Source organism: Clostridium sp. AF19-22AC (genome assembly GCF_003479085.1).
In the GTDB taxonomy this organism is placed as follows: Bacteria; Bacillota; Clostridia; order Lachnospirales; family Lachnospiraceae; genus Faecalicatena_A; species Faecalicatena_A orotica.
In genome coordinates, this window is the sequence record NZ_QUGN01000008.1 from 173,015 (window position 1) to 220,361 (window position 47,347).

The window sequence follows — 47,347 nt, forward strand, 5'->3', positions numbered from 1 at the left end:
GCTGAGAACATCAGACCTATAGCAGTATATGGCAAAACAAAAGGAATCCGGGTATGTGTAGAGGATACACCAGAAGTGACACTTCCCTTATGCAGTATCAATGAAACCAGGGCGCTGCTGGATGCAGTGCCGGAGCTGTATCTGGCCTATGACAGCGGAAATATGCTCATAAAGCATGAAAATCCTGTTTCCTATTATGAAGCATTCAGAGAACGAATATGCCATATTCATTTAAAGGATATGGCATATGTACCGGATGAGGAACCGGGAGATATGGACATCAGTGGAAAGAAGATGCGGGGAGCGATACATGGACAGGGAATTGTCGATTTCTGCACTTTGGCAAACTGTATGAAACAGAATGGGTATCAGGGATATGCAGTGATAGAATATACCGCTTTGGATAACCATTACAGAAATATTAAAGATGCTGTGGCTTATTTGGAAAAATGTTTCGGAAAGAGGGTATAACGGGACAGGGCAAAAGCTGCCTGTTCCAAGGAATACCGTTTCTGTACATTATCAGTAGGGAGAGCTGCACCGATCAGGTGCGGCTTTTCCTGCTTTTTCCTATATTCTTTTACACTGCATCCAAGTTTTTTTATAAACATCTGATTCAAATAACGGCTGCTGGAAAACCCTGTCTCGAGGCAGATATCTAGGATCGGCAAATCGGATTTGTCAACCAGCTGGAAGGCGTGCTCAAACCGGATGTTATTCAGATATTCCTGAAAGGAAATTCCAAGCATCTGCGTGATGAAGTGCGAAGCATGATAGGTTGTTATATTTTCCAGACCGGCAATGTCCTGTAAAGAAATATGCTCCCGATAGTGTTCTGAGATGTAGTCTGTAATCCGGTTCAGCCGTTTGGAGTTGTTCTTTGCGGTGGCGGATTCCTGTTCACTCGTAATTGTATAATCCGTATATGTTAACAGCTGGTAAATCGCGTCCAGAACCAGACTGGAACACTTAATGGCATTATGCGCGGATGAAGAGAAATATATTGCGGCACAGGAAAGGAGCGTCTGGTACAGGCTCTTATAAAGTCCACCGCTTCGTATAATGCTGTTATCCAGACGAAGTAAACCAAGCTGGTAATCGATCCTGCGGTAAAAGTCAGGATGAATCTGAAATGCCAGTATCTGGTTCTTTCCGTCCTTATTTAAGAAAGAATGTATTTGATACCTGTTTATGATATAGATGTCCCCTGCATGCAGTTCAAGCTGCTTAAACTCTGTAAAAAGGGTAAGATCCCCATCCAGAAGGATGCCGATTTCCAGATCGCCGTGTCCGTGTGGACTGCGGGCAGTCATTTCAACCAGAAAGATTTCCAGATAGTTCATGGTTGTATGCTGTATAATTTCAAATTCTTCTTTTTTACCCATATCGTCATTCTCCCCCAAATAGTTTTGATTTTATGATACACCACGCAAGAGCAAGAAACAACAAAAAAAACCGCAACATTGTCATTTTCCGGTCTCCTGTTTCTGGTATAAATAAGACATAACAGATAAACGGTGCACGGCATTCCGGAAAAAAGCGATAAGAATACCATGACAGCCGATTTTTATGAAAGAAAGGAAAAGACTATTATGACAAAGTTTAAATTTTCAGTAGGCCCTTGGAATGTACATACAGGAGCAGATTCTTACGGACCGGCAACAAGAAAGGACATTCCTGTAGAGGAGAAGTACAAAAAGTTTGCAGAACTGGGATTTTCCGCAGTGCAGTTCCATGATGACGATGCAGTGCCTAATATCAATGACTACACGGTAGAGGAAATCAAAGAGAAAGCGCGTGAACTGAAAAAGACACTGGACAAGTATAACCTCAAGGCAGAATTTGTGGCACCGCGCCTTTGGATGGATGAACACACACAGGACGGCGGTTTTATGAGCACATCTGCAAAAGACCGTGAGTATGCGATGTGGAGAGCTTACCGCTCAATTGATATTGCCAACGAGCTTGGCTGTGACATGGTTGTACTCTGGCTCGCAAGGGAGGGAACGCTTTGTGCAGAGTCAAAATCTCCTGTCTGGGCTACAAAGATGCTTGTCGAGGCAATCAACAAGATGCTGGAATATGACCCGAAGATCCGCGTATGTATTGAGCCAAAGCCAAATGAGCCGATTGACAGAAGCATCTGCGGAACAATGGGGCATGTCATGGCAGTTTCAGCCGCAACAATCGATCCGTCACGTGTAGGCGGCAATCTGGAGAGCGCACATGCCATTCTGGCAGGTCTGGACCCGGCCAATGAGATAGGGTTTGCCCTGGCAATGGGGAAACTGATGACCGTACACCTGAATGACCAGAATGGAATCCGTTATGACCAGGATAAATCTTTTGGCGTGGAGAATCTGCGTGCCGCATTCAATCAGGTAAAGGTCCTGAAGGAAAACGGGTATGGAGAGAACGGAGAATATGTCGGCCTTGATGTGAAGGCAATGAGGACAACAACGGATGGGGACAGCTATAAGCATCTGGAAAACAGCCTGAAGATTTTTAAGGCTCTGGAAGAAAAAGTGGATAAGTTTGATTATGATTTCCAGAAAAAGTGTGTTGAAAACAGAGATTTTGAGGCACTGGAAATGTATGTGATGAATCTCCTGATGGGAATCGAATAAGTTTTGAGGCGGAAAACAGGGAGATCAGAAGGTCTCCCGTTTTCCATATCAGAAAAAAGACAGGAGGCAGTTATGAAGAAAAAAGTAATCGCAGCCGGACATATATGTCTGGATATTACACCGGTATTCCCTGATAAAAAGGTATCCCGGCTGAGCGAGATTCTTTCTCCGGGAAGACTGATACAAATGGGGGAGGCGGATGTGCACACAGGCGGGGCCGTAGCCAATACCGGACTGGCAATGAAAATTCTCGGAGCAGACGTTACTTTAATGGGAAAAATCGGAACGGATGCATTTGGTGAGATGGTCTGTAATATTCTGAGGCAGCATGATGCAGAAAAAGGGATGATTTTATCGAATCAGGAATCTACATCCTACTCTGTCATTCTGGCGGTTCCGGGGATTGACCGCATCTTTCTGCATAATCCAGGGGCAAACCATTCGTTCCGGGCATCGGATATTCCACAGAAAGCTCTGGAAGAAGCGGCATTGTTTCACTTCGGATATCCTCCATTGATGAAATCCATGTATGAACATGACGGAGAGGAACTGGTGGAAATCATGAAGCGGGCAAAGGCTGCAGGTGCAGCAACTTCCCTTGATATGGCGGCCGTAGACCCGGATGCAGAAGCAGGCTCGGCTGACTGGGAGAAGATTCTGGAGCGGGTTATGCCTTATGTGGACTTTTTTGTGCCCAGTGTGGAAGAACTCTGCTATATGCTGGATAAGAAGCGATATACAGAGTGGCAGGAGCGGGCCGGAGGAAGGGATATTACGGAAATGCTGAATATTGAGAAGGATGTTAAGCCCCTTGGAAAGCAATGCATGGAATTTGGCGCAAAGGTCCTTCTGATTAAATGCGGCGCACCCGGAATGTATTACAAAACAGCAGACAGGCGGACTCTGATGAATATAGGAAGCCGGGCCGGGCTGGATCTAAACAGCTGGGCAGGCAGGGAGGGATTCGAGAAGAGCTATGTTCCAGAGCGCATCCTTTCCGGGACCGGGGCAGGAGATACGAGCATTGCGGCGTTTCTGACTGCTATGCTGGAAGGATACCCACTGGAGAAGACCCTGCAGCTTTCCGCGGCAACCGGTGCATCCTGCGTGGCAGTTTATGATGCACTGAGCGGGCTGAAGTCTTTTGAAGAATTGGAAAAGAAAATAAATGCGGGCTGGTGTAAAAGTGCAAGATAGATTATTAAAATATAAGGAGGCTGAATATGTTAGTAAACTTGAATGAAGTATTGATTCCCGCGAAAAGGAATCATTACGCAGTAGGATTATTTAATGCGGTAAATCTGGAGCTGGCAAGAGGAATTATCAGTGCGGCAGAAAGCACAGGTTCCCCTGTAATCATGGGCACGGCCGAGGTGCTGTTCCCTTACGGGCCACTGGAGGAGGTGTCGTATTACCTGATTCCGATGGCAAAGAAGGCGAATGTGCCGGTTGTGATCCATTTGGATCACGGACTGAATAAGGAAACCTGTCTGAAAGCACTGGAACTGGGATTTTCATCCATCATGTATGACTGCTCTACAGATTCTTATGAGGAGAATGTAAGAAAAGTGAGAGAAATGGCAGATATCGCCCACTCCTATGGCGCCACAATCGAGGGTGAACTCGGACATGTGGGGGATAATGAAGGATCTCCGGAGGGAAGTTCACATATGACGGACCCAAAGCAGTTTTATACAGAGCCGGACATGGCAAAAGATTATGTAGGGAAGACTAAAGTAGATGCGTTGGCAATCGCGGTGGGGAATGCACACGGAGCATACAAACTGCCGCCGAAATTAGATTTTGAACGAATCCGGACCATTGCAAAGACTGTGGATGTCCCGTTGGTACTGCATGGAGGATCCGGGCTAACGGATTCTGATTTTAGGCAGGCTATTTCAGAAGGAATCAGCAAGGTAAATATTTTTACGGATATCAATATAGCTGCGGTTGAGGCGGAGTTTAAAAAGTTCACAAGTATGAACAAAGGAATTATCGACTTAATCCCCGCAGCTGTGGGAGCGGTAAAGCAGGAAACAATGAAAAAGATGAAACTGTTCGGCAGTGATAAAAAAGCGGGAGATACATACTTCGGCGGAAAAGCGGATGTGGAACGTCTGGTAAAACTGGTTGCTGAAGAAGTAAAGAGAAGTCTGATGTAACCAGCGGGAACAGTACGACCAGTTCGCCATTCAGGACCGGGATATCTGAACTAATAACACCTTGTCAAGCAGTTACAACCTGTTTGTCATACCCATCATCTTTTCTTATACTGAAATCAGACACATGGAAACAAAGATTTCAAAGAAATGGAGATGAGTTATACATGCTGCAGAAACAGGATTTACAGGCAATTGCAAGATTAATTGATGAAAGGGCGGCGAAGACAGAAGACAAGTTCATAGGCCGTTTGGAAGAGACCGAAGAGTATTTTAACATCAGGCTCGAAGAAATGGAAACTAGATTTGACGCAAAATTCCAGAAGACGGAATAAGGTAGAAAATGACAAGACTACTCCATCCATGCTATAATAAACAATTATGAAGTATCTACACATGAGGAGGCATTTTTGAGATGGAGAGTTTTCGGTTTTCTGACAAGGTAAATGATATACAGCCCGGCATTTTTTCCACTTTGAACCAGAAGAAGCAGGAACTGCTGGCACAGGGACGCACGGTCTATAATCTGTCTGTCGGCACGCCGGATTTTCAGCCCGCAGGACATATTATGCGGGCTATGCAGGAGGCATGTGGGAATCCGGATAATTATAAGTATGCACTGGATGATCTGCCGGAACTGGTCAAGGCCGTCCGGTACCGCTATCAAAAGCGGTTTCAGGTGGAACTGGAGAAAGATGAGATCATGTCTGTCTATGGTTCTCAGGAAGGGATGGCCCATATCGGCCTTGTTTTCTGCAATCCCGGAGATACGATTCTGGTACCGAATCCGGGATATCCGATCTTTGAGATGAGCGGTGTGATGGCCGGGGCCCGGATTGAGACATACAAGATTGAGGAAAAGAACGGATATATGCCAGATCTTAAGAATATACCGGAGGAGGTTCTGGAGAGGGCGAAGTATATGATTGTTTCCTATCCGCTGAATCCGGTTTGCGTCTGTGCGCCTGACGAATTTTATGAGGAGCTCATTTTATTTGCAAAGAAGAATCATATTATCATTCTGCATGACAATGCATACTCGGATATCATTTTTACAAGAACACAGGGAAGGTCCTTTTTATCTTTTGATGGGGCAAGAGAGGTTGGCGTGGAATTCTATTCTCTTTCCAAATCCTATAACCTGACAGGGGCAAGAATATCTTTTGTTGTTGGTAACAGGGAGATCATCAGCAGGTTTAAGGCACTGCGGTCACAGATCGATTATGGTATCTTTCTGCCGGTACAGTATGCTGCCATCGCGGCACTTACGGGGCCGGACGACTTTATCGAGACGCAGAGGCAGGAGTATGCGGCGAGGAATAAGGCTCTTTGCGGCGGCTTAAGGCAGATCGGATGGAATGTCCCGGACAGTCAGGGGACGATGTTTGTGTGGGCAAAAATCCCGGAAGGATATGAGACATCGCTTTCTTTTTGTATGGAGCTTATGGATAAGACCGGACTGATTGTCACGCCGGGAAGTGCATTCGGGAGTGAAGGGGAAGGATATGTGCGGATGGCACTTGTCGTAAATGAAGAGAAGATAGCAGAGCTGCTGCGGGTGTTAAAAGAATCAAATATATTTCAGAAGGACAGGCTGTAGTATGGAGAAAAAGAGATTTCATATAAAACGAAAGCCCATTTCCTTCATAAATGTATTTCTTCTTTTCACAGTCTGTCTGGCACTGACATCCTGCAGCCGGCAGGAGAATAACCCGCCTACGGAACTGACCTTTATTCATGGCTGGGGCGGTGCCGTAAAGACACATGTACTGATGCAGGAGATTTACGATGAGTTTGCTGAAGAGAATCCTGACATTGTTTTAAACAGCCAGCCGTCGTCAGACAGTACCATTGCGGTAGAGAAGGCAAATGATATGCTGGCACTCGACGAAATGCCGAATATCGTAAGCACGAACGGCCAGTCCTATTATGTATCGAATGTAGTGAAGCAGGGGAAGGCTCTTAATCTTGCCCCCTATATCAAAGAGGACCCTGAACTGAAAGCAAGTATCCATCCATCCGTGCTGGAGGTTTGGACGAATGAGGACGGCAGTATCTACACGCTGCCTGATGCCCTTGAGGTCATGGGTTACTGGTATAACAAGCAGTACTTTACAGAGGCCGGAATCGTGGATGAACGCGGGGAAGCGTCCCCGCCGGCAACATGGGATGAATTTTATGAGGCGTGTGAGAAGCTGGAGCAGTGGAACCAGAAAACAGGAACCCTGAAAGGTGTCTATGCTTTGGAAAATGTTCAGGTGGCGGAAAATCTGTTTTTAGCACGCCTTGCAGGAGAGAGTGAGGAAGGGTACCAGATGGCGGGAGGGGTCCCTGATACATTTGATCACGATGCATTCCGCAATACGGTAAAGGATTTTTCAAACCTGTACAGATACTCCAGTGATACAGACAGCATCGATAATGCAAGGCAGTACTTTATAGAGGGGAAGACCGCCATGTATTTTAATGGTGTCTGGGAGAGCGAGATATTTCAGGATTCAAAGAACCGGAAGGATATCGCTTGTGCGGATTATCCGACACGCTCGGGAGAGAGCCTGTCCTATATTTCCCCGTCTTCCGGATATGTGGTTTATGACAGTCCCGATAAAAAGCAGAATGAAGCTTCGGTCAGGTTCCTGAAATATATGCTGGGAAGCGGTGTGCAGACCCGTCTGGCATTGGAGACCGGACAGGCCCCCTCGAATCCAGATGTAGATAATCAGGTAATTGCAAAGGGGTATCCCATGCTTGGCAATGCACTAAAGACTGCACACGACGCCCGGATTCAGATTAAGACGATCAGCTCCGTCTGGTCCAACAGCCATCTCAACCTGATTGCAGGCCACTTAAAAGCTGCCTCCGGAAATGAGGAGGAACGAAATGACCTGATCTTACAGTTAGACAGCCTTCAAAACGACGAAGAAAAGAAAATAAACAGCAGTTATTGAGAAAAAGATGCACTTTTTTTACCGGATATAAGCTACAGAAGCGGAATCCGTAAAAAAAGTGCATCTTTTTTTCGGTTCCTCTGACGTATAGTTGAAAAAGTGCAGGAAACAGAGCGCTTTGTTTATTCTTTTGGCTTACGTGTACTGGTATTATGAAGTCATCAATGACAGACATGAAAAAAGGAGGAAAAAGTTTATGAAGAGAAAGGTATTGAGTATTCTGCTCTGCACAGCAATGTCAGCGGCCCTGTTTACCGGATGCGGAAAGGGGGATTCATCCTCAGATTCAGCTAAGGACTCAGCGGACAAGGGATCAGAACTGCCGACTATCACGTTCACACATGGTTATTATCACGATGAATCCGAATGGGCGGCAGCGGGAGAGATGAGAAAAATTTACGAGGAATTTGCAGAAATGCACAAGGATGAATTTAACTTTGTGATAAAAGCTGATGAATCCGGGGCAGAAGGAATCTATAATACAGCTTTGAACGATTTAAGTGCGGGCGAATTCTATGACATTGCTGATTTTGGCGGTTGGGACATTACGCCGGTGGCTTCGTCAGCAGATGCGATTCTTGACCTGAAGCCTTATCTGGATGATGATGCAGACTTTAAGGCAGGAGCCGGGGTCTGTTATGACCAGAACCTGACAGAAGATGGAAAGATCTATTCCGTAAGGGAACAGATCGAGGGAGTCGGTTTCTGGTATAATGAAGCCTTATTCAAGGAAGCCGGCGCGGCGGTCCCGGGCGACTGGAAGACATGGGACGATTTCAATGTGGCAGTTGATAAACTGGTGGCAGCAGAAATCACCCCGTTTGGTTTAAACGCAGGCTGGCCGACGAACATCCTTTTGGCTGCTTACAATCAAAGGAGTGCAGATTCCAGAGAGTTTTATGAAGGCGGCAGGACAGTGGAAAGCTTTGATCAGGCATCCTTTAAAGATTCCCTCACATTTATCCAGGAAAAAGCATTACAGAAGATTGATGCTGCAAACTTTGGTCCCGGAGGAGATGACGATGAAGCGTACCGCTCCGATTTCTTTGCGGGCAAAACAGCGATGCTGTTTAATGGCGTATGGGATGCAGGCGGGACCATCGACTGTGAGGCCGGAGCAGAAAATATCAGGCCGGCAGTTTTCCCGACAGATGAATCAGGTAAGACAGCGGCACTCTTATCAGGCGGATGCGGTTATGTAGTTTCTTCAAAGCTTGATGAAAAGCAGACCGAAGCGGCAATTGAATTTATTAAATATATGACGAGTCCTGAGATTGCTTCAAGAATCATTGAAAAAGGAATTGGAATGGCTCCGGGCACAAAGGTAGATTACGATGCACTTGCAGAAAAGGTAGAAACCGATGATGCAAAATTATTGGTTGAAGCATGCAGGCTCTGCCAGAATGCAGATTACAAGGCACTGGGACTGGGAAATACATTCGGAGATGCGGAAGGAGAAATCCAGTCCAAATATGCAGGACTGAAAGATGGTTCCAAGACAGCAGATGATGTGGTCAAGGATCTGGATGACTTTTTAGCGGCAGCAGAGTAGGAAAAAAGAGAATATAAACAGAGGGGACGATCTTGGATGGTCCCCTTTTTAAAAGAGGAGGGCGGATCATGAATGCATCAGATACATACCGTACAAAGAAAAAAATCTTCTCAAAGAAAAATGGGTTCATCCTGGCTTTTCTGCTTCCGGGGATTATATTATTCTGTGCAATTTATGCATATCCACTGATTGAGATTTTTGTCACATCATTTTCAAAGTGGAATTATAAGAACTTCCTGCATCCGGAATTTCTAGGATGGGGGCATTTGTTTGACAATTATATTAAGCTGTTCACGATAGACAGAAACTTTCAGGTAGCACTGGTCAACTCAATTAAATGGGTGGTCCTGACGATGGCGGTCCAGATCCCATTCACAGTTCTGGTGGCTCTTGTACTCTCGGGAAAACCAAGAGGATGGAAGTTCACAAGGAATGCATTCATCATTCCGAATATTATATCCACAGCAGCAATTGGTTTGATCTTTTTAAATATTTACAGCCCGTCACGCGGCATAATCACGGAGATCTGTAACTGGTTTTCGCCCGGTTCCAATGTCAGTGTGCTGGCGAATGAAACCTATGCATTCTGGGGTGTCACATTTGCGTTTATTTTATTCGGGGGTTCTTCCTGCCTGCTTTTGATCACGCAGATATTCTCCATAGATTCCAGCATCTATGAAGCAGCCAAAGTAGACGGTGCCAGCACGCTCCAGACAAATCTGAAGATTACACTGCCCCTGATGCGGCCGATGATCGGGACGGTTTCGGTCATGGCAGCCAATTATGGCCTGCTGCTTTACAACGAAATTGCATTGATTACACAGGGCGGGCCCGATAATGCTACATATAGCCTGAGCTATTATATTTATAAGACCGCGCTGGGAAGTACAAAGCTGAACTTTGCCAGAGGCAATACGGCAGGTGTTATACAGTTCCTGCTGGGGCTTTTGCTTGTCGGGATGATTAATAAAGCATTCCGGACAAATCAGTCGGAATAGGAGGAGAGTCTATATGAAAAAGACAGGAACCAGTAAGAAAAAACTTCCATCCCGGATTGGTCAGTATTTCGTGATGATATTTGTTCTGTTTATATCAGTATATCCGATTCTGTGGGTATTTCTTTCTTCCTTCAAGAAAAATCCGGGAGGACTCTCACTCCCTTCAGAATGGGTGTTTGACGGATATATCACGATATTTACGAAGCTGCACATACAGACTTATTTTTTTAACAGCTTTGTCGTAACAATCATATCCACATTTATCAGTGTTCTGATCGTTGCAATGTCCGCATATGTATCGGCCAGAATCGAGTTCAGGCTGAAGGGCATTGTGACCCTGATGTTTACCACAACCCTGTTCATCCCGTCAATCTCCATCAGTTTCCCGATCTATCAGTTCCTTGGGAAACTCGGACTGAAGGATACAAAAACGGGGCTGATCTTCATCTATTCGGGACTCGGGATCGCGGTCACTTATTTCATTCTCCGCAGCTATTTCCTGAGCATCCCAAAGGAGATGGAAGAGGCTGCTAAGATGGATGGGTGCGGATGTGCGGGCACATTTTTCAGGATTATCGTCCCGATTGCAAAGCCCGGCATATCCACAGCGGCAATCATGGCATTTTTAAATAACTGGAATGAATTTTATTTTGCATCGATTCTGCTGAAGAGCAAGGAGAATATGACACTTCCGGCGCTGCTCGGGCAGTTTACGACGGCGTACTCTAAAAATCTGAACGGTATGTTTTCTGCAATTATTGTGGCGGTCGTACCAACTATCATTATATTCTGCCTGCTTTCCGAGACCTTTGTAAAATCTCTGACAGCGGGGGCAGTGAAAGGCTAGGTCAATGAAATGGGAATTATGGAAGAAAGAGAAGAACGGACAAAATGGTTTATGCATGACAGGTTCGGGATGTTTATACACTGGGGCCTGTATGCGATACCCGGAAGGGGGGAATGGGTACAGAGCGATGAGGAAATACCACAGGATCAATATACCTGCTATTTTGATGAGTGGAATCCAAGCAGGTATGACGCGGCTGAGTGGGCGCGGCTCGCAAAGAGGGCCGGTATGAAGTATGCAGTACTGACAACAAAGCACCATGAGGGATTCTGCCTGTGGGACAGCCGGCTTACAGATTTCAAATCTACGAATACGGCATGCGGAAGGGATCTTGTCAGAGAGTTTGTCGATGCATTCCGGGCAGAAGGGCTTAAAATAGGTTTTTATTATTCCCTTCTGGACTGGCACCATCCGGATTATCCGGCCTATGGTGACATGTACCATCCCGACAGGAACCACCTGCAGTATAAAGGAAAATCCCATGACTTCAGTAAATATCTGGACTACATGCACGGCCAGGTCAGGGAACTTCTGACGATGTATGGGAAGATCGACCTGCTCTGGTTTGATTTTTCCTATGAAGGGCACAAAGGGAGTGACTGGAGAGGGGAGGAACTTCTGCACATGGTGCGCTCCCTGCAGCCGGAAATTATTGTAAACGGCAGGCTGGAGGCGAATGGGGAGGATTATGGGTCTGTCATGAGTGATGAACCGGACCTCTATTCGGGAGATTTTGCATGTCCCGAGATGATTATCCCGCCCTGTGGACTGCGTACCCCTTCGGGCAGGGTAATCCCCTGGGAGGCCTGTTTTACACTGAATAATAACTGGGGGTATGCGCCGAATGATAAGCATTATAAGTCGGCTTCCCAGATCATTAAGAAACTGGTAGAATGCACGAGCAAGAACGGAAATATGATTGTAAATGTCTCGCCAAATGCAAAAGGCGAGATTCCGGAAAAACAGGCCGGGATACTGGAACAGGTCGGTGCATGGATGGAAAAAAATGCAGAAAGCATCTACGGTTGCGGTATGTCTGCCTTCGAAAAACCGGAGTGGGGACGTTATACCCAGAATGGGAACAGACTTTATGCCCACATAACGGAAGAGAGTATCGGGGCAGTCGCCCTTCCGGGAGTCAAGGGGAAGGTGAAACGTGCGAGGAGGCTCTCTGACGGTTTTGAAATGCTTATGCTGACCCCTTGGGTGGCAAAAGAGTTCCCGGATTGTGAATTTATGAACTACAGTACCCCGGAATGCTTTTCATTTACAGTGGATGAAAAGACGGACGAGGTCATCGAACTTATATTAAAGGAGTAAATACGGAATATGAAAAAAATTACATTTATCGGTGCAGGAAGCTTTGACTTCACACGAGAGCTTGTTCGGGACATTCTGACCTATGAGGCCTTCGCGGATGCTCATCTCTGCCTGATGGATATCAGCGTGGAACGGCTTTCCTATATTGAGAAAGCATGCAGGAAAATCAAGGCGGCAGGTAATTATCCGGCTGTAATTGAGGCGACAACGGACAGGAAAAAGGCGCTGGAGGGTGCTGACGGGGTGATCATAACAGTGCTGACGGCGGGACCGGACATTTTCAGGACAGATATCGAGATCCCCGGGAAATATGGCGTGGATATCTGCGTCGGGGACACTAGAGGACCGGCGGGCATTTTCCGGTTCCTGCGCAGCGCCCCGGTCCTGCTCGATATCTGCCGTGATATCGAGGCTGTCTGCCCGGATGCCTATGTACTTAATTATACGAACCCAATGGCCCTGAACTGCCGGTACCTTCAGGAAATGACTAATTTAAAGATTACCGGCCTGTGCCACAGTGTCCAGCATACGGCAGCGATGCTGGCCGGCTGGATCGGGGCTGACATGCAGGACATCGAATACCTGTGTGCAGGTATTAACCACATGGCGTTCTATCTGGAATATAAATGGAAGGGAGAGGATGCGTACCCACTGATCAGACAGGCGATGGAACGAAAAGAAGTCTGGGAGGAAGAACTGGTACGCAACGAGCTGTTCCGGCATCTGGATTACTATCCGACGGAAAGTTCCGGACACAACTCAGAATACTACCCCTGGTTCAGGAAGCGTCCGGATTTGATTGAGAAATACTGTACCCATTCCACAGGCTGGAATCCGGGGGAGCATGCCTACATTCTGAAGGAATACTTCCGCAGGCAGGATGAATGGAGGCAGGACATTGGGAAATGGCTGGAGGAGGCCGAACCTGACCTGAAGCGGGGACAAGAGTATGCGGCATGTATCTTCAATGCACTTTTCGGCGACGGGACGCCATTCGAATTCAATGGAAATGTTAGAAATGAAGGCTATCTTGAAAATCTGCCACAGGGATGCTGCGTAGAAGTGCCGGTGACGGCAGACCCAAACGGGCTTCAAGTGCATCCGGTTGGAAAATTGCCTGACCAGCTTGCGGTTATGGTTAATACTGCCGCCAGATGTGAAGAACTGGCAGTAAAGGGCTGTATTGAGAGAGACCGGCGTGCCATCTTCCATAGTATCCTGTTCGATCCATTGACGGCGGCTGTACTGAGTATGGAAGAAATCCAGCGTATGACAGACGAAATGTTCGAGGCAAACCGGGAATATCTCCCCCAGTTCCCGAAAGCATAGCATTTTATGGTATCATAGTATAAAATGACTTCTTAAGGGGCGGAACAATATGGAAGATAACAAGGGAAAGAAGAGGTATTCTCTTCGCAGGAAAATGATACAGTACAATCTGACGGTCACACTCATCTCACTCATTTTGTGCGGTGTCATTTTCGTCGCATCTGTCAGCATCATCGTAGGAGATTACATCCATTCTGACATTAATTTCTTCCTGTCGGCCATATCAGAAACGATGGAGTCAAAGCTGAGTTACTGCGGGGATACAATCACAAGGCTGCGCGGTTCAACACTCCTGATGGATTATCTTGAAAATACAGGAGAACGCAGAACTGAAGAGGATGAAGAGTATGTAAGGCAGATCAGGGCCGAATTTGGCAAACAGGTTTCCATCAGCTCTCAGTCCAGCCTCGGGGCCGGTGTTCCACCGCTGATCAGGCAGGTATATCTCTTTGATCAGGAGGGACAGCATCTAAGCAGCAGCTATTATGCGATGATGTATGCAGAAATTGCCGGAAGTGACAAGACGTTTGAAGGGATATACAGGCAGTATTTGCAGGATATCAGGAAAGGGAACCATTACGGCTATTACCCGGAGGGGGAGGACAGTATTTTCCTTGCATTTCCCGTTTATGATGATGGGATGGAGCGGCAGGGAAGCATCCTGTTTCAGTTGGACCAGTCGGCAATTGAATATATTATGCAGGATATGGGCAAGTATGAAAATTCCTTCTGGGCGTTTTTTGATACGGAAGGAAACTATGTCTATGGTAAGGATGCGGATGCCATTTTAAAGGAAAAGGAGACTATTTTATATACCTACAAAACAGAACCATATAAAGCAAAGGCTGGCGGCAGTTCATACCGCATCTTCAAAAAAGAACTGGGACTAAACCTGCAGGTCGTTTTAGGGATACCGGAAAACCAGTCTTTGATTCTGATGTATAATTCTGTCAAAGTATATGTCATAGTGATTGCACTGATTACAGGGGCGGCTTGTCTGATCTTCGTTTATATGATTTACCGGATGACAAGGCCGCTTAAAGAAGTGACAGATAAGCTTCTTGAAGTAAAGGAAGGAAAGTTTGAGGCAAAACTGCCAGACTATGGAAGTGAAGAGTTCCATGAGATCAGCCAGGTATTCAATGATATGACGGCATATATTGACCATCTGGTGAAACAGGTATATGAGAAACAGCTTTCAATCAAGGATATGGAAATGAAATTCCTGCAGACGCAGATGAATCCCCATTTCATGTTTAATGTACTGAATACCATTGCACTACAGGCGCAGATGGACGGTAACACGGATGTATATAAGATGATCAGTTCCTTCAGCCAGCTGATTCAGGCAAAAATCTACAGGAACAGTTCTGAAAAAGTCCAGATCCGGCAGGAACTGGAATACGTCAATTACTACCTGTATCTGCAGAGCTACAGGTACGGAGACCGGTTGGAGTATGAAATTAAGGTAGAAGATCCCTCACTGGCCGAACTGTACATCCCGAAGCTCTGCATCCAGCTCATCGTTGAGAATGCGGTAGTGCATGGAATCGAGCCGAAGACAGAAAACGGGAAAGTGGAGGTACATATATATGCAGAAGATGAATCGCTGTACATTGATACAACAGATAATGGAATCGGATTTGAAAGTGAGGGAATTATCTCTCTGCCAATTTCTCAGGAAGGGGAAAGTAAAAGCCATAACCATGTGGGGCTGAATAATGCCCACCACATCATAAGACTCATGTATGGAGAGGAATACGGAATCAGAATTTACTCAAAACCGGGAGAAGGCACGAAGGTAAGCATCTGCATTCCTTTCGATGACGGTCAGGACAGGAGGGAGTCACCATGTACAGAGTAATGCTGGCGGACGATGAACCAATTATGCGGAAAGCTCTGCAGTCACTGATAAAATGGGAAGATCTGGACTGCCAGGTCGTGTATACGGCAGCGAATGGAAATGATGTTATGGAGCATCTCGGGGAGATGGCTCCCGATATTCTCGTAACGGATATTCAGATGCCGGGAAAAGACGGAATAGCTCTGGCAGAATACATATGGGAGAATAAGCTCCCGGTCAAAGTCATCATACTGACTGCATTCGCCGATTTTTCGTATGCACAGTCGGCCATTAAGTATAATGTAGTTGAATATGTAACAAAGACCGGTGCATTTGAAGGGCTGATTCAGGCAGTAGAAAACTGCAAGGCTCTGTTAAAGGAAGCCAGGGCGGCAGAAGACCCTGAGGCCAGAAAGGCAAAGGAGGAGAATTTTTTCAAAGGCGTCTTTGACGGAAGTATCTATGAGGATATCCCGAAAAGGTCCCGGGCGCTGGGACTGGAGCTTGATACCTACAGAGTCCTGTTATTTCAGTTTTTGTTGGAAAAAGGGCTGGACCAGAAAAGGAGCCTGCGGATTCAGGACGGACTTTGTAACTTTTTCGCGATGGCCTTTGGAAAAGACCTGATTCAGGGTGTATTTTTAAGAAAAGACCTGTATTGTGCAGTCGTCCGGTGCACAGGGACACACACGGAAGAATGGCTGAAGATCACATGTGCAGAAATCATGGATATGACGGATAATTTTATGGAGCTGTATTCTTATATCGGGACCAGTGGGCTCCAAACCGAGATTGAGATGCTGCCAGAAGCCTATGCGCAGGCGTCAGCGGCACTTAAGCACAGTGCCTGTGAGGACAGCGAAAAAATGGTATTCTATACGGAAAAGCTGGACGAAGAGACAATGGATGCGGTCAATCCGGATACCAGAGAGGCTCTTGTTAAGGCATGTCTGAGCTATATAGAGGAACATTATCAGGAAGGGATTACTGTTTCGGATATTGCGAGGGCAGTGGGCACAAGCGCCAGCTATTTAAGCCGGGTATTCAAGGAGATTACCGGGGCCACAGTCATACAGAGTATGAACCAGAAGAGGCTTGGGAAGGCAAAAAACTATCTGGATACAACGGACATGAAAATTTATGAAATCGCCGATGCGCTCGGATTTGAAAACATAACCTATTTTTCAAGATTTTTTAAAAAACATACCGGAATGTCACCAAAAGAATATAAAGAATGTCACTAGGAGGAACAGACATGTATTTAACAGAACAGGAAATTATGACACAGCATATTGCCTTAGAAAAGACTTATGCCTATCTCAGCGGAATGCAGGAAAAAATCCGTGGATTCTTCAGCACGGCAAAACATAGGAAATTCGTATTCCTTGGCAGCGGTTCCAGCTACATGCTGGCTAAATCGGGACAGCGTATGTTTGCGGCATGCCCGGATACTGCGGCAGCTGCCATATCCGGAGGGGATTATCTGATCAATTCCGTATATTATGGAGAAACGATAAAAGACAGCATCATTATCACACTTTCCCGCTCAGGGCAGACGAGTGAGATTGTAAGAGCTGTGAAATACATAAAGGAACACTATGGCAATCCGGTCATTTCCATATCCATGAAAGACAACAATGATATCATGCCCTATTCTGATTTCAATCTGACTCTGGACTGGTGTTATGACAAAAGTGTATGCCAGACCCGTACAGTAACCAATCTCTATTTATCCCTTCTCATGCTGGCAGCCATATACAGCGGAGATGATGATCTGGAGGTATCAGGCAGGGCGGCGGCAGAACAGAATCAGGCATTTCGTGAGGCTTACCGGCCTGCTTTGAAATCCATAGCTGAAAAGAACTGGGACAATGCAGTGATTCTGGCAGACGGCGCACTCAACGGCATTGCGGAGGAGGGGGCTCTGGCTTTCACAGAGATATCCATGCTGCCGGGCAGGCAGTTTAACCTGTTGGATTACCGTCATGGCCCGATCGTGCTCAGCGATGAAAAGACACTGACCATTGCAGTCCTGAACCCGGGGGCGGAGAGGCTGCAGTCTGCGATGGTGGAAGATCTGAAAAGCCATCACGGCATTCTTATTACGGTATCTGCTGAAACAGAAAACCAATATGGGGCTGACGCACATATCTGTGTGGACGGGACAGGCAGGTTCGAAGCATGGGGGATCCCGCTCATTGGTATGATACAGATGCTGGCATATGAAAAATCACTGCTGCTTGGAAGAAACCCGGACGCCCCGGCCGGGCTGGATGCGTTTATTACCCTTTGATTTGCGGCCAGGTGAAGGATCTTGCTGAATTACTTCGGAGGTGCTATACTGTCAAAAGAAAATACGAAAGAATGAGAGGGTAATAAGATGGAATACAGTGAAGTAATTAAGAATGCAAGAACATGTATCGGACCATACTGCAAGGCGTGTAATGTCTGTAACGGCGCGGTCTGTAAGGATACGATGCCCGGACCCGGCGCAAAGGGCGTCGGCGACCTGGCTGTCAGAAACTATACAAAATGGCAGGAAGTACGCATCAACATGGATACGATCTGTGAGCAGAAGCCTGTCAAAACAAAAATCACACTTTTCGGTAAAAAATTCAGCAGCCCGTTCTTTGCGGGACCGGTCGGAGCCGTAAAGTTACATTATGGTGACAAATATACAGACCAGGAGTATAATGACATTCTTGTGTCTTCCTGTGCACAGAATGGTATTGCAGCCTTCACAGGGGATGGCACAAACTATCAGGTTATGATTGAAGCCACAAAGGCGATCAGCAATTTTGACGGAATGGGCATTCCGACAGTGAAACCCTGGGATCTTGGAACAATCAGGGAAAAGATGGAGCTGGTAAAGAAATCAGGGGCTTTTGCAGTGGCAATGGATATTGATGCGGCAGGCCTCCCGTTTCTGCAGAATCTGAACCCACCGGCAGGCAGCAAGTCTGTGGAAGAATTAAAAGAGATCGTAAAAATGGCGGAGATTCCGTTTATTTTAAAAGGAATTATGACTCCGAAGGGCGCCCTGAAAGCAAAAGAAGCCGGAGTACAGGGGATTGTCGTATCGAATCACGGCGGACGCGTTCTGGACCAGTGCCCGTCTACGGCTGAAGTTCTTCCATCTATCGTCGAAGCAGTGGGCAGCGATATGAAGGTTTTCGTTGACGGAGGCATCCGCACGGGAACCGATGTCTTCAAGGCACTGGCACTTGGAGCAGATGCGGTACTGATTGCACGTCCGTTTGTGACAGCTGTTTACGGCGGCCAGGAAGAAGGCGTTGCAGCATATATACAGAAGATTCAGGCAGAACTGAAAGACACAATGGCGATGTGCGGGGCGTTTTCACTGGATGAGATACAGAAGGATATGATCTGGAAATAAGGGGGAATGGGCCTGATGGTGCGCCAACCCTGCAAAGCATAAAATGACACAAAATGTCACCCTATTTTTTCGCCAAAATTTTACCTCATTCCTTCTTCCTTTTTTGTGAAAGATTTTGTATTGACTCTTCATGTAAAGTGGTGGTACTATTTACAGTATTGATACATGATATAGTTTGTTGTGGGATAAATACATACTAAATATAGAATATGATCACATTTGAAGGGAGAAATTACTGTATGATGCACGTGGTAAAAAAAGATGGGACAAAAGAGGATTTCAATGTACAGAAAGTGGTAGTGGCGGTGAATAAGTCCGCCTACCGTGCTTTGATAAAGTTTACGGATGAGGAGCTGGACTATATCTGCCAGTTCGTGGAAGATAAAGTGGGCTCTATGCATATCAATGATATCCCAATTGCTGAAATGCACAATGTCGTGGAGGGCGCCCTCGAGAAGGTGAACCCGATCGTCGCAAAAAGTTATCGGGACTACCGGAACTATAAGCAGGACTTCGTCCAGATGCTCGATGAAGTATATAAGAAGAGCCAGTCCATCATGTACATCGGGGACAAGGAAAACAGCAATACCGACAGTGCCCTTGTGTCCACGAAGCGAAGTCTGATTTTTAATGAACTCAACAAAGAATTATATAAGAAATTTTTCCTGACAGTGGAGGAGATTCAGGCAATCCGCGAAGGCTACATCTATATTCATGACATGTCAGCAAGAAGGGATACGATGAACTGCTGTCTGTTCGATGTAAAGAGCGTTCTGAACGGCGGCTTCGAGATGGGGAACCTCTGGTATAACGAGCCAAAGACGCTGGATACTGCGTTTGATGTAATTGGTGATATAGTGCTGAGTGCGGCAAGCCAGCAGTATGGCGGGTTCACGGTTCCGAGTGTGGATGAGATTCTGGAACCTTATGCAGAAAAGTCCCACAAGAATCTGATAGAAAAATACAGGGGCTTAGGACTTCCTGAGGAAACGGTACAAAAGGTTGCATGGTCGGATCTGGAAAAAGAGATGGAGCAGGGCTTTCAGGGATGGGAGTATAAGTTCAACTCCGTATCTTCCAGCCGTGGCGACTATCCGTTTATCACAGTTTCTGCCGGAACACGTACAAGCATTTACGGCAAGCTTGCTACAATCAAGATGCTGGAAGTGCGCAGGAAAGGACAGGGCAGGGAAGGCCATAAGAAGCCGGTCCTGTTCCCGAAGATTGTTTTCTTATATGATGAAAACCTGCACGGCCCGGGCAAGCCGCTCGAGGACGTATTTGAAGCAGGAGTAGAATGCTCCAGAAAAACAATGTACCCTGACTGGCTCAGCCTGACAGGGGAGGGATATGTACCAAGTATTTACAAGAAATATGGCAAAATCATAAGCCCGATGGGATGCAGGGCATTCCTTTCACCGTGGTATGAGAGGGGCGGTATGGAGCCGGCAGACGAAAAGGACACACCTGTCTTCGTGGGACGATTTAATATCGGTGCAATCAGCCTGCACCTTCCAATGATCTATGCGAAGGCACAGCAGGAGAGCAGGCCGTTCCATGACGTGCTGGACTACTACATGAATCTGATCAGGAGGCTTCACCAGAGAACCTATGACTATCTCGGGGAGATGAAGGCATCCACAAATCCGCTTGCATACTGTGAAGGCGGATTCTATGGCGGCCATCTCGGCTTATATGATAAGATTAAGCCACTGCTGAAGTCTGCAACCGCTTCTTTCGGGATCACGGCACTGAATGAACTGCAGCAGCTTCATAACAAGAAGTCTCTGGCAGAAGACGGGGCTTTCGCAGTAGAGACTTTGAATTATATTAATGAAAAAGTGAATGAGTTTAAGAACGAGGACGGGCACCTGTATGCAATCTACGGAACGCCGGCAGAGAATCTGTGCGGCGTCCAGGTACAGCAGTTCCGGAAAAAGTACGGAATCATAGAGAATGTATCTGACAGAGAGTATGTCAGCAACAGTTTCCACTGCCATGTCAGCGAGGATATTACCCCGATCGAGAAGCAGGATCTGGAAGGACGTTTCTGGAATCTGAGCAACGGTGGAAAGATCCAGTATGTAAAGTATCCGATCAGCTACAATACAGATGCCATAAAGTCTCTGGTCAGAAGGGCGATGGCAAAAGGATATTATGAGGGCGTGAACCTGTCACTGTCCTACTGTGACGACTGCGGACACGAGGAACTGGATATGGATGTCTGCCCGGTATGCAATAGCACGAACCTGACGAAGATAGACCGGATGAACGGCTATCTGTCTTATTCCAGAGTAAAAGGCGATACAAGACTCAACGATGCTAAAATGGCGGAAATTGCAGAAAGGAAAAGTATGTAACATGCAGTACCATAATATAACAAAAGACGATATGCTCAACGGGGATGGACTGCGCGTAGTCCTCTGGGTGGCAGGATGCTCCCACGGATGTACAAAATGCCATAACCCTGTGACATGGGACCCTGAAGGGGGAATCCCATTTGACGGGGAGGCTAAAAAGGAATTATTTGAACAGCTTGAAAAGGATTATATCAGCGGAATCACATACAGCGGCGGAGACCCTTTATTTATTAATAACAGAGAGAGCATTACTGCGCTTGCAAGAGAAGTCCGGGAGAGATTCCCACAGAAAACACAGTGGCTTTATACGGGTTATGAGTGGGATGAAATCAAAGATCTTCCAGTCATCCCATATCTGGATGTACTTGTTGACGGAAAGTTTGATGTCACGAAGAAGAACACCCAGCTTCATTGGAAAGGAAGCGAGAACCAGAAAGTAATTGACGTACAGAACAGTCTGAAGAAAGGGCTGATCGTCCTGCACGAATCATAATAGAGGAGAAAGACACATGCAGAGAATAGCAAAATTTCATAAAGTAAGCTTAGAACAGTTTACAAAAGACTGGATTGATACCTTCGGACTTGAGGACGAGGCGGATCTGGAGGAAATATACGAGGGAATAAGGCTTCCGAAGAGGGCGACAGCAGGTTCTGCTGGCTATGATTTTTATGCCCCGGTACGGCTCGTTGTGGAGCCGGGACAGACTGTGAAGGTGCCTACAGGTATCCGTGCAGAGATGGAACCCGACTGGGTTCTCAAATGTTATCCGAGGAGCGGGCTTGGATTTAAGTACAGATTACAGCTGAATAATACAGTCGGAATCATCGACAGCGACTATTTTTATTCGGACAATGAAGGGCATATATTTTCAAAAATCACGAATGACACGAACGAAGAGAAGACCGTAGATATCGGCAGGGGCGAAGGCTTCATGCAGGGAATCTTTTCAGAATACGGCATCACAGTAGACGATGATGCCACAGAAACCAGAAACGGCGGTTTTGGCAGCACGACCGTAAAAGGACAGGCTTAGTAGTCATATTGCTATTTGGTTAAAGGTATAAAAACAGGGTTTCGGGAGCGGACCCCTGTTTTTTTGTCCCCTGTTTTTTGTATAATTCAGGAACAACTGGGGATTCTACCCATAGATGTTTTGCTTAGCAGGGTACGAAAACCTGTAAAGGGCAGAGATTAGACAAGAAGGGGTAGACATACTATGATAGAAAAAGATACGAAAAAGGTCAGCAGTTCTTTTCAGGAAAACATTGATTACATGAATCAGGTACTGCCGGTACAGGAGAGTTTCGATATCCTTCAGAGGGACATGCTCATCGGCGGGAAGATGGCTTCTTTCTATTTTATAGACGGATTCACAAAGGATGAGACAATGCTAAAGATCATGACTTCTTTCTTCGGGGTGACGGCCGAGGCAATGCCGGAAGATGCGACAGCCTTTGCCCGTCAGTGCATACCTTATGTGGAAGTGGATATCATAGCAGATTTTGACCAGGTCATCCGGAACATCCTGTCAGGCGTTACCTGTCTGTTTATCGAAGGGTACGAGGTCTGTATTGCGATAGACTGCCGCACTTATCCTGCAAGAGGCGTGGAGGAGCCGGACAAGGATAAATCGCTGCGCGGTTCCAGAGATGGATTCGTTGAAACGATTGTATTCAACACGGCCCTGATGCGCAGGCGTATCCGTGACCCACACCTGATCATGGAAATGATGGAGGCAGGACAGACAAGCAGAACCGATATCGCCCTCTGCTACATGTCCGACCGTGTAGACAAGGAACTCCTTAAAAATGTGCAGAACCGGATCAGCCAGCTTCAGATCGATGATCTCAGGATGAATCAGCAAAGTCTTGCAGAAGCCATGTTTAAGAGAAAATGGTTCAATCCGTTTCCAAAATTCAAATTTACGGAACGCCCGGATACAGCCGCTGCGTGCCTGCTGGAGGGGAAGATCGTAATCATGGTGGACAATTCCCCATCGGCAATGATTCTTCCAACCTCCATTCTGGATATGATCGAGGAGGCAAATGATTATTATTTCCCGACACTGACAGGTATATACCTGAAGGTATCGAGGGCACTGATTACAATACTGACCGTATTCTTAACACCGGTATTCCTGCTTTTTATGCAGAATACAAAATGGATTCCTGATGTTTTTGCATTTGTAGCAGTAAAGGATACCGTGAATATCCCCCTGATCTTCCAGCTGCTGATCCTGGAGCTTGCAATTGACGGACTCAGGCTTGCCGCCCTCAACACACCGAGTATGCTCAGTACACCACTCAGTGTTATTGCCGGCCTTGTCATGGGAGAATTCTCGGTGAAGTCGGGCTGGTTTAACTCAGAGGTCATGCTGTATATGGCATTTGTCGCGGTTGCCAACTATACACAGCCTAATTTTGAGCTTGGATATGCACTAAAATTTATGAGGCTGATGCTTCTTGTCCTGACGGCATGCTTTAACCTCGTTGGTTTCATAGCAGGATGCATATTCATTGTATGTTTTCTTGTATTTAATAAAACGTTGTCAGGACGGAATTACCTGAATGTAAAACTGCAGTAGGAAGTTATAAGTATAAAAAAAGGATGCTCAGGCATCCTTTTTTGCTATAGTGTAAGTTTTGCATCTGCAGTACAAGATAACTTGTTCCTTGCCGCGGCACTTCTCTTATAGAGCAGTAAGCCACCTGCGGTAAGTAAAATGGTGACAGCAAATATTACCATATTGACGAAGGAACTGCTGCTGCCTACAATGAGGAAAACTAAGAACGTTCCCCAGAAATTGAACAGCATATGGAAACCAATCGAGAGATAAATGCTTTTCCCGTAATGGAAGATCAGGCCGCAGAAAATACCTACGAGGAATGCATAAATCCCCTGCACGATGTTCATATGATACACACCGAACAGAAGCGCCTGAAAAAGATTGGCAGCCCAGAACGGCAAAGCTTTTTGTGCATAATACAGCATAACACCGCGGAAGATGAGTTCCTCACAAACCGGCCCGATAATGACCGAATAAAGGACGAGCAGCAGTGTGATATCATTCATTCCGGCTGTCTCAAGCAGGTCGGTATAGGCTTTAAGCCAGTCCGGCTTTAAATACGCAGTAAAATTAATCAAAAAAGAGGACAAGTATTGAAGCGATGCAGCCAGGATAACGAGGGCCGCCAGCATACCCGGCCGTACAACCTGTGAAATCCTGCGTCTCGGAACGCGGCGTGGTGTGGATGCAACCTTATACCATGTTCCAAGCAAAAGGACAGTAATCATCGAGTAAATTACCATGACGGCTGAATTAAACTGCGTACCAAGCAGCGCATTATAAAAAAGCTCTGAATTGAAGCTGAGCGGCGACTTCAGATACACAGAAAGGAACAGAAAGAACATCCCTATAAGCGAGGCGGCGACCTGAATTACTAAGGCGGCAATAAAGGGAAGAAATGCGATGAGTATGAATCCTATTTTTTTTAGTGTTTCCCGTGTTTTCATGGGACCTCCTGATTCCGGAAAAGAAAATATCCTGTTATTCATAATACCCAGTATACCACAAGTTAAAAATACGTTCTATATAGAATCCTTATTTAAGTTGTGATATACTGTTACTGTTGCTGCGCTATATTTTACAGCTGAATAAAAAGGGGAGAAGTATGACAGAAAGACTAGGACATGGAATAAAGACTTTTACCGGTACACAATTAAAATGGATTGCAATGATTTTGATGCTGATTGACCATACGGCCGCGGTCGTATTGGCCAGCTGTATGGCATCATCAGCTTCGCCGGGAACGGCAGCTATCGTGATTTATTATATCATGCGGATACTGGGGCGCCCGGCATTTCCCATTTTCTGTTTCTTACTTGTTGAAGGATTTCATTATTCGCATGACAGGCGGAGATATTTGTTAAATCTCACAATATTTGCACTGGTTTCAGAAATTCCTTTTGATCTGGCAATGGAAGGTACAATACTTGAATTTGGGGGACAGAATGTATTTTTTACGCTTTCCATCGGTCTGGCGGCAATCTGGCTGATCGAGCATTTCGAAGGAAAGAAAATTCTGCAGTTCCTAAGCGTTTTTGTATGTGCTGTGCTGGCGGAACTCTTATCTACGGATTATGCTTCGCTTGGCGTTCTTTTGATAGTCATTTTTTATGAATTCCGGAATCAAAGGTGGAAACTATTTGCAGTGGGTACGGCATGGCTGTGGCTGGGGGCCTGCCTGAATAATCTGATAAATATCCATATTGGACTGTATCCGGAAGAAATGTGGGGGACTGTACTGACTGCAGTGATGAAAAATGGTGTTCTGGAGTTGTTCGGGGCACTGGCATTTTTATTTATCAGCCAGTATAATGGCAAAAGGGGAAAGTCACTCCCCAAATATTTCTTTTACGCATTCTATCCCGGGCACCTTCTGATCCTGTATGGTATAGCAAGGCTGGTTACGGGTACGGGGATGTGAGTGCAGGCTTGGACCGGCATTGTTAAAAATGAACAGAAAAGAGGTAATTTTACTTGGAAGAGAATCAGAAAAATGGAAATGAAAAAGATGCGAAAAACATGAAGCAGGATGAAAAGCTTGGAACTGCGCATCTGGGAAAATTGATTGCAGAGATGGCCCTTCCGGCCGTTGCCGCCCAGATCATCAATGTTTTGTATAATATTGTAGACAGAATCTATATCGGGCATATTCACGGATACGGGGATATGGCGCTGACAGGGGTGGGCGTGACCTTCCCTATTCTGATGGTAATCTCGGCGTTCAGTGCATTCGCAGGTATGGGAGGGGCCCCTCTGGCATCGATCCAGCTCGGAAAGAAAAACTATAAAGAGGCGGAGAAGATTCTGGGGAACAGTGTCGGCCTGCTGCTGATCTTCTCGGTACTATTAACTGTCCTGTTTTCCGTCTTTAAAACACCTGTTTTATATGCATTCGGAGCCAGTGACCAGACAATCATCTATGCCAGAGAATACATAAGCATCTATCTGCTGGGAACCGTATTTGTACAATTTGCCGTGGGCCTGAATACTTATATCAGTGGGCAGGGAAACGCAAGGACGGCGATGATGTCTGTCCTGATCGGGGCAGTGACCAACATTATACTCGATCCGATCCTGATCTTTGTATTTGGAATGGGTGTGCGCGGGGCCGCTCTGGCTACAATCATTTCGCAGGCAATCAGTGCGGCATGGGTGATCCGGTTCCTGACCTCTAAAAAGAGTGTGATCAGGATCCGCAGAAAATACATCCGGCTGAATGCAAAGACGGTGGGCAGCATAGCGGCTCTCGGGGTTTCGCCGTTTATCATGCAGAGTACGGAGAGCCTTGTCATGATCACGCTAAATTCAGGTCTGCAGAAATACGGCGGGGACCTCTATGTGGGAACCATGTCCATCATGAGCAGTATCATGCAGCTGATTGTTGTTCCCGTGCAGGGAGTGTCACAGGGAGTGCAGCCGATCATGAGTTATAACTATGGCGCCGGAAAACTGGACCGTGTAAAGGGGGCCTTTATCAGGATGGTGTCCGTCTGTCTGGCAGCGACAGTTATACTTGCCGGAATTGCAATTGCCAGACCAGAGATTTATGCCAGAGTATTTACGGGAAATAAAGAACTGATTTCTCTGACCTGCTCCGTTATGCCGGTTTATTTTCTGGGAATTACGATTTTCGGTATCCAGATGGCGTGCCAATCCACGTTTCTTGCACTTGGTCAGGCGAAGGTATCTCTTGTCATTGCACTGCTGCGTAAAGTGATTCTGCTGATCCCGCTTGCAATTACATTACCGAAATTTATGGGAGTCATGGGAATTTACAGGGCGGAACCGATTGCAGACTTCACTTCTGTGGCCGTCACAGTGATACTCTTTATCATTACTGCAAAAAAAATTTTGCGTAAGGATGAAAAAGATGATATGATAGGAGAAGCTTAAAACACAGGAGGGAAGATATGAGAGAATTTGTAGTAACAGTGAACAGTACCGTAGATTTGCCGAGAGAGTGGGTGGAGGAAAGAAATGTTCCGGTCATCCCTTTAAAATATACAATTGACGGTGAGACATATACGGATATGTATGGTCTTACGGGCAAGGAATTTTTTGCAAAATTGCGGGAAGGCAAGATGTCAGTGACATCACAAGTGAACCCGGATGAGGCAAAAGAGGCCCTTGAACCAATCCTCAGGGAAGGAAAAGATATTCTCCACCTTGGATTTTCTTCGGGGCTTAGCGGCACATATAACAGTATGAGGATCGCAGGCGAAGAACTGGCAGAGGAATATCCGGATGCGAAGATTATCATCATTGATACACTCTGTGCGTGTATGGGAGAAGGGCTGCTGCTTTACAAGGTCCTTCAGATGAAGGATGCAGGAAAAGGAATTGATGAGATCGCACAGTGGGTGGAAGAGAATAAACTCCATGTCTGCCACAATGTTACGGTAGATGACCTGAACCACCTGCACCGTGGCGGCCGTGTTTCAAAGGCATCGGCGATCGTGGGCACTATGGTACAGATCAAGCCGATCATCCACGTGGATAATGAAGGAAAGCTGCAGGTTATTGCGAAAGAGCGCGGAAGAAAGAAATCATTGAACAAGATTGTAGATATGGCTGCGGAACAGTCCAAAGGCTGGGATAACGATATCGTTATGATTACACACGGAGACTGTATTGAGGAAGCAGAGTATGTTGCAGAACTCGTAAGAGAGAAGATGGGTGTGAAAGAGGTTATGATCAATAACATCGGAACCGTAATCGGAAGCCATACAGGCCCCGGCGTTCTCGCAGTATTCTGCATGGGAAATAAAAGATAATCATGCTGCATAGCCCGCTGTCTGCGGGAATTAAAAATGGATGGACATACCTTAGGGGTGTGCCATCCATTTTTTTGCCGTCTGTATTATGATTAAAGCTTGAAAAATTCAAATCCCATAGTGCCTGCCACAGACGTAATCAGAATCGCAATCAGGAAGATTGGGGCGATCCAGCGGATCATAATGGTGAAAAGCCTTTTGCTTTTGAACTTTGCGCCGCCTATAGATGCTTCCTCAATTATTGTCTTCGGCTTGATGACAAATCCCACAAAGATACAGGTAAATAACGCAACGATCGGCATCAGCACACTATTGCTGATAAAGTCCATAAAATCAAGAACGGACATTCCGAGCGGCTGGATGAAGTCCCAGATACCGAATCCAAGTGAAGACGGGATTCCCATCAGCAGTACATAGGCTGTCACAAGAATACAGGTAAACTTTCTGGTCCATTTGAACTTATCCATAAAAATTGATACGATTGTCTCCATCAAAGAGATCGCAGATGTCAGGGCCGCAAAGAATACGAGAACGAAGAATACCGTACCGATAAACCCACCCATCGGCATGCTCGCAAATACTTTCGGGAGTGTGATAAACATTAGTCCCGGACCGGCGCTGAGCGCTGACTGGTCCCCACCTGAGAATGTAAATACAGCCGGTACGATCATAAGCCCTGCAAAAAATGCAATACCCGTGTCAAAAATCTCAATCTGTCTGACAGAACTTTCCAGATTGGTTGTTTTTTTCATATAGGAACCGTAGGTGATCATGATTCCCATCGCCAGTGACATAGAGTAGAAGAGCTGTCCCATCGCGGCGAGGAGCGTTTTGACAGAAAAATTGGACATGTCAGGCATGATATAGTACTTCAGGCCTTCCATAGCTCCGTCCATTGTCATGACATAGATAGAAATTCCAACCGTCAGGACAACGAGGACCGGCATCAGGAATTTGCTGACATTCTCGATTCCTTTTTCAACACCAAAAATAACAACTACAGCCGTTAAGATAACAAACAGTACAAACCAGATGATCGGACTCTTTACACCGCTGATAAAATCGGTGAAATAAGTGTCGCCTGCGGCTGCTTTCGTACCTCCCGTGATGAATGTGCCGAAATACTTGATTACCCATCCGCCGATAACGGAGTAATAAGGAAGAATAATGATTGGCACAATAGATGCCAGAATTCCCAGAAAGCCAAAACGCTTATCCAGTTTCTTGAATGCGCCTATGGCGCTCAGGCCCGTCTTGCGGCCAAGTGCAATCTCGGCTGTCATAAGAGTGAATCCAAAGGTAACGGCAAGAATAATATAACATAGTAAGAATGTTCCCCCGCCATATTTGGCAACAAGGTATGGAAAACGCCATATATTCCCCAAACCTACGGCAGAGCCGGCGGCAGCCAGTATGAAGCCGATTTTGCCAGTAAAATTACTTCTGCTTTCGTTCATGTAGTAAAACCTCCTCAATTTCTGTTCCTTAATAATAGACATTAATAGCTACATTATGACATGAAGAAGCATGAAATACAAGCAAAATCGTTTTTGCGGGGCTCAAATTTCCGACACTTAAAACATAAACCTGTCATTCTATCCTTGACACACTTTTATAAGTGGTATAAAATGACAGAAGTGCAAAAAGTCAAGAAAAAAGGTGATAAGAAATATCTTGACAAAATGCAGAGGGTATGTTAATCTAATATCTGCGTGAGGCAAAAAACAAAGCAGAGTATCCACTCTCACCGTAGCACAATTGGGTGACTACCGGTTTGATATTGAAGCTATCACATGCCTTTAAGAGAAGTATGTGTGTGCAGAGAGTCGGGTGGATGATGTTCACTCGTTTTTTTGTGCTCAATCGCGGAAGAAACCTAAAGGAAATTCAATCAACGGAGGTATACGACAATTAGCGATTTAATGATTAACGAGCAGATCAGAGACAAAGAAGTTCGTCTGGTTAGTGAGGATGGGGAACAATTAGGAATCATGTCATCCCGGGACGCCTTGAAGATGGCGATGGATGCAGAACTTGACTTGGTGAAGATTGCACCAATGGCAAAACCACCGGTCTGCAAAATTATTGATTATGGCAAATTCAAATACGAGCAGACACGCAAAGACAAAGAAGCCAAGAAAAAGCAAAAAACTGTCGAATTGAAGGAAGTACGTCTTTCGCCGAATATTGATACCAATGACTTGAACACTAAGGTTAATAACGCGAAGAAGTTCATTACAAAGGGCAACAAGGTAAAAGTGACATTGCGTTTCCGCGGGAGAGAGATGGCGCACGTACAGCAGAGCAGACATATCTTAGATGATTTTGCGGCTTTACTGGAAGATATTGCAGTCATCGAAAAACCGGCTAAAATGGAAGGCAGAAACATGAGCATGGTTTTAACTGAAAAACGTTAAAAATAAATAATTACGGGTGTTATCACTTACGTAAGCACACAATGAAGGAGGAAATCATCATGCCAAAAATCAAAACTAATAGAGCGGCAGCAAAACGCTTCAAAGTAACAGGTACAGGAAAATTAAAAAGAAACAAAGCATATAAGAGCCATATCTTAACAAAGAAGTCTACAAAGAGAAAAAGAAATCTTAGACACCCGGCTATCACAGATGCTACAAATGTAAAAAACATGAAGAAAGTATTACCATATCTGTAAGATTTGGAAGTTGATGAAGGAGGAATAAGAAATGGCAAGAATTAAAGGCGGAATGAACGCTAAGAAGAGACATAACAGAACATTAAAGTTAGCTAAAGGATACAGAGGAGCACGCTCCAAACAGTACAGAGTTGCAAAACAGTCTGTCATGAGAGCACTTACATCATCTTACGCAGGAAGAAAACAGCGTAAACGTCAGATGAGACAGTTATGGATTGCACGTATCAACGCTGCAGCAAGAATGAACGGACTGTCTTACAGCAAGTTCATGCATGGCCTGAAACTGGCTAATGTTGATATGAACAGAAAGATGCTGGCTGAACTGGCAGTAAGCGATAAAGAAGGATTCGCTACACTGGCAGAGGTTGCAAAAGCTCAGACCGCGTAGTAAAATATAAGTATGAAGCCCAGTCCCCCCGGGGATTCGGGCTTTTTTCCATTATGAAGGAAATACAGTGAGGAGATGTTTATATGAGGAATCATGAGGTTACTTCTAAACAGCCCCTGTTGAAGGCAGACGGAAGCCTTCGCGAACCGGGATGGTCCAGATCACTTTTGCAGGAGTATGACAGAAACAGAATCAGTGCGTCGAAATTCCGCATAAAAGAGTGGGATTACTATCTGGTCCTGAACGAAGACTATGCGGGTGCGTTTACACTATCAGATGACGGTTATATCGGCCTGCAGTCGGTTTCACTCCTGAACTTTAAAGAAGGGTGGGAACACACAGAAACCATTTTAAACCCGTTTCCAATGGGAAGGATGAAGATGCCTGCCACATCGGAGACGGGAGATATCAAGTACAAAGACAAGCGCCTCAGTATGGAGTTTAAAGTGACTGCTGGAAAAAGGACGATCGTCTGTGACTTTAAAAATTTCTGGGAGGGAAAACCATTTCACTGTGAAATCACCTTGTCCCAGCCCCCAATGGATACGATGGTGATCGCCACTCCGTGGAAAGGGAAGAAGTCAGCGTTCTACTATAATCAGAAAATTAACTGCATGCGTGCAGAGGGGTATATGACCTTTGACAATGTGACCTACTGGTTCCGGCCTGAGACAGATTACGGGACACTGGACTGGGGCCGTGGTGTCTGGACCTATGATAACAGATGGTTCTGGGGATCAGGCAACGGGACTATAGGAGGAAAACCTTTTGGTTTTAACATAGGATACGGGTTCGGGGATACCTCGGCAGCTACTGAGAATATACTGTTTTACGACGGGAAATGTCATAAATTGGATGATGTCACATTTCATATTCCGAAGGATGATTATATGAAGCCGTGGAAGTTTACTTCCAGTGACGGCAGATTTGAAATGGATTTTGAGCCGGTACTGGACCGGGCTGCGAAAATATCCGCGCTGGTCATAGCCTCTGACCAGCATCAGGTATTTGGAAAGATGAGCGGCAGGGCAGTGCTGGACAATGGAATGTTCATCGAGTTGAAAGATTTCATGTGTTTTGCGGAAGATGTACACAACCGCTATTAAAAATTTGCATTAAAAATTGACAAAGTAAAAACTGTTGACATTTGAATTCCAAAGTGGTAAAGTTTTTGTAAACCGTTGAAGAAGAGCAAGTACTTTCTGTACTTACCATACAGAGAGCCGCAGATGGTGGGATTGCGGCAGGAAAAGACAGTCAGGAATGGGCTTCTGAGGGCGAACTGAAAGCATAGTAGGTAAGCCGGAGAGAATACTCCGTTAAAAAATTCGGCATATGTCAGTATGCAAGAGAGGATGCACTATTTGCATCAAGCTGGGTGGCACCGCAGGAGTTTGAACTTATATACTCTTGTCCCTGCAATAATTTTATTGTGAGGGATAAGAGTTTTTTTGTATTTAAATATCAAAGCTTATCCCGGAAAAAAGAAAGGAGATTAAACAATGAGTGAGAAAAAGATTCCCTACAAAATTTATCTGGAAGAAAGTGAGATGCCGAAGGAATGGTATAATGTGCGCGCCGATATGAAGAATAAACCGGCACCGCTTTTAAATCCCGGAACACTGAAACCAATGACAGAAGAGGAACTTGGAGTTGTATTTTGCGAAGAACTGGTAAAACAGGAGCTGGACAATGACAACAGATTTATTGAGATTCCTGAGAAAATCAGGGATTTCTATAAGATGTACCGTCCGGCACCGCTTGTAAGGGCATATTGTCTGGAGGAGAAGCTGCAGACGCCTGCGAAAATCTACTATAAATTCGAAGGAAATAACACAAGCGGAAGCCACAAACTAAATTCAGCAATTGCACAGGCATACTACGCAAAGGACCAGGGACTGAAAGGTGTAACAACTGAGACAGGGGCCGGACAGTGGGGAACTGCTTTGTCTATGGCATGTTCTTATCTGGATCTGGATTGTCAGGTTTATATGGTAAAATGCTCCTATGAGCAGAAACCTTTCAGAAGAGAAGTGATGAGAACTTATGGAGCAAGTGTGACTCCTTCACCGTCTGAGACAACCGAGATCGGAAAGAAGATACTGGCAGAACATCCGGGAACATCAGGAAGCCTTGGCTGTGCTATTTCAGAAGCTGTTGAAGTGGCTACCCATACAGAGGGCTACAGATATGTTCTTGGAAGTGTATTGAACCAGGTTCTTCTCCACCAGTCAGTGATTGGTGTGGAGACAAAGATCGCGATGGATAAGTACGGGATCAAACCGGATATTATTATCGGCTGTGCGGGCGGCGGTTCCAATCTGGGCGGACTAATTTCTCCATTTATGGGCGAACAGTTAAGGGGAGAGGCAGAGTATCAGTTTATTGCCGTAGAACCTGCATCCTGCCCGAGCCTGACACGCGGTGTGTTTGCTTATGACTTCTGTGATACCGGGATGGTATGCCCTCTGGCGAAGATGTATACGCTTGGAAGCGGATTTATTCCGTCAGCCAACCATGCAGGCGGCTTAAGATATCACGGAATGAGCTCGACATTATCACAGCTCTACCATGATGGTTACATGGAGGCACGTTCCGTAGAACAGACATCCGTATTTGAAGCAGCAGAACAGTTTGCAAGAGTGGAAGGTATCCTTCCGGCACCTGAGAGTAGCCATGCAATCAAGGTTGCAATCGACGAGGCTATGAAATGCAAGGAGACAGGAGAAGAGAAAACAATTCTTTTCGGCCTGACAGGAACCGGATATTTTGATATGTATGCGTATGAGAAGTTCCATGACGGCAAGATGACAGACTACATCCCGACAGATGAAGACCTGAAAGCCGGATTTGACGGAATCCCGAGATTTCCGGGAAATATGGAATAAAAGGGCAGTGTAACATATAACAGAATACGTTTGACAGTACGGGCAGGAAACCCGGGGTACAAAAATCTTTCTTCGGAAAGTGTACTCCGGGTTTCTTTTTAAATCTCTGATAAGGGGAGCATTGATAATTTACATCAAAGACAATGTCTTCAGAGGCCTGAAAAGACGCCGAAAAGAAGAATTTTTCAAATTAAATAAAAAGTATACAAAATTCTGTTGACATTTGAGGAAAAAGATAGTATTATACTTCTTGTAGCGCGGGAACAACAAGCGATACAAAATGCGGAAGTGTCGGAACTGGCAGACGAGCAAGACTAAGGATCTTGTGAGCAATGCGCTCGTGTGGGTTCAAGTCCCATCTTCCGCAGTAAATGGAAAGCCTTGCAGATGCAGGGCTTTTTTGTTATTTCTACTTTTGATCCAGTGCTATTGAAGTGTCGAAAATATAAGGTATGATTTGGACAGGATATCTGATATAATTATGAAGAGATCCTGTCCATAGTTTTAGCAGGATCAGAGGAACCCGCTTTTTCTATTATTATGAGATACAAGGCGGCAAAGGAAAAGGGTGGTGAATAAGATGGGATTTTATTTTCCATCAAGATTTTGTAACAAACGAGGATAGAAAAAAATACTTGTCATTTTTACGGGATTTACTAAAGGATATGCCTTATGTTATGTTTGTTTATATGACAGGCATCCTTCCGATCGCAAAATATTCAAGCGGCTCTGAATTGAATATGTTCGTAGAGTTTACTATGGCAAAATCCCCCGCATTTTCCGATTATTTTGGTTTTACGGAAGATGAGGTGACAGAGTTATATAACCGGTATCTGACAAGATGTACAAAACCACATATTACTCGGGATGGATTGAGGCTCTGGTATAATGGTTATCATACAGCAGCGGGAGAACGGGTCTATAATCCCCGCTCTGTAGTATTTGCATTGCTTTATGATAATCTGGCTAATTATTGGACCAGTGCGGGTCCGTATGATGAAATATACTATTATATTGAGCATAACATTAATGACGTCAAAGATGATTTGGCACTCATGGTATCGGGGGCATCCGTACCCGCGAAGATTCAGGAATATGCGGCAACATCCATGAATCTTCAGACAAAGGATGAGATTTTTTCAGCTATGGTGGTTTATGGATTTTTGAGTTATGAAGACGGCAGAATTAGCATACCGAATCAGGAATTGATGGAGCAGTTTGTAAATATGCTCCAGAAGGAACCTTCTTTAGGCTATATATATCGTCTGGCAAAAGAATCAGACCGTATGCTTCAGGCAACTTTGGCAGAAGATACGGATACAATGGCAGAAATTCTGGAATTGGCCCATGATACAGAGGTCCCGCTTCTAAGCTATAATAATGACAAACAAATTAAAGATAAAAAATATGCCCTGAAGTTTCTGGGAAAGATAGGAGAGAATCAAAGATATACAGGCAGGGTGCTTGCAGTAGGTATCAGTTATAACAGGATAGAAAAAAAGCATCACTGTAAAATAGAGGTTTTGACAGATGCGAAGAAGGTGTAAGATTATTTCTTAATATATACAGATAGAATCAGGAGGTACGAAATGCCGGGGTTCAATAAAAACATTCTAAAACACAGCCGTATTTATTTTTTTTCAGTAATGCTGCTCTTTTTGCTGTTTACCAATTCTAAGAACGTATTGGCCGAAGAGGATGCTGATGAGAAGGTGCTGCGTGTGCCTTATCCGAAAACGGCTGGTTTTACTGAGACTGATGAGTATGGAAGACGGCACGGCCTTATTGTTGATTATCTGAATGAAATTGCGAAATATACCGGATGGAAATATGAGTACATTGACGTGACTGATGCGGTTGAAATGCTGGAGAGATTTAATGCCGGGGAATTTGACCTGATAAGCGGCCAGTATTATGTGGAGGGTATGGAAGAGTATTATGCTTACCCGGATTATAATATTGGTTTTAGTAAATCTGTTCTTCAGGCTCGCAGAGATGATGAAAGTATCAGGAACTTTGACTGGAACAGCATCAATGGGAAAACGATCGGGGTATATAAAAATGCAAAAGAGAACATCCGGCGTCTTGAAATTATGCTGGAAAGCAATCAGGTGGAGTATACGTTGAAGTATTATGATTACAGTGAACTGAGGGATGGCAGCCTGTTTCCCTATCTGGAAGAAGGAGATATAGATCTGGTGCTGGCAAATAATACAGAGTATGTAGAAGGGTTCCGTGTTGTTCAGGAGTTTGACTCCCAGCCGATTTATATCGTGACATCCCCGGATAAACAGGAGATACTGGACGGGTTGAATATGGCGCTGGGAAAAATTGCGGAATCTAACCCTAATTTTGCCTCGGAGCGGTATAAGGTAAACTTTGAAAATAGCAGAATATCAAGTATTTATCTGACAAAAGAAGAGAAGCAGTATGTAGAAGAAAAAGGAGTGGTTTCCGTAGCCGTGGTCAGGAACTGGCATCCACTATTTTGCATGGAATCTAAGTCTGGTACACATGACGGTGTGATTCCTGATATTTTGAAAAAAGTGGAAGAGTTCTCAGGACTTCAGTTTGAATATATATATGCAGGCAGTTATGCAGAGGCTTTAGACCTTGTGAACCAGGGAAAAGCAGATATGCTTGGCGCATTTCTTGGACAAGACGAGGAAGGGGCCGGGCAGAATCTGGCATTGTCAACACCGTATACGGCACTGAACGACATCATAGCCAGAAATAAAAAAACCAGTTTCCCCTCGAAAGGATTAACAGGTGCTGTCATCAAAGGACGGTCCCTTCCGGCAGAAATAGAGGCCGATGAAGTGAAGTATTTTGATAACGCACTGGACGCACTAAAAGCCGTGAACAGCGGGGAGGTAGATTTCTTTTACGGGGTTTCCTATTATATAGAGCAGGCGATACAGAGGCAGTATCTGGCAAATGTGATCCCTAATACCCTTATTAATGACCAGAACAATATCTGCTTTGCGGTAAAAAGCCCGGCCAGGACAGATCTGCTTCTTATTATGAATAAGGCTATCAGCAGTCTCAGTACAGAGGAAAAAGACATTCTCCTGAGCCAGAATCTGATTACATCGGGGGAGACTTCCTTCTCACTCAAAGCGATGATCTATGCGGATCCGTTTACATTTGTAATTATTATCGGGGGAATCGCGGTTCTATTTATCGTTCTGGCCGGCATGATTGCGATGTCACGTGTGCGGGCCGCACGGATGCAGAGCAGCCTGGAACGCGCAGAAGCGGAAAATCATGCGAAAGGGGAATTTCTCTCTCGCATGAGCCACGAGATCCGTACTCCGATGAATGCGATTGTGGGATTAAGCGATTTGACGTATATGATGGACGGAGTGCCCGTGAAGGCAAGGGAGAATCTCCAGAAGATCCGCTCCTCGTGCCACTATCTGCTCAGACTGATCAGCGATATTCTGGATATGAGCAGGATAGAAAGCGGGATGATGACAATCACAAAGGATCCATTTTCCATTGGACGTGTTTTGAATGAGATTGAAAGTATGATGACGGCAGATTCACTTCAGCATGGAAATGCAGCTGGAGGAGGAATATCTGATCGGGGATGCGGTTCGGCTGAAACAGGTTCTGACCAATCTGATTTCGAATGCTTTCAAGTTTACACCTGAGGGTGGCACTGTCCGGGTATGTGTGAATAAGACAGGGGGCGACGCATCACATGTGTCGTACTGTTTCCGCGTGATCGACAGCGGAGTAGGGATTTCCAGGGAAAACCAGCAGCGTATTTTTGAGGCATTCGAACAGGTGGGGACGAATTATTCCAAGAGTCAGGGGACGGGACTGGGACTTGCCATCAGTAAGACAATTGTAGAACTGATGGGTGGTGAGCTGAAGCTGTCAAGTGAAAAGGGCAAAGGCAGTGAATTCTATTTTACAGCGGAATTTCCTGTCAGTGCAGGCAGGGGGGAAACAGAGGAGACTGCTGAAGTATATGATTTTTCAGGCAGCAAGATCCTTCTGGCAGAGGATAACGACCTGAATGCAGAGATTTCCAAAGAGCTGCTGAAGATGCAGGGCGCAAAAGTGCAGCGTGCGGTAAATGGTGAAGAAGCCGCTGAGATGTTTCAAAACAGCGGGGCGGGAGAATTCCAGATGATTCTGATGGATATCCAGATGCCTGTCATGGATGGACTGGAAGCATGCCGGCGGATCAGGAACATGGAACATGCCGATGCCAAAACAATACCGGTCATTGCAATGACTGCCAATTCCTTTAAGGAGGATGAGGATGCAGCACTTGAGGCGGGGATGAATGATTTTCTTACCAAGCCTGTCGATGTTGCCCGGCTTTATCAGGTTATGAATAAAGCTATAAAGAAATCATAGAAAGATAATAAATTGACAGAAGGCGGTGAAGCTGGTCGTATGGCTTCCCGCCTATTTTATTTCATAGGAAAGTACGTCCTATGAAATAAAAGGCCCTCCGGGGGATGCGCCCTGCGGTGTATAAGGAAGATGTCGCGATGCGACCGCCGCAGGCGCGAGTTTCGCAAGCGAAACTCTATTTTGTACTCCGCAATTATATATTAAGTATTTAAGGATTTTTTCATAATTGAAGCATTATACTCTCCTTAACACACAGGAAAGGAAAATTTATCATGATACAACGGATACTAAAAAAAGATATGAAGCGGAGAAAGAGTGTAAATATCATTCTGTTCCTGTTCATAACAATCGCATCCATCTTTCTGTCAAGCAGCATTAATAATATCCTCGTGGTTACTTCGGCAGTGGAATATTATATGGACTATGCGAAGGTTCCTGACATTAATTTTATTGTTTCAGGGACACAGGAAAAAGAGGTGATTGATGACTGGATTGAACACGAATCACCGAACCTGAAATCATGGGGATATAATACGGTAATGTCTGTGAATGAAAAGGATATTAAGATTCACAGGGAGAAGAAAGATTCCGCATTCAAATCAAACGGTGTAACCACATATATTGGAACGATGAATGCCGAATATTGTAAGGTGTATGACATGGATGGCAGGGACTTTACACTCAAACAGGGAGAGGCAGCCATCGGCTACGGCATTGCAGAAGACAATAAACTGTCAGAGGGAGACCAAATCAGGATCAGTGCAGCCGGCGGTGTAAATAAGATTTTTACAATCAAATATCTGGTCAAGGATGCAGCATTTGGAAGTGAAATGGCCGGTATGAGCCGTATTATGTTATCAGAGGAAGATTATAAAGACTATTCTGAGAAAAATGAATCAAATCTGCAGGGACTATATTATGTCAATACGGGCGATCAGAATACTTTTATAAGAGAATACAACGATCAGGAGTTTACCTCAGCATTGAATATGATTACGAGGCAGACTTATACGATGGCTTATTCGTTTGATATGATCATGGCGGCACTCCTGATACTGATCGGCATCTGCCTGATACTGATTGCCCTGCTTGTACTAAGGTTTACACTGGTATTTACGCTTGAGGAGGAATACCGGGAGATTGGTATTATGAAAGCAGTCGGGCTCAAAGAATTTGCGATAAAGAAAATCTATCTGGTGAAGTATTTCTTTATTGTTACTGCAGGTTCAGCCGTCGGTCTTGCGGCAAGTATCCCTGTCAGTCAGATGATGGTAAAGGGTGTCAGCAGAAATATGATTATGGAGGATACCAGCGCTAATTTCTGGGTTAACATTATCTGTACGTTTCTGATCATCGCTCTGGTTATGCTTTTCTGCTACGGGTGTACGAGAAAACTGAATAAAATCTCTGCAATCAGCGCGATCCGAGGGGGACAGAGCGGGGAACGGTTCCACAGACGATCGGTTCTTAAGATGCACAAGTGCAAGAGAATGCCGGTAGCTGTGTTTCTGGGGCTGAATGACATGGCAAGCCATTTGAAGCGCTATCTTGTTCTGATGGTCACCTTCTGCCTGAGTTTTATACTGATTACGATTCCCCTGAATACCCTGAATACCATGCAGAGCGAGGAAATGGCAGAGAAATTCTGCATGAACCCTGACAGCTCGGTTTATATAGAAACAATCGAAAAGCCCGGCGAGGAGCCCTATAAGACAATCAAAGACCTAAAGGCCGGAATGAACAGAGTGGAAAAGGAACTTAAAGAGAAGGGATATGATGCAAAGCTTACGGCAGTCCCGATATATTTTCTGCGCTTTTATGAAGAAGAACAGGGCGGAAAAAATCATATCATGACAGTACAGATTTTAGGAGAAAATAACGACTTTCTAACATATCTGGAGGGGGAGGCTCCCACGTTGGAAAATGAGATTGCAATTTCCAGAGCGATTCTGGAACAGAATGACTGGCAGATCGGGGATACCGTAGAAGTCGGTCTGACAAACGGGACAAAGAAGATGCTGATTACGGGAACTTATTCGGACTATATGCAGCTTGGAAAGAGTGCCAGAATGAACCCCGAAATAGACTTAAGCAGTGAGATAATGTTCCAGTACTGGAATATTATGGCGGACGTGAAGACAGACCTGACACAGCAGGAGCTGGCAGACAAAATGGAAAAATTATTCCCGGATTATAAATGGACGACGGCACAGGAAGTGGTCGACAGAAATGTAGGCGGCATTCAGGAAAATCTGAAGTCTATGCTGGTCCCAATGACAGGGATGCTCTGTGCCGTGATCATGCTGATTACGCTTCTGATGGAACGCCTTTTCATTGCAAGGGAAAAAGGTGAGATTGCGATGATGAAGAGCATGGGGTATAAAAACAGGACGATCTGCCTGTGGCAGGTCCTGAGAATGGTATGGGTGGCACTTGTATCTATGATTGCGGCGGTTCCGCTGTCTTTCGTGTCAAACCAGTTTATCCTGAAGCCGATCTTTGCGATCATGGGGGCAGAGGTGGAGATCCAGGTTGTTCCCTGGCAGGTCTACGGGCTGTACCCGGGCGTGCTGCTTGTGGGGATCATACTGGCAACGGTAATTGCGGCTGTAAAAGTGAAACAGATTAATATCCGGGAACTCAATAACCTGGAATAGGAGGATAGAAGATGGGGACTTTAAAAGTATCGAATTTATGTAAGACTTACATTATCAATAAACGCCAGAATAATGTGCTGCGCAATGTAAACCTGACAATCAAAGAAGGCGAAATGGTCGGCGTCATGGGGCCGTCCGGATCCGGCAAGACAACACTGCTTTATACTGTCAGCGGCATGGACAGTGCCACTGCAGGCAGGGTGGAGTTTTATGGAAAGGACCTGACCGGTATGAAGGCAAACGAGATGAGTGATATCCGTCTCAATGAGATGGGATTTGTATTTCAGCAGATGTATATGCTGAAAAATCTGACCGTTTATGATAACATTATCCTGCCGGGATACCAGACACCGGAGGGAAAGACGAAAGAAGGCAGAAGGAAGATCAATGACAGGGCCAAAGTGCTGATGCAGACGCTCGGAATCAGCGAGATCGCAGAAAATGATATCAATGAGGTATCCGGCGGACAGCTCCAGAGGGCATGTATCTGCCGCAGCATGATTAACAATCCGAAGATCATCTTTGCCGATGAACCTACGGGAGCGCTGAATAAACAGAACTCAATAGAAGTCATGGAAGAACTGAACCACATCAATCAGGCAGGAACGGCAGTGCTTCTCGTAACCCATGACATGAAAGTCGCTTCGAAATGTGAAAGAGTGCTCTATATTGAAGACGGTGATATCCGTGATGAGATAACACTTGGACGGCGTTTGGGCAGGGCAGAGGACAGAACAAGGGAAAGAACACTGAATGACTGGCTGATCGGACTGGGCTGGTAGATTCTCAAAAATGAGGTAGTAAAGCATGAAGGATATTTTACTTGTGGAAGACCAGGAAGAACTGGCAGAACTGATACAGATTTTCCTTGAAAAAGAGGGATTTACGGTACTCCTTGCAGGCACAGGGGAACAGGCGGTGGAATATCTGAAGGAGCAGCAGGTGAAACTGCTTCTTCTGGATATTATGCTTCCTGAGATGGATGGCTTTGCCGTGTGCAGGGCCGTGCGGGAAAAAGGAAATATGCCGGTCCTGATCATGAGTGCCAGAGCGGGCAGGGATGACAAGTTAACCGGTTATGAACTGGGCGCAGATGATTACATGGAGAAACCAGTTGACCCCGAAATCCTGACCGCCAAAGTAAGGGCACTGATGCAGCGTGCTTATGGAACGTTTGCAGAGTCCGATATCCTCTCCTCTGGCGGGATTACTATTGATACTGTCTCCAGAAAGGGATATTTAAATGGCAAAGAACTGGATTTGAACGGCAAGGAGTATGAACTTCTGCTTTTGTTCCTAAAGAATCCGGGGAAGACACTTTTAAAGGACTATATTTTTGCACAGATATGGGGAATGGACAGCTTAAGTGAGAATCAGACACTCACAGTGCATATAAAAATGCTGCGTAAAAAGATTGAAGAAAATCCAAGGGAACCGAAGCGGATTGTGACGGTATGGGGAGTGGGGTACAGATATGAAGAAGTATGACAGGCTGATTCTCTTTTCCCTAATCCTTTATATACTGACAGCAATAGGGACTGCTTACGGAGTCTATGGTGTGACGGCAGAGAGAGGAAAAGAATATAAAATAGAAATGAACCGCCTGTATAACAGCTTATCCGGGGACGAAGACCCGGATAGGCTGAATCTGCGTTCCTTGAGATACGTGCAGAATGTGACCTGGCTGCCGGTCGGGGTACTGTCGGAGGAATCACAGTCTGCAAGAGAAAAGACCGATGAATTTTATGAGCAGGGCAACCTCCTGAAAACGGAAATACGCCCTTGGTACGAAGAAGGTCATTTCAAAGGGTTTGTGCGGTTCGATTATGTGGAACCGGATGTAAATTACCGGAGGATCATCTGGATTACACAGATCTGCCTTGCCCTGATGGAAGGATTTCTGCTTGCTGTATTGTTCTATCTGAGAAGCCAGCTTGTCCGCCCGTTCCAGCGAATGGCAGACCTGCCCCATGAACTGGCGATGGGGCATTTGAAGGGGACGGTAACAGAAGAAAAAAGCAGATTCTTTAGTAATTTCCTATGGGGGATCGGTCAGCTGAAAGACACGCTCGACACTTCGAAAAAGAGAGAACTGAAGCTGCAGAAAGAAAAGAAGCTGCTCCTTCTGGCTCTGTCACATGATATTAAGACCCCTCTTAATACGATCAAGCTTTATGGAAGGGCACTTGAGGAGGAACTGTATCCGACTGGGGAGCAGAAGAAGCAGGCGGCCCGCCAGATTGAAAAGAAGGCAGACGAAATCGAACGGTATGTGGAAGAAATCATGAAAAATGCAAGGGAGGATATTCTGGATATTCAGGTGAGGAAGGAAGAATTCTATCTTACAGACCTGATGGATAAAGTGCTGGATACGTATCGGGAAAAATGCAGGATACGCATGATAGACCTGACAGTGGGAAAATTTGAAAACCGTCTGATTATCGGGGATCCTGAGCGTACGATGGAAGTCTTCGAAAATCTTTTTGAAAATGCCTTTAAGTATGGTGACGGACGGCGGATTGAGATCACCTTCTATGAGGAAGATTACCGGCAGCTCATCCGTATCTTTAATACCGGTTCCCCTGTGACGGATACGGAGTTCAACCATGTTTTTGAGAGCTTTTTCCGTGCAGGCAACAGCGAAGGAAAGCAGGGGAACGGGCTGGGGCTTTACATCTGTCGGGAAATCATGCGGAAAATGGACGGCGAAATTTTCGCGGAAAAGTCGGTGGATGGAATGGCTTTCATACTTGTATTCCGCTGATATTCCTGTTGTATCCCGGCAGACGGAGTCCTGTTCTTATGTATCCTGATGGTTTTTACGGTATGCCGCGGGGGTAAGTCCCGTGTAGCGCTTAAACGACTGTGAAAAGTAATTGGCAGATGAGAATCCGGTCGTATGTGCGATCTGCGTAATACTGAAATCCGCTGACTTTAATAGTTCCTTGCTGTGCAGGATACGGCGCTCCAGCAGATAGGTAATAGGCGAAATCCCAAATGCGCGGTTAAAAATATGTGACAGGTAGAACTTATTCAGGTGGGATACTTCAGCCAGCTTATCCAGCGTTATATTTTCCTGATAATGTGTGTCAATATAGTACTTGATTGTCTCACATTCCCCCGGAATATTCTTGGAGGAATACGGCGTGAACTGGTCACCGCTTATGCGCAGAATCTTTAAGAGCAGGATACTCAGAAAATGATGGCAGATGAGCTCTGAGGATGCGCGCCGCCCTCTGGCCTCGTCCAGCATCATCTGCATAATCGGAAGACAGGCATCCCTGTGCTTGTAAAAATCATGGACACGGTATGCACTGTATTCATCGCCTGAAAATTGAAAATGGAGATTATCTATACCCAGCACGATATAAGTAAGCGGATGCGTGACAGAGGACTTTTCCGTGTGCCGGATATTCGGGTTAATCAGAATCAGGGAGTCCCTTTCAATGGGGACTTCTTCTGATTCTGTGCAAAAATGCCCCTGTCCGTCCAGAACATAGAAAAGTTCTGCAAAACTATGGGAATGAAACATGCTGATCCAGTCATTCCCATAAGTAGCCGAAGAGATATACAGAAGCCTTTCAATCGGCTCCTGGCTGTAAAGGTCTGTGATCGAATATTGAATATGTGCCATAATGAACGCTCCTTTCTGATATCATCATACCATCCCACATAAATAAAGACAAGATATATAACTTTTAGAGCAATAAATAAGTTGATTAAGGCTGCTTTAATCCGTATACTTGAATCAAAGAATTGTGCAAATGCTATAAAAATCAACAAGATAATAAATATAATTTGTATAAAGTGAAACTCTTTAGAGCACACATGCACAGTCTCGAATAGCAAAAGGAGACAAATTATGGAAAGCAATTTATCTTTTGGACGGGTGACAATCCCGACAGATGTTGACGTAGTGAATGAGACAAAAGAGATCCTGAAGCGATGGGGCGCAGATGCAATAAGGGACTGTGACGGTACGGATTTCCCAGAAGAATTACGCAATGTAAATGCGAAGGTATATTCTACATATTATACAACGAGAAAAGACAACGAATGGGCAAAGGCAAACATGGATGAAGTGCAGCAGATGTACATTATGACGGATTTCCATAATGCCTCTGAAAAGACTCTGCGTATTCACCTGATGGACCATCTCTATCCAGACATGCTGGCGGTAAATACGCGTGACGATATCGGCCGTTGGTGGGAAGTGATTGACCGCACGACGGGGGAAGTTATCCCATACGGCATCTGGAGTTATGATAAAGAATCCGGTGACGTAGTGATCAGTCCCGCGCGGCTGTATCATGATTACACCGTGAGCTTTCTGACTTATATCATGTGGGACCCGGTGCATATGTACAATGCAGTGACAAACGGGTGGAAGGATGTAGAAAAACAGATTACCTTCGATGTCAGGCAGCCAAAGACAAGGGCATATTCAATGCAGCGCCTGCGCCGCTATCTGGAGAGCAGCCCGCATGTCGATGTTATCCGGTACACGACCTTTTTCCATCAGTTCACATTGATTTTCGACGAACTGGCAAGAGAAAAATACGTGGACTGGTACGGATATTCCGCCTCCGTCAGTCCATATATTCTGGAACAGTTTGAACGTGAGGCGGGATACAGGTTCCGTCCGGAGTTCATTATCGACCAGGGATACATGAACAATACATACAGGATACCTTCCAAAGAATTTCAGGATTTCCAGAAGTTCCAGAGAAGAGAAGTTGCAAAGCTTGCAAAGGAAATGGTAGATATTACCCACGAGTATGGCAAAGAGGCCATGATGTTCTTAGGGGACCACTGGATTGGCATGGAACCGTTTATGGATGAGTTCCGGACAATCGGTCTGGATGCAGTTGTTGGAAGTGTGGGGAATGGTTCCACACTGCGGCTGATCAGTGATATCAAAGGCGTTGATTATACAGAAGGGCGTTTCCTGCCTTACTTTTTCCCGGATGTGTTCCACGAGGGCGGCGATCCGGTAAAAGAGGCAAAATATAACTGGGTGACTGCAAGGCGTGCAATCTTGAGAAGCCCGATCGATAGGATCGGTTATGGCGGTTACCTGAAACTTGCACTGGAGTTCCCGGAATTTATTGATTATGTGGAAACGGTCTGTAATGAATTCCGGATCTTATATGAAAACATCAGAGGCACCACACCTTACTGTGTGAAACGTGTGGCCGTACTGAACTGCTGGGGAAAGATGCGGGCATGGGGAAACCATATGGTGCACCATGCGATCTACCATAAGCAGAATTACTCTTATGCGGGGATCATCGAGTCACTGAGCGGTGCGCCGTTTGATGTGAAGTTCATCAGTTTTGATGACATCAGGGAGAATCCCGATATTTTAAAAGACATCGATGTAATCCTCAATATCGGGGATGCCGATACCGCTTATACCGGCGGGGAAAACTGGATTGACGAGCAGATTGTGACAGCAGTGAAGCGTTTCATATATGAAGGCGGCGGATTCATCGGCGTCGGGGAACCGACGGCGCACCAGTGGCAGGGCAGGTTCTTTCAGTTAGCAGGTGTGATGGGAGTAGAGAAGGAAAATGGCATGACGCTGAACAGGGATAAGTATAACTGGGAAGAACATGCACACTTCATTACCGCGGACTGTAAGGAAGAGATCGATTTCGGTGAGGGCAAGAAAAGCATTTATGCCCTGGACAAAGCAACCATTCTCTGCCAGAGAGAAAAAGAGGTTCAGCTGGCCGTCAATACATTCGGTATGGGCAGAAGCGTCTATATCAGCGGGCTCCCATACAGCTTCGAGAACAGCAGGCTTCTTTACAGGGCCGTAATCTGGTCTGCATCAGACGAAGAGAATCTGGAAAGATGGTTCAGCAGTAATTATAATGTAGAAGTTCATGCATATGTGGCTAATGGCAAGTACTGTGTCGTTAATAATACATATGAGGAACAGGACACCATCGTCTATAAAGGTGACGGAAGCAGTTTCCCGCTCCATCTGGAGGCGAATGAGATCATCTGGTATGAAATTTAAGAACAGCTATACCGTTCTTAAAATATATCTGCCGGTGGATTCCCGGCAGGGCAAACTTTATTAATAACAGGGAGGAAAGAAGATTGAAAATGAAAAGTAGAGGTTATCCATTACCTT

40 protein-coding genes and 1 tRNA gene (1 of these 41 only partly in view) are annotated in these 47,347 nt (G+C 45.5%); 37 read left to right on the forward strand and 4 right to left on the reverse strand.

The genetic code is table 11. The features are described 5' to 3' along the window. Positions 1-471: the 3' portion of a sugar phosphate isomerase/epimerase family protein gene (locus tag DWX43_RS11510; RefSeq protein WP_118620365.1), read on the forward strand. 414 nt of this gene lie to the left of the window's left edge; only the last 471 of its 885 coding nucleotides appear in the window; its start codon lies beyond the left edge, outside the window; the stop codon is at positions 469-471. Here DWX43_RS11510 and DWX43_RS11515 read toward each other — a convergent pair. Further along, the gene (locus DWX43_RS11515) at positions 438-1,385 is read right to left on the reverse strand and encodes an AraC family transcriptional regulator (protein ID WP_118620366.1); all 948 of its coding nucleotides are present in this window, start codon (positions 1,383-1,385) and stop codon (positions 438-440) included. The genes DWX43_RS11510 and DWX43_RS11515 overlap by 34 nt on opposite strands. A 207-nt stretch (positions 1,386-1,592) precedes the next feature. On the opposite strand from DWX43_RS11515, the gene DWX43_RS11520 reads away from it, so the two are divergent. The 19 genes from DWX43_RS11520 (at position 1,593) to DWX43_RS11605 (ending at position 23,965) form a co-directional block, all read left to right on the forward strand. Continuing rightward, positions 1,593-2,627 (forward strand): TIM barrel protein, encoded by a 1,035-nt coding sequence (locus tag DWX43_RS11520; protein WP_118620394.1) that lies wholly within the window; start codon positions 1,593-1,595, stop codon positions 2,625-2,627. A gap of 72 nt (positions 2,628-2,699) precedes the next feature. Further along, a complete protein-coding gene (locus DWX43_RS11525) occupies positions 2,700-3,824 on the forward strand; it encodes a carbohydrate kinase family protein (RefSeq protein WP_118620367.1) in 1,125 nt (374 codons plus the stop codon). Between the two features lie 26 nt (positions 3,825-3,850). Further along, complete coding sequence (locus DWX43_RS11530; protein ID WP_118620368.1) at positions 3,851-4,789, forward strand: class II fructose-bisphosphate aldolase; 939 nt, start codon at positions 3,851-3,853, stop codon at positions 4,787-4,789. 164 nt (positions 4,790-4,953) lie between these two features. Next, entirely contained in the window at positions 4,954-5,121 is a 168-nt protein-coding gene (locus tag DWX43_RS26950; RefSeq protein WP_181368615.1) for a hypothetical protein, read from the forward strand. Between the two features lie 80 nt (positions 5,122-5,201). Next, on the forward strand, positions 5,202-6,386 hold the full coding sequence (locus DWX43_RS11535; RefSeq protein WP_118620369.1) for an aminotransferase class I/II-fold pyridoxal phosphate-dependent enzyme: 1,185 nt from the start codon (positions 5,202-5,204) through the stop codon (positions 6,384-6,386). Between the two features lies 1 nt (position 6,387). After that, a complete protein-coding gene (locus DWX43_RS11540; protein ID WP_118620370.1) occupies positions 6,388-7,734 on the forward strand; it encodes an extracellular solute-binding protein in 1,347 nt (448 codons plus the stop codon). A 196-nt stretch (positions 7,735-7,930) separates the two neighbouring features. Next, positions 7,931-9,286 carry an ABC transporter substrate-binding protein gene (locus DWX43_RS11545; protein ID WP_118620371.1) on the forward strand — a complete coding sequence of 452 codons (1,356 nt, stop codon included), beginning with the start codon at positions 7,931-7,933 and terminating at the stop codon, positions 9,284-9,286. A 68-nt stretch (positions 9,287-9,354) separates the two neighbouring features. Next, positions 9,355-10,284, forward strand: coding sequence for a sugar ABC transporter permease (locus DWX43_RS11550; RefSeq protein WP_118620372.1), 930 nt, complete (start codon positions 9,355-9,357; stop codon positions 10,282-10,284). 13 nt (positions 10,285-10,297) lie between these two features. Next, positions 10,298-11,131, forward strand: a complete 834-nt coding sequence (locus DWX43_RS11555; protein ID WP_118620373.1) for a carbohydrate ABC transporter permease — start codon at positions 10,298-10,300, stop codon at positions 11,129-11,131. An 18-nt stretch (positions 11,132-11,149) separates the two neighbouring features. Next, the gene (locus DWX43_RS11560) at positions 11,150-12,451 is read left to right on the forward strand and encodes an alpha-L-fucosidase (protein WP_330582246.1); all 1,302 of its coding nucleotides are present in this window, start codon (positions 11,150-11,152) and stop codon (positions 12,449-12,451) included. A 9-nt stretch (positions 12,452-12,460) separates the two neighbouring features. Next, positions 12,461-13,780, forward strand: a complete 1,320-nt coding sequence (gene melA, locus DWX43_RS11565; protein ID WP_118620375.1) for an alpha-galactosidase — start codon at positions 12,461-12,463, stop codon at positions 13,778-13,780. 49 nt (positions 13,781-13,829) lie between these two features. Beyond that, a complete protein-coding gene (locus tag DWX43_RS11570) occupies positions 13,830-15,644 on the forward strand; it encodes a histidine kinase (protein WP_118620376.1) in 1,815 nt (604 codons plus the stop codon). After that, positions 15,632-16,867, forward strand: a complete 1,236-nt coding sequence (locus DWX43_RS11575; RefSeq protein ID WP_118620377.1) for a response regulator — start codon at positions 15,632-15,634, stop codon at positions 16,865-16,867. The genes DWX43_RS11570 and DWX43_RS11575 overlap by 13 nt, the downstream gene beginning before the upstream one ends. An 11-nt stretch (positions 16,868-16,878) precedes the next feature. Then, positions 16,879-17,916, forward strand: coding sequence for an SIS domain-containing protein (locus DWX43_RS11580; protein WP_118620378.1), 1,038 nt, complete (start codon positions 16,879-16,881; stop codon positions 17,914-17,916). 87 nt (positions 17,917-18,003) lie between these two features. Then, complete coding sequence (locus DWX43_RS11585) at positions 18,004-19,020, forward strand: alpha-hydroxy-acid oxidizing protein (RefSeq protein ID WP_118620379.1); 1,017 nt, start codon at positions 18,004-18,006, stop codon at positions 19,018-19,020. A gap of 239 nt (positions 19,021-19,259) precedes the next feature. Then, positions 19,260-21,380, forward strand: a complete 2,121-nt coding sequence (nrdD, locus tag DWX43_RS11590) for an anaerobic ribonucleoside-triphosphate reductase (protein WP_109730479.1) — start codon at positions 19,260-19,262, stop codon at positions 21,378-21,380. Position 21,381: 1 nt separating this feature from the next. Next, positions 21,382-21,873 carry an anaerobic ribonucleoside-triphosphate reductase activating protein gene (gene nrdG, locus DWX43_RS11595; RefSeq protein ID WP_109730478.1) on the forward strand — a complete coding sequence of 164 codons (492 nt, stop codon included), beginning with the start codon at positions 21,382-21,384 and terminating at the stop codon, positions 21,871-21,873. Positions 21,874-21,889: 16 nt separating this feature from the next. Continuing rightward, positions 21,890-22,414, forward strand: coding sequence for a deoxyuridine 5'-triphosphate nucleotidohydrolase (locus tag DWX43_RS11600; RefSeq protein ID WP_118620380.1), 525 nt, complete (start codon positions 21,890-21,892; stop codon positions 22,412-22,414). A gap of 183 nt (positions 22,415-22,597) precedes the next feature. Continuing rightward, positions 22,598-23,965, forward strand: a complete 1,368-nt coding sequence (locus tag DWX43_RS11605) for a spore germination protein (RefSeq protein WP_118620381.1) — start codon at positions 22,598-22,600, stop codon at positions 23,963-23,965. Between the two features lie 44 nt (positions 23,966-24,009). On the opposite strand, the gene DWX43_RS11610 is transcribed toward DWX43_RS11605, so the two are convergent. After that, on the reverse strand, positions 24,010-24,894 hold the full coding sequence (locus DWX43_RS11610) for a type II CAAX endopeptidase family protein (protein ID WP_182440672.1): 885 nt from the start codon (positions 24,892-24,894) through the stop codon (positions 24,010-24,012). A gap of 158 nt (positions 24,895-25,052) precedes the next feature. Between DWX43_RS11610 and DWX43_RS11615 the strand changes: the two genes are divergently transcribed. From DWX43_RS11615 to DWX43_RS11625, 3 genes are read left to right on the forward strand one after another with little or no spacing between them, the layout of a single operon-like run. Further along, a complete protein-coding gene (locus DWX43_RS11615) occupies positions 25,053-25,868 on the forward strand; it encodes a TraX family protein (protein ID WP_109730474.1) in 816 nt (271 codons plus the stop codon). A gap of 53 nt (positions 25,869-25,921) precedes the next feature. Then, positions 25,922-27,340: an MATE family efflux transporter gene (locus tag DWX43_RS11620; protein ID WP_330582247.1), complete on the forward strand. Its 1,419-nt coding sequence runs from the start codon at positions 25,922-25,924 to the stop codon at positions 27,338-27,340. Between the two features lie 17 nt (positions 27,341-27,357). Continuing rightward, positions 27,358-28,221, forward strand: coding sequence for a DegV family protein (locus tag DWX43_RS11625; protein WP_118620383.1), 864 nt, complete (start codon positions 27,358-27,360; stop codon positions 28,219-28,221). 92 nt (positions 28,222-28,313) lie between these two features. On the opposite strand, the gene DWX43_RS11630 is transcribed toward DWX43_RS11625, so the two are convergent. Continuing rightward, positions 28,314-29,678 carry a sodium-dependent transporter gene (locus DWX43_RS11630; RefSeq protein WP_118620384.1) on the reverse strand — a complete coding sequence of 455 codons (1,365 nt, stop codon included), beginning with the start codon at positions 29,676-29,678 and terminating at the stop codon, positions 28,314-28,316. A 465-nt stretch (positions 29,679-30,143) separates the two neighbouring features. Between DWX43_RS11630 and infC the strand changes: the two genes are divergently transcribed. The 13 genes from infC (at position 30,144) to DWX43_RS11690 (ending at position 43,966) form a co-directional block, all read left to right on the forward strand. After that, entirely contained in the window at positions 30,144-30,638 is a 495-nt protein-coding gene (gene infC, locus DWX43_RS11635; RefSeq protein WP_109730471.1) for a translation initiation factor IF-3, read from the forward strand. 59 nt (positions 30,639-30,697) lie between these two features. Further along, on the forward strand, positions 30,698-30,895 hold the full coding sequence (gene rpmI / locus DWX43_RS11640) for a 50S ribosomal protein L35 (RefSeq protein WP_009004123.1): 198 nt from the start codon (positions 30,698-30,700) through the stop codon (positions 30,893-30,895). A gap of 31 nt (positions 30,896-30,926) precedes the next feature. Next, a complete protein-coding gene (gene rplT, locus DWX43_RS11645) occupies positions 30,927-31,283 on the forward strand; it encodes a 50S ribosomal protein L20 (protein WP_109730470.1) in 357 nt (118 codons plus the stop codon). Between the two features lie 83 nt (positions 31,284-31,366). Then, positions 31,367-32,389: a DUF2804 domain-containing protein gene (locus tag DWX43_RS11650; RefSeq protein ID WP_109730469.1), complete on the forward strand. Its 1,023-nt coding sequence runs from the start codon at positions 31,367-31,369 to the stop codon at positions 32,387-32,389. Between the two features lie 396 nt (positions 32,390-32,785). After that, complete coding sequence (locus DWX43_RS11655; protein ID WP_109730468.1) at positions 32,786-34,171, forward strand: TrpB-like pyridoxal phosphate-dependent enzyme; 1,386 nt, start codon at positions 32,786-32,788, stop codon at positions 34,169-34,171. 282 nt (positions 34,172-34,453) lie between these two features. Further along, positions 34,454-34,538, forward strand: a tRNA-Leu gene (locus tag DWX43_RS11660). Between the two features lie 223 nt (positions 34,539-34,761). Next, entirely contained in the window at positions 34,762-35,718 is a 957-nt protein-coding gene (locus DWX43_RS11665) for an AAA family ATPase (RefSeq protein ID WP_278321106.1), read from the forward strand. A 42-nt stretch (positions 35,719-35,760) separates the two neighbouring features. Beyond that, on the forward strand, positions 35,761-37,827 hold the full coding sequence (locus tag DWX43_RS11670) for a transporter substrate-binding domain-containing protein (protein WP_243099298.1): 2,067 nt from the start codon (positions 35,761-35,763) through the stop codon (positions 37,825-37,827). Next, positions 37,727-38,545 carry an ATP-binding protein gene (locus tag DWX43_RS27345; RefSeq protein WP_243099299.1) on the forward strand — a complete coding sequence of 273 codons (819 nt, stop codon included), beginning with the start codon at positions 37,727-37,729 and terminating at the stop codon, positions 38,543-38,545. The genes DWX43_RS11670 and DWX43_RS27345 overlap by 101 nt, the downstream gene beginning before the upstream one ends. A 272-nt stretch (positions 38,546-38,817) precedes the next feature. Next, a complete protein-coding gene (locus DWX43_RS11675; protein WP_109730465.1) occupies positions 38,818-41,202 on the forward strand; it encodes an ABC transporter permease in 2,385 nt (794 codons plus the stop codon). 11 nt (positions 41,203-41,213) lie between these two features. Continuing rightward, positions 41,214-41,984 carry an ABC transporter ATP-binding protein gene (locus tag DWX43_RS11680; RefSeq protein WP_118620385.1) on the forward strand — a complete coding sequence of 257 codons (771 nt, stop codon included), beginning with the start codon at positions 41,214-41,216 and terminating at the stop codon, positions 41,982-41,984. Between the two features lie 25 nt (positions 41,985-42,009). Continuing rightward, a complete protein-coding gene (locus DWX43_RS11685; protein WP_109730463.1) occupies positions 42,010-42,690 on the forward strand; it encodes a response regulator transcription factor in 681 nt (226 codons plus the stop codon). Next, a complete protein-coding gene (locus DWX43_RS11690; RefSeq protein ID WP_118620386.1) occupies positions 42,677-43,966 on the forward strand; it encodes a HAMP domain-containing sensor histidine kinase in 1,290 nt (429 codons plus the stop codon). Before DWX43_RS11685 ends, DWX43_RS11690 begins: the two co-directional genes overlap by 14 nt. A 36-nt stretch (positions 43,967-44,002) precedes the next feature. Here the strand turns inward: DWX43_RS11690 and DWX43_RS11695 are convergent, their stop codons facing one another. Further along, on the reverse strand, positions 44,003-44,836 hold the full coding sequence (locus DWX43_RS11695) for an AraC family transcriptional regulator (protein WP_109730461.1): 834 nt from the start codon (positions 44,834-44,836) through the stop codon (positions 44,003-44,005). Positions 44,837-45,064: 228 nt separating this feature from the next. Here DWX43_RS11695 and gnpA point away from each other — a divergent pair, with 228 nt between their 5' ends. Beyond that, a complete protein-coding gene (gene gnpA, locus DWX43_RS11700) occupies positions 45,065-47,230 on the forward strand; it encodes a 1,3-beta-galactosyl-N-acetylhexosamine phosphorylase (protein WP_118620387.1) in 2,166 nt (721 codons plus the stop codon). The last annotated feature ends 117 nt before the right edge of the window (positions 47,231-47,347 follow it).

Bases quoted from the DNA above. Each gene is read 5' to 3' on its own strand.
- DWX43_RS11515 (WP_118620366.1), bottom strand. From the start codon at position 1,385: ATGGGTAAAAAAGAAGAATTTGAAATTATACAGCATACAACCATGAAC.
- DWX43_RS11520 (WP_118620394.1), top strand. From the start codon at position 1,593: ATGACAAAGTTTAAATTTTCAGTAGGCCCTTGGAATGTACATACAGGA.
- DWX43_RS11525 (WP_118620367.1), top strand. From the start codon at position 2,700: ATGAAGAAAAAAGTAATCGCAGCCGGACATATATGTCTGGATATTACA.
- DWX43_RS11530 (WP_118620368.1), top strand. From the start codon at position 3,851: ATGTTAGTAAACTTGAATGAAGTATTGATTCCCGCGAAAAGGAATCAT.
- DWX43_RS26950 (WP_181368615.1), top strand. From the start codon at position 4,954: ATGCTGCAGAAACAGGATTTACAGGCAATTGCAAGATTAATTGATGAA.
- DWX43_RS11535 (WP_118620369.1), top strand. From the start codon at position 5,202: ATGGAGAGTTTTCGGTTTTCTGACAAGGTAAATGATATACAGCCCGGC.
- DWX43_RS11540 (WP_118620370.1), top strand. From the start codon at position 6,388: ATGGAGAAAAAGAGATTTCATATAAAACGAAAGCCCATTTCCTTCATA.
- DWX43_RS11545 (WP_118620371.1), top strand. From the start codon at position 7,931: ATGAAGAGAAAGGTATTGAGTATTCTGCTCTGCACAGCAATGTCAGCG.
- DWX43_RS11550 (WP_118620372.1), top strand. From the start codon at position 9,355: ATGAATGCATCAGATACATACCGTACAAAGAAAAAAATCTTCTCAAAG.
- DWX43_RS11555 (WP_118620373.1), top strand. From the start codon at position 10,298: ATGAAAAAGACAGGAACCAGTAAGAAAAAACTTCCATCCCGGATTGGT.
- DWX43_RS11560 (WP_330582246.1), top strand. From the start codon at position 11,150: ATGGAAGAAAGAGAAGAACGGACAAAATGGTTTATGCATGACAGGTTC.
- melA (WP_118620375.1), top strand. From the start codon at position 12,461: ATGAAAAAAATTACATTTATCGGTGCAGGAAGCTTTGACTTCACACGA.
- DWX43_RS11570 (WP_118620376.1), top strand. From the start codon at position 13,830: ATGGAAGATAACAAGGGAAAGAAGAGGTATTCTCTTCGCAGGAAAATG.
- DWX43_RS11575 (WP_118620377.1), top strand. From the start codon at position 15,632: ATGTACAGAGTAATGCTGGCGGACGATGAACCAATTATGCGGAAAGCT.
- DWX43_RS11580 (WP_118620378.1), top strand. From the start codon at position 16,879: ATGTATTTAACAGAACAGGAAATTATGACACAGCATATTGCCTTAGAA.
- DWX43_RS11585 (WP_118620379.1), top strand. From the start codon at position 18,004: ATGGAATACAGTGAAGTAATTAAGAATGCAAGAACATGTATCGGACCA.
- nrdD (WP_109730479.1), top strand. From the start codon at position 19,260: ATGATGCACGTGGTAAAAAAAGATGGGACAAAAGAGGATTTCAATGTA.
- nrdG (WP_109730478.1), top strand. From the start codon at position 21,382: ATGCAGTACCATAATATAACAAAAGACGATATGCTCAACGGGGATGGA.
- DWX43_RS11600 (WP_118620380.1), top strand. From the start codon at position 21,890: ATGCAGAGAATAGCAAAATTTCATAAAGTAAGCTTAGAACAGTTTACA.
- DWX43_RS11605 (WP_118620381.1), top strand. From the start codon at position 22,598: ATGATAGAAAAAGATACGAAAAAGGTCAGCAGTTCTTTTCAGGAAAAC.
- DWX43_RS11610 (WP_182440672.1), bottom strand. From the start codon at position 24,894: ATGAAAACACGGGAAACACTAAAAAAAATAGGATTCATACTCATCGCA.
- DWX43_RS11615 (WP_109730474.1), top strand. From the start codon at position 25,053: ATGACAGAAAGACTAGGACATGGAATAAAGACTTTTACCGGTACACAA.
- DWX43_RS11625 (WP_118620383.1), top strand. From the start codon at position 27,358: ATGAGAGAATTTGTAGTAACAGTGAACAGTACCGTAGATTTGCCGAGA.
- DWX43_RS11630 (WP_118620384.1), bottom strand. From the start codon at position 29,678: ATGAACGAAAGCAGAAGTAATTTTACTGGCAAAATCGGCTTCATACTG.
- infC (WP_109730471.1), top strand. From the start codon at position 30,144: ATGATTAACGAGCAGATCAGAGACAAAGAAGTTCGTCTGGTTAGTGAG.
- rpmI (WP_009004123.1), top strand. From the start codon at position 30,698: ATGCCAAAAATCAAAACTAATAGAGCGGCAGCAAAACGCTTCAAAGTA.
- rplT (WP_109730470.1), top strand. From the start codon at position 30,927: ATGGCAAGAATTAAAGGCGGAATGAACGCTAAGAAGAGACATAACAGA.
- DWX43_RS11650 (WP_109730469.1), top strand. From the start codon at position 31,367: ATGAGGAATCATGAGGTTACTTCTAAACAGCCCCTGTTGAAGGCAGAC.
- DWX43_RS11655 (WP_109730468.1), top strand. From the start codon at position 32,786: ATGAGTGAGAAAAAGATTCCCTACAAAATTTATCTGGAAGAAAGTGAG.
- DWX43_RS11670 (WP_243099298.1), top strand. From the start codon at position 35,761: ATGCCGGGGTTCAATAAAAACATTCTAAAACACAGCCGTATTTATTTT.
- DWX43_RS27345 (WP_243099299.1), top strand. From the start codon at position 37,727: ATGGAAATGCAGCTGGAGGAGGAATATCTGATCGGGGATGCGGTTCGG.
- DWX43_RS11675 (WP_109730465.1), top strand. From the start codon at position 38,818: ATGATACAACGGATACTAAAAAAAGATATGAAGCGGAGAAAGAGTGTA.
- DWX43_RS11680 (WP_118620385.1), top strand. From the start codon at position 41,214: ATGGGGACTTTAAAAGTATCGAATTTATGTAAGACTTACATTATCAAT.
- DWX43_RS11685 (WP_109730463.1), top strand. From the start codon at position 42,010: ATGAAGGATATTTTACTTGTGGAAGACCAGGAAGAACTGGCAGAACTG.
- DWX43_RS11690 (WP_118620386.1), top strand. From the start codon at position 42,677: ATGAAGAAGTATGACAGGCTGATTCTCTTTTCCCTAATCCTTTATATA.
- DWX43_RS11695 (WP_109730461.1), bottom strand. From the start codon at position 44,836: ATGGCACATATTCAATATTCGATCACAGACCTTTACAGCCAGGAGCCG.
- gnpA (WP_118620387.1), top strand. From the start codon at position 45,065: ATGGAAAGCAATTTATCTTTTGGACGGGTGACAATCCCGACAGATGTT.